Raw genomic sequence first — 56,480 nt, forward strand, 5'->3', positions numbered from 1 at the left:
GTGCAGACTCAAGACGACAAGCCGAAATGCCAAGTTTTCGGGCAGCGGCGACCCTTCAAGTTCAGCCCTCAAATCACCGGCCCAGTGCGGAACAAGTAACCCATGCCGAGTTGCCGATAAATCGCAGCGTTGACCCTTCAAGTTCAGCCCCGCTCAAGCTTCGCCAAACTCAGCATCAGCCACTTCATGCCTTGGCGGCCGAAGTTGATTTGAATTCTTTGGTCGTCACCCTCGCCCTCATAAGCCACCACTACACCGCTACCAAACTTGGCATGATTCACACCCGTGCCGATGTCGTAGGGTCGCTTGGCGGCTTTGTTGCTGTAACCCACGTTGAGCGTTTTATTTTGCCCCCACACTTTGGAATCCAGTGCATCCCAGCCTTGGCTGGCAATGTGCGCGCGTTTCGGCGTTAACCATTTCAACACCTCCTCTGGCAATTCGTCCAGAAAACGTGAGCGCAGGTGATATCGAATTTGCCCGTGCAACATGCGCTGCTGCGCGTGGCTTAAAAACAGCTGTTCTCGTGCGCGGGTAATGGCAACGTACATCAGCCGGCGCTCTTCTTCTACCGCCTCAACACTGGTGCCATCGCCACCCTCTACGGAATTGCCAATGCTGTTTTCATGTGGAAACAGGCCTTCTTCAAGACCAGTTACAAAGACGCACTTGAATTCCAGACCCTTGGCGGAATGCGCAGTCATCAGCTGAATGGCTTCTTGCCCTGCAGCGGCGGCATTATCGCCTGCTTCAAGCGAGGCATGGGAAAGAAAGTCCGCCAGGGGGGTAATCAACTTTTCCTCATCCACCATGGTCGCGGCAGCGTCTTGGTAATAACCTTCAGCAATCGCAAAGGAAGCGGCCGCGTTCACCAATTCTTTCAAGTTTTCCACGCGGTCTTCACCGTCTTTGTCGGCCTGAAAATGCGCCACCAAGCCCGATTCATTAATGACCTTGTCAACCAGGTCAGCCAAGCTTAGGCCCCGGGTTTCAAAGCGCATGCGCTCAATCAAATCCGCAAATTTTTTCAATCCCGCCTGCGCCCGCCCTTCCAGGCGGTGAATGGCTCGGTAAAGCGATGTGGCTTGTGCAGTGGATATGTCTTGCAATTGTTCAACGCTGCGTGCGCCAATACCACGCGCAGGAAAATTCACTACGCGTGAGAAGGAATTGTCATCGTCGGCGTTGTCCATCAAACGCAAATACGCCAGCGCATGCTTAATTTCTGCACGTTCAAAAAACCGCAAACCACCATACACACGGTAAGGCATGCCCGCATTGAACAAGGCTTGTTCAACAACCCGGGATTGCGCATTGGAGCGGTACAGAATTGCAATGTCCGACCGACCGTAGCCTTCTTCAAGCACCAGCTTCTTGATTCGGTCAATGATGAAAGCTGCCTCATCCTGGTCGCTGGTGGCCTCATACACCCGAATCGCCTCACCTTCACCAGCTTCGGTCCACAACTCTTTGCCCAGACGAGCCTTGTTGTGTGCAATCAGCACGTTGGCGGCTTTCAGCACATTGCCCACCGAACGGTAGTTTTGCTCCAGTTTGATGCGATTTTGCACATTGAAATCATTTTCAAACTGCACCATATTGGCCACGCGCGCACCGCGAAAAGCGTAAATGGACTGGTCATCGTCGCCCACTGCGAAGATGCAACCTTGCGATCCAGCCAAGCGTTTCAACCAGTTGTATTGCAGGCTGTTGGTGTCTTGAAACTCGTCCACCAAAATGTATTTAAATCGAGCCTGGTAGTGTTCCCGCAGCGCAGGGTTGGCGCCCAACAATTCGAAGGAACGCAACAGCAGCTCAGCAAAGTCCACCACACCTTCACGCTGGCACTGGGCTTCATAAGCCTCATACAGGCGAACCATCATGCGGTGGTATTCGTCGTGCGCCTCTACGTCTTTGGGGCGCAAACCTTGATCTTTCGCGGAACCGACGAAGTAGCTCAGTTGCTTCGGCGGAAATTTTTCAGCATCTATGCCCAGCACTTTGTACATGCGCTTGATTGCCGACAATTGGTCTTGCATGTCCAGAATTTGAAAAGCCTGAGGTAAACCAGCTTCCTTCCAGTGCGCGCGCAACATGCGGTTGCACAAGCCGTGAAAAGTACCCACCCACATGCTGCGGGTGTTAATGGGCAGCATGCTTGAAATGCGGTGAAGCATTTCCTTGGCCGCCTTGTTGGTGAAGGTAACCGCCAACACCCCATTGGGGCCCACCTGCCCGGTTTGAATCAACCAGGCAATGCGCGCTGTCAGCACCTTGGTTTTGCCGCTGCCTGCCCCCGCCAGAATCAGTGCCGATTCACGGGGCAAGGTGACGGCTGCCAGTTGTTCAGGGTTCAGACTATCGAGTAAAGACACGGCTTCTCACATCAAAAATGGGTTTTGCTGTTGATTTTAACAGTGATTGCCCCACCCGCCCTGCCCGTAAAAACGAAAAGCCCGATATAATGACCGATTGGCCTGCCCCACCCGGCAAGGCCCCGCCCGCATTCAAAACTCACACCCAAGTTTCAACGCACCATGTTCGACAAATACGCCGCCCAAGACATTGAGAATGCCGTTCAAGGCCAATGGAAAGAATCGGACGCCTACAGGGCCGAGGCTTTCGCAAAAGATGCAAGCGGCAAACTAAAGCCCAAGTACTACTGCGTTTCCATGCTGCCATACCCAAGCGGCAAGCTGCACATGGGCCATGTGCGCAACTACACCATCAACGATGTGATGATTCGCCAAAAGCGCATGAAGGGCTACAACACCTTGATGCCCATGGGTTGGGATGCGTTCGGCATGCCAGCTGAAAACGCAGCGATGGCCAACGGCAAGCCGCCCGCAGCCTGGACGTACAGCAACATTGATTACATGAAAAAACAGATGGAATCGATGGGTTTGGCGATTGACTGGTCCAAGGAAGTAGCCACCTGCAAACCCGATTACTACAAGTGGAACCAGTGGTTGTTTTTGAAGATGCTTGAGAAAGGCATTGTGTACAAGAAAACAGGTACCGTGAACTGGGACCCGATTGACCAAACCGTGCTGGCCAATGAACAGGTCATTGACGGCAAAGGCTGGCGCTCGGGCGCTGTGGTTGAAAAGCGAGATATCCCCATGTATTACATGGCGATTACCGATTACGCCGATGTGTTGCTCGAGGATTTGAATGGCCTGCAGTGGCCAGAGCGCGTCAAAGTGATGCAGGAAAACTGGATTGGCAAATCCACCGGCGTGCGTTTTGCTTTCCCGCATGAAATCAAAAATGCTGCGGGTGAATTGGTTCAAGACGGAAAACTGTATGTGTTCACCACACGCGCCGACACCATCATGGGCGTCACCTTCTGCGCCGTGGCCGCCGAACACCCGCTGGCCTCACTGGCTGCTGATAGCAACCCTGAACTGCAAACCTTCATTGCTGAATGCAAGGCTGGCGGCGTGGCCGAGGCTGACATGGCCACCATGGAAAAGAAAGGCATGCCCACTGGCCTGAGCGTAACGCACCCACTGACCGGCGAAAGCGTGCCAGTTTGGGTGGGCAACTATGTGCTGATGAGCTACGGCGACGGCGCTGTAATGGGCGTGCCTGCGCACGATGAGCGCGACTTTGCGTTTGCCTTGAAATACGGCATAGCGATCAAGCAAGTCATCGACGTGAAAGGCGAAGTATTCAACAACGCCGAATGGGCTGAATGGTACGGCGACAAAGAACGCGGTGTTTGCGTGGCCAGCGGCCCGCTGGATGGTTTGAATTACACCGCAGCCGTCGACAAAGTTGCCGAGCTTTTGGCCGCAAAAGGCATTGGCGAAAAACGCATTCAGTTCCGCCTGCGCGACTGGGGCATTTCACGCCAGCGCTACTGGGGCACCCCCATTCCCATGATTTACTGCGACACCTGTGGAGATGTTCCCGTACCTGAAGCAGACCTGCCCGTGGTGCTGCCCGAAGACCTGGTGCCCGATGGCAGCGGCAACCCGTTGGCCAAAAGCGCTGCATTCTATGAATGCAAATGCCCCAAGTGCGGTAAACCCGCGCGCCGTGAAACAGACACCATGGACACCTTCGTCGATTCCAGCTGGTATTTCACGCGTTATGTTTGTAACGACGCAAACACGATGACTGACGAACGCAGCGATTACTGGATGCCCATGGACCAGTACATCGGCGGCATTGAACATGCCATTTTGCACCTGCTTTACAGTCGCTTCTGGACCAAGGTCATGAACGACCTGGGCCTCGTGAAATTCCGTGAGCCCGCCACCGCCCTGCTCACCCAAGGCATGGTGCTGAACGACACCTATTACACCGAAGAGGCCAATGGCAAGAAAACCTGGATCAACCCGGCCGATGTATCGGTTGAGTTTGACGACAAGGGTCGGCCTGTCTCTGCAAAACTCAGCAACAGTGGAGCACCCGTGCACATTGGTGGTGTTGAGAAAATGTCGAAGTCGAAAAACAACGGCATCGACCCACAAGCCCTGATCGATCAGTATGGTGCCGACACAGCACGTTTGTTCACCATGTTTGCAGCACCGCCCGAACAAAGCCTGGAGTGGAGCGATTCTGGCGTAGAAGGCGCACACCGTTTCCTGAAACGCCTGTATCAACTGGCACTGAATCAGCAAGTGGCCATTAAGGCCCAACCCGTTTTAAACACTGCAGAATTGAGCAAAGCGGCTCAGAACACTCGCCGCGATGTACATGAAATTTTGAAACAGGCCAACTTTGACTACGATCGCCACCAGTACAACACCGTGGTGTCTGCCGGCATGAAAATGTTGAACACGCTGGATGCATTTGCAAGTGAAACAAACACGCCAGCAGACCATGCCGTACTGGCAGAAGGCTTGAGCATTTTATTGCGTGTGCTGTACCCGATTGTGCCGCACATCACCTGCCACTTGTGGAGCAGCCTGAGTTACAGCGCAGCTCACGGTGAGCTTCTGGATGCACCATGGCCCGAAGTTGACGAGAAAGCCTTGGTGCGCTCAGAACTCACCCTGATGGTACAAGTGAACGGCAAACTGCGAGGCAGCATTGAAGTAGCCGCCGACGCAGATAAAGCCAGCATCGAGAGTACTGCATTGGCCAGTGAAGCTGCGCAAAAATTCATGGAAGGAAAACCGGCCAAAAAAGTGATTGTGGTACCTGGCAAACTGGTCAACATCGTTGTTTAAGATCGACCTCAACAACAAGCGAGTCTTTATGAAACGTTTCTTTCAAACCATCGCCCTGCTGGCAACAACATTGGCGCTGACAGCCTGCGGCTTTCAGTTGCGTGGCCAGTACAACTTCGACTTTGAAAAAATCGAGTTGCGCGGCATGGAGAATTCAGAAATGAACCGCAACATGGACTTGCAACTTCAAATTCTGAACCTGAAGGTAAACCCGCCTGAAGGTGCGCCCTTGAAGTTAAATTTGATCAGCGAAACGCGCGACCGCAGCATTGTCACCTTTAGTGCCACAGGCCGTGCGCGCGAGGTTCGAATTACCTATGAATTGTTGTATAGCGTGGTGGACAAAAACGGCGACTTCCTGATTGCCACCAGCCAACTGAGCCAAAGGCGCGAACTCACCTACACCGACGATCAAATTTTGGGCAAGGAAGCCGAGGAAAACCAGCTTTACACCGAAATGCAGCGCGACATCGCGCGCCAAATTACCGGGCGGCTAAGCGCCTTGCAATTGGGATCAAAAGGGCAAGCAGCAAAGTGAAACAGATTGCGCTTGACACTTGGTTAAACGAAGGCGCAAACACCGCTTTGCCTCAACTGCTGTGCGTATTCACCGATGAACCGCTTTTTGCAACCCAAGCCGCCGACCTGTACCGCCAGCGACTGAAAAAACAAACCGATTACCAGCGCCAAATTGTGGAAGTAGATCGGCAATTTGACCCGCAAGAGTTTTTGTCATTGTTTGCTGAAGCATCATTGTTTGGCGACGTTTCGCTGGTTGATTTGAGAATCAATCAACCCAAACTCGGCAAAGAAGCGGCAGAGGCCTTGGCCAAAGCAGCCCAGTGGATCGCTGCAGGTGATACCGGGCATTACCTGCTGGTGAATGCTCCGAAACTGAGCAAAACCCAGGAAAAAAGTGCTGGTTTTGCAGAATTGCTGGCCAAAGGCACCGAGATTGCCTGCCGCCCAGTGGGCGCCGACACCCTACCCGGCTGGATAGCACAAGCCGCCAAACGCAAAGGCGTACAATTAAACCGTGAAACTTGTAGTTGGCTGGCCGAGAAAACCGAGGGTAACCTGCTGGTGGCGCATCAAACCATTGAAAAGCTGGCACTTGAACACCAGGGGGCCGTGGACATTGAACAGGTGCAAGGCATGGTTGCCAATTCGGCGCGTTTCAATGTGTTCGATTTGGGCGGCAGCCTGCTGGCCGGGGACGCAAAACGAATTACCCGAATGATGGAAGCTTGGAAGCCGAAGGGGAGGCCCCCACTTTGGTACTTTGGGCCTTGCAAGAGGAGATTCGTGCCATTCGCGACACACAGCAGGCCATACGGCGTGGAATGTCTTTGTCGGATGCCTGCCGACAAAATAGAATTTGGGGACAAAGGCAAAACCACATTGCGGCCGCCCTGAAACGCCACAACCCTGGCAGCCTTCAAAAACTGACCGCTTGGTGTTATGCCGCTGAAAAAACCATCAAAGGCATGAAACAGGGCAACCCCTGGACCCTCTTTGAGATTATCGGCCTGGGTGTGGCGGGCATAGAACCGCCCGAATTGTGGACCAGTTGAATCAATCGTACCGAACGATAGTACAGAGTAAGCAATATGAGCATTGAAGAACAAATTCTGGCCATTGGCAAAAAGGCCCGCGCAGCCGCTGTTTACATGGCCAAAGCCAACACGCACGCGAAAAACGCAGCATTGCTTGAAACAGCCAAACTGATTCGCGCCAACAAAGCTGCGCTGACCCAGGCCAATCAAGCCGACATGGCGCAAGCCCAAGCGAATGGTCTGGACGCAGCGTTGCTTGATCGCCTGGCATTAAGCGACAAGGCCATTGAAACCATGGCAGAAGGCTTGGAGCAAATTGCCCAGTTGCCTGATCCGATCGGGGAAATGACGGATTTCAAAAACCGCCCGACTGGTATTCAGGTGGGTAAAATGCGCGTCCCCTTGGGCGTCATCGGCATTATTTATGAAAGCCGCCCGAATGTTACGGTGGATGCCGCCGGCTTGTGTATTAAATCGGGCAACAGCACCATTTTGCGTGGTGGCTCAGAAGCGTTCCGTTGCAACCAGGCCTTGGCTGCAATCGTTGCACAAGGTTTGGAGGCAGCAGGCTTGCCCGCTGATGCCGTTCAAGTGATCGACACCACGGACCGCGCTGCCGTGGGCACATTGATCACCATGACTGAATATGTGGACGTGATTGTGCCACGTGGCGGCAAAGGCTTGATTGAGCGGATTTCCCGCGATGCGAAGGTGCCAGTAATCAAGCACCTGGATGGCATTTGCCATGTTTTCATTGATGAGTCTGCAAACCTAAGCCATGCAGCCAACATTGCCGAGAACGCGAAAACCCACCGGTATGGTACCTGCAACACCATGGAAACTTTGCTGGTTCACGCCCACGTGGCCAAACCCGCCTTGGCGGAACTTGCGCAGCGTTACGCAGCCAAAGGCGTCGAACTTCGCGGCTGCAAACGAACCATGGCGCTGTTACCCAGTGTAAAAGCGGCCACCGAGGAAGACTGGAGCACTGAATACCTCGCACCAATTTTGTCAATCAAAGTGGTCGACAGTCTGGACGAGGCCATCGCCCACATCAACCAATACGGGTCGCACCACACCGACTGCATCGTGACCGAAAACCACAGCCACGCCATGCGCTTTATTCGGGAAGTGGATTCCGCCTCTGTGATGGTCAATGCATCAACCCGTTTTGCTGACGGATTTGAATATGGCTTGGGTGCCGAAATCGGCATCTCCACCGATAAAATTCATGCGCGTGGCCCGGTCGGCCTTGAGGGCCTGACCAGCCAAAAGTACGTGGTGTTTGGCCACGGCGAAACAAGAAACTGATTGATTAAAACCAACTGGAGCAGTACATGGACGGTTACCTGTGGGTGAAAGCCTTTCACATTTTGTTTGTCGCTTCCTGGTTTGCGGGTTTGTTTTACCTGCCCAGAATTTTCGTAAACCTGGCCATGGAAACGGAGCCAGCCGCCACAGCGCGCTTGCTGGAAATGGCGAAAAAACTTTACAAATTCATGACCCTTCTGGCCATTCCAGCCTTGTTGCTGGGTTTCGCGCTGGTGGGGGTATACCAAATTGGCGTGGGCGGGCAAAGTGGCTGGCTACACGCAAAAATTTTCGTTGTTTTCGCCATTGCCGGTTACCACTACAGCTGCGGTCGCATTCTGCGCAAATTTGAAGCAGGCCAAAACACACGCAGTCACACTTACTTCCGGTGGTTCAATGAGGTGCCCGTGGTACTCATGACCATCGCCATCATCCTGGTGGTAGTCAAACCTTTCTAATTTTTTAAAAGCAATTCATGCCCTATTCAAGCCCGAATCATTCCAAGCCGAATAACGCCGGCAAACCCGCCGGTCAGCAACACAACTCGACCAAGCAGAGTGTGTTCAACTGTTTTGCAAGCTGCCCGCGTGGCCTGGAAGAAATTCTGGTGGCTGAACTGGAAACCATGGGTGCTCAAAAAACCCGTGCAGTAACCGGTGGCTGTACATTCGAAGCCAGCTGGCGCCAAGCCACCCGCATGACCTACTGGACCCGTTTTGCAGGCCGCATTGGGCTTGAATTGGCGAGGGGAGAATGCAGCAATGAAGAACAGTTTTACAACATCGCCAAGTCGGTTGACTGGTACAACTGGTTCAAGCTGTCTAACACCTTCCGGGTTGACCTGAATAATCTGGGAGCCGACATTCAAAGCGTTCGCTTCACACAGCTTCGCCTGAAAGACGCCGTATGCGATTCATTCCTTGAGCGTTTCGACGAACGCCCGAACGTCAGTGTTGAAGCACCGGATGTACGAATTTTCGCAGCCATCAGTCCTACTGAAGCCATGGTGTACATAGACCTGGCTGGTGAAAACCTGTTTAAGCGCGGCTGGCGCGAAGAAGCCGGTGTGGCACCACTGAAAGAAAACCTGGCCGCCGGCCTGTGGCACATTGCACGCCAAAGCGAAGCCGGCAAAAATGCCGATGTGTTTCTCGACCCGTTTTGCGGCAGCGGTACCTTGGTGATCGAATCACTTTCGCAGCTGTGCGATCGTGCCCCTGGCCTGGAGCGCCCATTCGCTTTTGAGAACCTGAAACCCTTCACCCCCGAGTGGGGCAAAGAACTTCAAGAAGATGCCAACCGGCGCTTCAATGCTGGTCTGGATAAGGCGCTTACCTCACCCTACTTCCACTGGTATGCCAGCGACATCACTGAACTGCTGATCGACATTGCTCAAGAAAATTTGGTGCGTGCCGGTTTCGAAGAACTTCTTGATGCCGGTATTGTGCAGTTTGCACAACGCGATGCGCTCACTGTTGAGCCACCCGCACCCGCAGGCATCGTGTTCAGCAACCCCCCCTATGGTGAACGTGTACGCGCCAAGGGTGCAGATGTACCTGAAGACGAGGCCTACGAACGATTGTTCAAAGCCTATGGCGATCATCTGAAAATGAATTTTTCAGGCTGGACGGCCTTCTTGTTCTCAGGCGACCTGGAAATCAAGAAAACCTTGGGATTAAGCCCCAAACGTAAACGCCCATTGTTTAACGGACCGATTGAATGTCGGCTGTTTGAAATTCCGCTGACCCGCGGTGTGTATCGACCTAGGGCCAACGGTGAACTTGCTGCCAATCCAATCACGGAACAACCCCAAGCCGGCAACAGCACAGAAGACTGAATAACGCTGAAATTACTCTGCCAACAACTTGGCGATATCAGCTTTTAAATCTGCAGGCTTGGTGGTGGGGGCGTAACGGTCATACACCTCACCATTTTTGCGAACCAAAAACTTGGTGAAATTCCACTTGATGGCCTCGGTGCCCAAAATGCCCTTGGCTTGCGAAGTCAGGTATTTGAACAATGGATGGGCATCGCTGCCTTTTACATCCACCTTCTCTGCCATCAAAAAATCAACGCCGTAATTCTTCTGGCAAAAGCTGGCAATTACCTCTTCAGTACCCGGTTCCTGGCCCCCGAACTGATTGCAGGGAAAACCGATAATCACCAAGCCCTTCTGGCCCAATTCTTTGTGCAGTTCCTGCAAACCTTCGTACTGCGGCGTGAAACCACACTTGCTGGCCGTGTTCACAATCAACAGAACCTTGCCTTGAAAATCCGCGAGGCTCAGCGGCTTACCGTCGAGGGTTTTGCTTGAAAACTCGTACACATTGCTTGCCATGGAAATTGCCTCTCAAGGGTTTGTTGAAAAGCAAGTTTACCTGCAAACCCAATTTGCTCAAGGCTGGTTCGAGCCCGAAATCACACTCATCGCCACTTCTCGAGTAATCCTTCCAGTCATCAAAAGCCGTTGCACCGCCTGCTCCATGGTCTGCATGCCATGCTGAGAACCCGTTTGAATCGACGACAGCATTTGCGCCACCTTGCCTTCACGAATCAAATTTCGAATCGGCGGCGTGGCCATCATGATTTCATGCGCAGCAACACGCCCGCCCCCCTGCTTTTTCAGCAGGGTTTGACAAATTACGGCACGCAGCGATTCCGACAACATGGCGCGCACCATGCTTTTGTCAGCCGATGGGAATGCATCAATAATACGGTCGATGGTTTTGGGTGCAGAGGAAGTGTGCAAGGTGGCAAAAACCAGGTGCCCGGTTTCAGCTGCGGTCAAGGCCAGTTGAATGGTTTCAAGATCACGCATTTCGCCAACCAGAATTACATCCGGGTCCTCTCGCAAGGCAGAGCGCAAAGCTGCACCAAATGAATGGGTGTGCTCACCCAACTCGCGTTGGTTAATCACACAGTTCATCGGTGTGTGCGTAAATTCAATCGGGTCCTCAATGGTCAGAATATGCGCCTTCTGGTTGCGGTTTACATCATCCACCATCGCGGCCAAGGTGGTACTTTTGCCCGAGCCGGTGGGACCGGTAACCAGTACCAGACCATTGGGCTCACGCGCTATTTGACGAAACACGGCGGGTGCCTCCAGTTCCTCCAGCGTTTTTACTCGGCTGGGCACCACCCGAAATGCCGCCGATGCACCCCTGCTCTGCATGAATGCGTTTACCCGAAAACGCGACAAACCATCCACTGAAAAACTGTAATCACATTCATGCGACTGTTCCCAGCCTTGCCATTGCGCTTCTGTCATCGACCCCTGAATCAGTCGATAAATCTCACGGTGTCCCAACACAGATTCACTCAGTTTGCGCATTTCACCGTTTACACGGATCATCGGTGGCATGTCTGCCGACAAATGCAAATCCGATGCATGCTCTTCAACAGCCCAGGTTAACAACTCGGTTAGTGTCATGTGGCTATAATCTCCCTTTAAGCATTGAATTGATGCACCATGAGCCGAGCCACACAATTGGCTGAAATTCAAAACCGAATCACAGCCGCATGCCACAAAGCGGGTCGACCGGGTTCAGCGGTCAAGCTGCTAGCGGTCAGTAAAACTTTTCCCTTGAGCGATATCCTTGAGTTTTACAGCTGCGGGCAAACAGCCTTTGGTGAAAATTACCTGCAGGAAGCGCTGGACAAAATCACCCAGCTGGCTGATCACCCCAATGCGCAAACAATGAATGCCAACCTTGAATGGCATTTCATCGGGCCCATACAAAGCAATAAAACCAAACCAATTGCAGAAAACTTCTCCTGGGTGCACAGCGTTGACCGCTTGAAAATTGCGCAACGCTTGTCAGATCAACGCCCAGAAAACCTCCCACCCTTGAATGTGCTGGTACAAATCAATACCTCGGGCGAAGACAGCAAATCCGGTGTCAGTCCAGCGCTCGCGATTGACTTGTGCCATCAAATTCATGGCATGAAAAACATGGCGCTGCGCGGCCTCATGACCATTCCCAGCAACACAGACAACACCGATCAATTGAAATCTGAATTTTTAGAATGTAAGTCGGTTTTCGATTCGCTCAATTCAAACGGCCTGAGCCTGGACACGCTTTCAATGGGCATGTCCGCAGACCTGGAGTTGGCGATTGAATGCGGCTCAAGCTGCGTGCGCGTGGGTTCAGCCCTGTTTGGTGCACGCGACTATTCAAAATAAACACACGGAATCACTATGCAGAACACTCTATTCATTGGCGGCGGCAACATGGCATTTGCCATTCTTGGCGGATTGATTGGCAGTGGCATACCTGCCAGCACATTTCATGTGATTGATCCCAGCCCGGACGCGGCTGCAAAAATGTCCACTTTGAATATTCAGTGCACCACCGATTGGCCAAGCAACTTCACCCCGGCAATCGTGGTGCTCGCCGTAAAACCTCAATTGATGCAAAGCGTACTGAACAGCCAAGCAGCCCATTTGAAACAGGTGTTGATGGTCAGCATTGCCGCGGGTGTCAGCGTGGCTCAAATAAGGGACTGGAGCCAGCAGAACGATGCACGCGTGGTGCGCTGCATGCCCAACACCCCCGCCTTGGTCTCGCAGGGTATCTCAGGCCTGTTTTTCACCGCGAATTGTTCTGCAGAAGATCGCAGTATTGCCCAGCAAATTTTCAGTAGTTGTGGCGAAGTGCTGGTGCTGAACCAAGAAGATGAAATCAATGCTGTAACAGCCATTTCAGGCAGTGGTCCTGGCTATGTGTTTTTTATGATGGAAGCCTTGGCCATAGCCGCGAAAAACCTGGGATTCAATGAAACGCAGGCCAACTTGTTGGTGAGCCAAACTTTTTTGGGTGCCGCCACGCTGGCCAGGCAGTCGGATGATTCGTTTGCCACCCTGCGGGAGAAAGTCACCAGCAAAGGGGGCACCACCTTTGCCGGTCTTGAACAGTTGCGCGCGCGCGGCGTGCAGGAAGCCATAGTTAGCGCAGCCAAAGCCGCATGTGAACGTGCAGTCGAACTGCAAAAGGGTTCCAGCTAAGCAAGCACACCACAATAGGCAAGCCGCGCTTACAAATATTGAAGTACCAAGCCCGCAAACAATGCGGCGCCCAACCAGTTATTGTGAAGAAAAGCTTTAAAGCACAGCGCACGGTCGCGATTGCGGATCAGCATGAAGTGATACGCCGCAATACCCACGGCACATACCCAGCCCAACCAAAAAGCCGGGCCAAAGGCCAGTGAAGTAGCCACCCACGCCCAAATCGAAAGGCTGACTGCGTAGCACACCACAATGCCCACTACATCATATCGGCCCAGGGTAATTGCGGCGGTTTTAATGTTGAGTTTCAAATCGTCGGGCTTGTCGACCAAGGCGTATTCCGTGTCGTAAGCCACCGTCCAAAATACATTGGCTACAAACACAAGCCAGGCGTGCAGGGGCACACTGCCCTGCACCGCCACAAAAGCCATTGGAATCGAAAAACCAAAAGCAATGCCAAGGTAGGCCTGTGGCATGGGAAAAAAGCGTTTGGTAAACGGGTAGCTGCCCGCCAGGAAGGCGGCGGGAATACTCATCAAAATAACAGGCCACCCCAGGGGCAAGGTAATCAGCAAAGCCAACACTGCCAAAGCCACTGCCAGCAAAAGGGCTTCTTTCTCACCAATCCGGCCGCTGGTCAAAGGCCTGTTGCGGGTGCGCTCCACATGCAGATCAATATCGCGATCTGCATAATCGTTAATCGCACAACCCGCAGATCGCATCAACACCACGCCAGCGACAAATATCAGAAGCACATGCCAAGGCGGCATGCCCTCGGCTGCCATCCACAAGCCCCATAGCGTGGGCCACATCAACAGCAAAATCCCGATAGGCTTGTCCAAACGCAGAAGCAAGTAATAGTCTCGCAGGCGCGCCTTGTTCAAAGCGAACATCAATTAACGCACCATTTGGGGTGCATCCAGAAACTCAACACCATTCAGGTCGCATTCCATGATTGCATCGCGCAAAGCCTCCAAGGCCTCACGCCGCCCAAAACTTTTTCGCCACACCAGCGCGACCGTGCGGCGCGTGTCGTCGTCGGCCAGCGGAATGTAAGTCAACAAACTTTCCTTGGGAACGGGGTTAGGTACAGAACTTGAAGGCAACACGGTAATGCCCACACCCGAGGCAACCATGTGGCGAATCGTCTCTAGCGAACTTCCCTCGAAAGTACGCTGAATGCCTTCAGACGATTGCGAGAATCGGGACAGTTCCGGGCACACACCCAAGACCTGGTCCCTGAAACAGTGCCCAGTGCCGAGCAACAGCATGTTCTCGCTGCGAAGGTCATCCGACTTGATCGCTTTTTCGTTGGCCCAACGGTGAGACTTCGGCAAAGCCACCATGAAGCTCATCATACAAAGGCTGAATCACAAAACCCGATTCATTGATCGGCAAGGCCAACACCGCCACATCGATTTCGCCCTGTTTCAACAACTCAAGCAGGCGCACCGTGAAATTTTCTTGCAACACCAGCGGCATGGAAGGCACACGCTGAATCATGCTGGAAACCAGGCCTGGCAACAAATAGGGGCCAATCGTGTAAATGACACCGACCCGAAGCGGGCCTGCCAACGGGTCCATCCCCTGCTGTGCAATGCTCTTGATGGCAGAAGCCTCTTCAAGCACACGCTGCGCCTGAACCACAATGCGCTCACCCACTGGTGTCAACGACACCTCGTTGGAACCCCTTTCAAACAGGGACACACTCAGTTCTTCTTCCAGTTTTTTGATGGCCACAGACAAGGTGGGCTGGCTGACAAAACAGGCGTCCGCGGCGCGGCCGAAATGCTTTTCGCGGGCCAAAGCGACTATGTACTTGAGTTCGGTGAGGGTCATTTAATTTTGCTATCAAAACTGCGAGTGTAATTATTATTGCAAACACGGCCCTATCAAGCAACAGATCTTTTGTTGTAAACCCTAAAGCCGCATGGGCAAAATCACCATTTGCTGGCCTGCATTGTGCAAACGGCGTTGAAGTTCCAACGCAGCCTGGTTGTGCAAAAAGCGGGTCAGAATATTTTCATTTTCAAATACGAGTTTGCTGGTGAAGAAAATTGCGTTGGGGTGATTATCGGCCACTACTTTCGCCAAGTTCGTCAACTCTTCAACCGCATCCGTTCCAAACGAAAGGTAGCTCTTGGCGCGCAAGCCATGGCTGCGGCAAAAATTAACAAAGTAATTCAAAGAGACTGACGCATCCACACGCATGGCCTCCAGCGCCTCTCGTCCTCCGTAAGCCTTGGAATCAACAGTGCGAGCGTTCATGAACACAAAATTCTGAAAGTGGTTGGGAAACATGCGCTGCACCCAAAGCAAAGCATGCAAGCCACCCCCGCGGCTATTGCCCACAATGAATACCGCCGTGTTGCCATCAGGAATCAACTCGGGTGGCGAATGTGCCGAGCCATATTGGGCCATGGCAAACACCTCATCAATCTTCGCGATCTTATCCTTGGTATCCCGGTAGTGGTTGCGCACCCACAAGCACACCAACACCACCACCGTGGTGATCAGCATGGTGATCCATCCACCTTGAAAAAACTGGGTAATGATGGTGCCCAACAAAATGGATGCGGAAACAGCAAAGCCGAGCGAGGCCGACAAAATGCCTTTGATGAAACGTTTCTCATGGCGATTTTTAAGCCAGTAAACGCACAGCCCCAACATGGACAGGCTGAATACAATAAACACATTGATGGAAAACAGCACCACCAACAAGTCCACATTCGCATCGCTCAGGTAAATAGCCACCAAGGCCAAACCACCCATCAGCATGATGCCGTTCTTGGTCACAAAACGGTTGGACAAATAACGAAACTGGTGGGGCAACCAGGAATCAATCGCCATGGTCGACAACACCCGCGGCCCCACCGCAAATGCCACATGGGCAGCCAGCAACAGCACTGCCGTTTCAAGGCCCAGCATCACCAGCAAACCCAAAATAACGTAGGGCCAGTCCCAGCCAAGGTCGGTGAATACCCTTTCAAACAGCACACCATTCAAAGCCATGGTGGGTTCAAGGTTCACGTCCCACAGTGAATACAAGGCTGCAAGACTTGCGGCAGCAAAGGCCAGGGCACAGGCGACATAGGCCAGCATTTTTCTGCGGTTCTCGCTGCTTTGCCGGTAGCGGCTTAACTGCACCGTATCGGAGGCGGCCTCAATACCGGTGTATGTGCCACCACCCAGAAAAAATCCGCGTGCAAAAATTGCCAACACCGGCAACCATCCCAAGGTACTTAAATCGGACTCGGTGGTTTCAATGCTGCGTTTTACAACCCCGCCAATGTCCTGAAAGTGATCCGAGAAACCCACCAGAATAAAAACCAGATGAGTTAACAGAAAAGCCACAAAAAGGTACTTGAAAGGTTTCAGGTTCAAGTGCCGCCCCTGAATGTGGAAATTCATCAAGGCAAGCATCAAGGCCATTGAAACCCACACGCGGTACTCGTAAAAATACGGCGGCAAAAAGCTGAACATCAAGTGGGTTGATGCGCTGATGCCCAAGGCCACCATCAACACATAGTCCACCAAGAGTGCTGCACCCGCAATCAAACCCACTTTTGGGCCAAGCAAATTGGTGGCCATGGCATAGCCGCCACCGCCTTTCGGGAAAAGCTCGGTGACACGGAAATAGGTGAGAGAAACGAGGAGAATGGACAGGGCTGTCAACAAGCCCAAAAACAACAGCAAATGGCGCGATTCGCCCAGTGCCTTGAATGACTCTTCGGGGCCGAAAGCCACTGACGCCAAACCACAGGCCCCTACTGCAACCCACGCGTATTTCTCGGAGAAAATATCATCGCGGTCATCCGCGGCAAGGGAGGTTGACGCCGAGCGCGGCACAGCAGATTGTTGACCAAGCGTGGCGTTGGCCTTGCCTGACTTCGGGGGTTGACTCATGCGTACATTGCAGCGCAACAAACAAGTCGAGTATGGTATACCGTCCCCATGAGCAACACAATGCACCTCTCGGCGTTATCATGGCAACTGAGCGAATTTAGATCCATTTACCCAAACATTAACTGCACTCAAAATGACACAAGCTACTGTTGTTTCCACCTCCAAAGCCCCCGCAGCAATCGGCCCGTACAGCCAAGCCATCAAGCTCGGTAACCTCGTATTCACCTCGGGCCAAATTGGCCTGAACCCCGCCACCGGCGACTTGGTCGGCCCCGGCACCGAAGAGCAGGCACGCCAGGCATTCAGCAACTTGAAAGCAGTGGCCGAAGAGGCAGGCGGCAGCCTGGCCAACGTGGTGAAATTCACCTTGTTTCTGACCGACCTCAGTGAATTCGCCCAAGTCAACGCCATCATGCAAGAGTACGTATCTGCCCCATTTCCCGCCCGGTCTACGGTGGGGGTGGCCAGCCTGCCCAAGGGTGCACGTTTTGAAGTTGAAGCCATTTTGGCCCTGTAACAGCCTACTCAAGTCAAACACTTGACCGCAGCAGCCCCCCAACAACCAACCTGCTTCGAGGAGCTGCTGCCGCTGCCCGTGTCTGTTGCAGACGCGGTGGGCAGCCTGCTGACAGCCCCGCACTGGATGGGACTGGCCTTGCACCTGCCACTTCGTTTTGAAGACAAGGCCTCGATCACGGCCATGGACTCACTTCAGCTTGGGCAAAAGGTGAACTTGCTGGCCACCGTGGTTGGCACTGAAGTGCAATACCACCCACGCAAACAACTGCGGGTTTGGGTTGAAGACGGCGACACCAGCTTGCTATTGCGTTGGCTTCATTTCTACCCCGGGCTGCAGCAAAAACTCAGCGAAGGCACCCGAATTCAAATCAGCGGTCAAATCCGGCAAGGCTACGGCACATTCGAGATGGTGCACCCCACTGTGAAAATTGCCCCGCCCGGATCCCTTGACCAAACACTCAATCCAAAAATCCAGCCAACAAGCGCCAACGCTGTTTTGGAACCGGTTTACCCCAGTACCGGGCAATTGAAACAAAGCGACTGGCACCGCTGGATGAAAAAGCTGCCGGCAGCTTGTTTCATCGATACCTTGCCCACCAAGCTGTGCAAAAAATACAAGTTGCTATCTTGGCCAGCTGCCCTGCAAACCTTGCATGGCCAGGCCAAACCCGAAGAACTCTATGACCTGAATTTGCGCACCCATCCTGCCTGGACACGTGTGAAGGTAGATGAACTTCTGGCCCAACAACTGTTGCTTCGTGAATACCGCCAACAGCGCACCCAGGAAAAAGCAAGTCCGCTGAAAGCCTTGAAAACCTCAAAAACCAGCTTGGTCCGGCAGTTCATGGCCCAACTGCCTTTCAAACTGACAGGCGCTCAGGAACGAGCCTGCCAGGAAATTTTCGAAGACCTCGCCAACCCCTATCCCATGCAACGTTTGCTTCAGGGCGACGTGGGAAGTGGCAAAACACTGGTGGCTGCGTTGGCCTGTTTGCGAGCCATCGAGAACGGAAAACAGGCCGCCATTTTGGCGCCCACCGAAGTGTTGGCGGCACAGCACCACCACAAGCTAACGCCATTGTTTGAAGCGGTGGGCGTGCGCTGCGCGAAACTTCAGGGTGCCATGAAAAAAAGCGAAAAAGACCGCACCCTGAGTGCACTTGCTGAGGGAGAAATCGACGTCGTCATTGGCACACATGCCCTGGTTCAAGACCATGTCGAGTTCCATGCACTGGCACTTGTTGTAGTCGATGAACAGCACCGCTTCGGCGTGGCCCAACGCCTGTCACTGATTGCCAAGGCAAGCAATGGGCACTTGGCCCACCAACTCATGATGAGTGCAACACCCATTCCACGTACACTGGCGCAAACCTATTTGTCCGACCTTGCGGTGTCCAACCTGGATGAAAAACCACCCGGCAGAAAACCCATCATCACCAAACTTTTTTCCCAGAAAAAACGGGAGCAACTCATTTCAGCCATTGAAGGTGAAATTGACAAAGGCCAGCAAGTGTATTGGGTGTGCCCCCTGATCGAAGAAAGCGAAACACTCGACTTACAGGCGGCACAAGCCACCTACACCGACCTGTGTGAACAACTTCCCACCAGGCGAATTGGTCTGCTTCACGGCAAACAAGACGCCAAACTGAAGCAAGCCACCATGGCTGCATTTGCAGCAGGTGAACTTGATTTGCTGGTGTCCACTACAGTGATTGAAGTGGGTGTAGATGTGGGCAATGCCAGCCTGATGGTGATCGACCAAGCCGAACGTTTTGGCTTGGCACAGCTTCACCAACTGCGTGGACGCGTGGGGCGAGGCAGCGTGCAAAGTGTGTGCGTGCTGCTCTATGGCGGGCCTTTATCAAACACCTCCAAGTTGCGCTTGAAAGCCATGCACGAAAGCGACGATGGATTTTATCTGGCTGAAAAAGACCTTGAAATTCGAGGCCCTGGCGAGTTACTGGGCAAGAGGCAATCGGGTTTGCCGATGATGCGCTACGCCGACCCATTGACCGACAAAGACTTGCTGGAATTGGCGAGAACCTTGGCTCAACAAATGCCAGCAGATGCAGAGAACACACGCCGACACATACAACGGTGGATTGAAGAAACACCTTGGTGGTTGAGTTAAAAATCAGCTAAACATGCGTGGGTGGGCGTGTAGAAAACAAAAAGCCAGTTCACAAAGAACTGGCTTTTTGTTTTACCTGGCTAGTTTTTGCCAGGGTATGCCACCAAGGCGAGTGACAGTCAAATGCTTATTCAGCAGATTGCTTGTTCACACGGTTGGGCAACTTTTCCTTGATACGTGCAGACTTGCCTGAACGATCACGCAGGTAGTACAGCTTGGCGCGACGAACATCACCGCGACGCTTCACTTCAATCTTTTCGATGGAAGGTGAATAAAGCTGGAATGTACGCTCTACGCCTTCGCCAGATGAAATCTTGCGAACGATAAAAGACGAATTCAAACCACGGTTACGACGGGCGATGACCACACCTTCGTAAGCCTGCAGGCGTGAACGTGTGCCTTCGATGACGCGAACACTCACGATTACGGTATCGCCGGGGGCGAACTCGGGAATTTCTTTAGCCAAGCGAGCAATTTCTTCTTGCTCAAGTTGTTGAATCAAATTCATTGATAGCTCCAGGTCATCATTCACGGGCTTTTCTGACTCAATGAATTGAGTATGCACCGCCAGAGGATGAAAAAATTAAAAGGTGTCTGCCTGTAAATTGAATACGAGCAATCCACCAACCTAAACCTTCTTGCCAGCCTTGCCTGTTTGATTGTTTGAATCAGAATCAGGGTTACCCAGCAATTCAGGTCGAAAGCGTTCTGTGTAAACTTTCGCTTGCTCAAAACGCCAACTCTCTATTTTGGCATGATTTCCAGACAAAAGCACGTCCGGAACTGCTTTATTTTCAAAAACTTCCGGGCGAGTGTAGTGCGGGCAATCCAGTAAACCCGCCTCAAATGAATCTTGGGTGGCCGACAAGGCATGGTTCAACACATCGGGCAGCAAACGTACCCAAGCGTCAACAAAGCAGGCCACAGCCAGCTCACCACCGGAAAGTACAAAGTCACCCAAACAGTAAGTTTGTTCAACATACTCGTCGATAAAGCGTTGGTCCACGCCCTCGTAACGGCCGCACAGTAAAATTGCGCCCGCACCTTGGTCGCTGAAAGCCCGAATGTTTTCCTGTTTCAACAACGGACCATGCGGTGTTAAAAAAACCAAAGGTGCACTGTCACCGCGCGCTTCGCGTATCGCCTTGACGCAACGCACCAAGGGCTCCGCCAGCATCACCATGCCCGGGCCACCGCCGTATGGCCTGTCGTCAACGGTGCGATGGGGGTCATCTGTGAAATCGCGGGGATTCCAGCAGTTCAGTTCAAACAACTGCTTTTTCAAGGCCCTGCCCACCACACCCAACTCAACCAAACTCGGAAACTGGTCAGGAAAAAGGGTGATCACATCAAAGCGAGGGCCCGGCATCAATAATCTTCCTGCCAATCGGCTTGAATCTGTTTGGCCTGCGTGTCCACATTCACAATGTACGCGGCCACAAATGGAATCAGCATGTCCTGCTCAGCCTCACCCTTGACAGACAAAATGGGGTGAGCCCCATGGTCAACAACCTGAGTGACTGCGCCCAACACCTTACCTTCCAGATTGCTTACCTGGCATCCGACCAAATCGACCCAGTAGTATTCACCTTCAGCGGGTGCGGGAAAGCGCGCGCGAGATACATAAACCCGACGCCCCTTGAACTGGGCAGCCAGTTCGGGCTGCTCTATACCCTCAAGGTGCGCAACAATTCGACTGGAGTGCGGCTTGCTTTGCAAAACACGAAACGGCTCAAATACCAGGTCTTCGAATTTCGGCTGTGCTGTGCGACGCACAGCCGCGCCCTCAGAAGCTGGCAAACGTGAAACCCACCATTGCTTGCTTTTCAACAAGACATCCGGCTCTTCAGATGAAGGCAACACATTAACCCAGCCCTTCAGACCGTAGGGTTCACCAATTCGCCCCAGTTCTACCAAATCGTCGGTACATTCATGCTCGGTGTCCAAAAATGGGCAAACCACAAAACCAAAAGCAAAAGTCCGCGAACGTAGCATCCACGGACTTTGTGTAACAACCTGCTTTTCGACCTGCGTTTGTTCCAAAATTAACCGGATCAAACTCGCCGGTATTAAAGCTTGCAGTATTAAGCTGCTTGCTTGGCGTTGTATTCACCAACCAGGCGTTCTACTGTAGAAGAGCATTGTGCACCAACGCTTTTCCAGTAGGTCAGGCGATCCATGGCAATGCGCAGGCCTTCAGAGCCGGCAGGGGCTACCGGGTTGTAAAAACCAATGCGCTCGATGAAACGGCCATCGCGACGGTTGCGTGAATCAGCAGCCACCAGGCTATAAAATGGGCGCTTTTTAGAACCACCACGTGCGAGTCGAATGACGACCATAATTTCCTCTATTAAATTAGTGCCTGCAGCACAAACCTTGGCCACTGCAAACGAATGAATCATTGGGATTTCGACACACGAAATCCGATAACCCGCTATTATAGCCAGCGTAATCCAATCTAACAAGCAGTGTTTTAAAAAATGAATGCATCACCTCAAGAACCCTTCAAATCCAAGCTTTTGTTCTGCTGGCTTGCCCTGCTGACAGGTGCCATCGGCGGTCACTGGATCTATGCTGGCAAAAAACGTTTTTGGTTCTACATGCTGACATTCCCGCTGTCAGCGTTTGCCGGCTGGATAGACACCATGCGCTACGGCCTGATGAAAGACGAACAATTCAATGCATTACTGAACCCGGAATACCCCGTGGACACACGACAAACCACGGGAGCAGTGGTGGTTTCCGTGGCTTTGTCACTGGCTTTTGGAATGACCGCGCTAATGGCCACCTTGGCCATGGTGTTCCAATGGTATTTCAGCGGCGTAGTAAGCTGAATTGCGAGTTGAGCACTTAAGCAAAGCCACCTGAACAAGCCACGCAAAAAAAGCCCGCTTTAAAAAGCGGGCTTAACAGGGCTTGAGGAGACAGAGACACTTGCTTGGTCGCAAGGCTCGCCCCTAAGGGGAGTATGCGATTCCACAAGCAGTTGGCCTACCCTTAAAACGTGGGGGAACCCCAACGGTTTACAGGCGACTCGGTTCAAGAGGCCGAATCAACCAACATTAATAAGTGTCAAAGCCACCACTTTAGTTTCATGGTTTCAGGTATTTTTTAATCAACCGGCCCACATAACGCGCCACGCCTTCCTCTACGCTGTAAAAACTGCCGGTGTAACCCGCTGCGCGCAAGTTGCTCAAATCAGCTTGGGTATAGCTTTGGTACTTGCCTTTGAGCGCATCCGGAAACTCGATGTACTCAATAAAGCCACCCTTCACCGCCTCTTGTAAGCTCAGGGCAGCACTGCCCTGACTTTCACGAAGTGTATTCAAGGTAGTCAGGGCCACATCGTTGAATGTTTGGGCACGCCCTGTACCCAGGTTATACACACCGGAAGGTGCGTTACTGGCCTGCTCAAAGAAATACATGTTCACCTTGACTACGTCTTCAATCGAGACAAAATCTCGCTGCTGGCAGCCAGCCTCATAACCACCGTATGGGCCGAATAACTTGACTGAACCGCCCTCGCGAAACTGGTTGAAGTTGTGAAACGCCACTGAAGCCATACGCCCTTTGTGTTGCTCGCGATCGCCGTACACATTGAAGTATCGAAAGCCGAATACTGGTGCCTTCAGACCAGTTTTCATTTGCCGACGCAACACCTGGTCGAACAAAAACTTGGAGTAGCCATACACGTTAAGCGGTTTTTCAACCTCACGGTTCTCGACGAATTCGGTGCTGCCACCATAAACTGCCGCCGATGACGCATAGAGAAATGGAGTACCCGTACGCTGCGCCCACTCAAACAAGGTTTGGGTGTAGCGAAAATTGTTGGCCATCATGTAGTTGCCGTTGTGCTCCATGGTGTCGGAGCAGGCACCTTCATGAAAAATCGCATCGAACTTGCCAAACTCGCCACGCTCAATGCGCGCGAGAAAATCGGCTTTGTCCAGGTAATCGGAAATTTCACAATCCACCAGGTTCAAAAACTTGTCACCTTTGGTCAAGTTGTCTACGGCCAACACATCGGTAACACCGCGCTCGTTCAGCGCCTTCACCAAATTGCTGCCGATTAAACCAGCGGCACCGGTCACAATCACTTTCATCATCAAATCCTTTAATTTAGCTCTTCCGGCAATATCACCGCTGTGCCCAATTTACCAACGACCACACCACCGGCCTTGTTGGCCAAGGCCACACTGTCCGGCAAGCTCATTCCTGAACCCACCGCACATGCCAGAGTGGCGATCACCGTGTCACCAGCGCCCGACACATCAAACACTTCACGGGCCTGCGCGGGCACATGAAAACTCCCGTCAGCTGTAAATAGCGTCATGCCTTCTTCGGAGCGAGTCAGCAACAAGGCACCCAAACTCAGGCGCTCACGCAGGGTTTGCGCTTTTTCAATCAACTGGGCCTCAGTTTTCCAGCTTCCCATCACCTGTTTGAATTCAGACCTGTTCGGCGTAAGAACCGAGGCACCAGCATACTTGCCGTAATCATCCCCCTTGGGATCCACCAAGGTAGTTTTGCCCGCCTTTTTGCACAAGGCAATCATTTCCGCCACATGCTCCAGGCTGCCCTTGCCGTAGTCAGAAAACAGCACTACATCGTGATTGGCGTATTCCTGCTCAAACAACTCCATTTTGGTGGTCAGTTGCTCGGGCGAAGGCCGCTCTTCAAAATCGATTCGCACCAGCTGTTGCTGCCGGGCAATGACGCGCAACTTCACCGTGGTGGGGAAATTCGGATCTTTCAGCAAACGGGAACGTACACCACTTTTCTGGAGCAAGGCCTCGACCGTGTGGCCTGGTTCGTCGTTGCCGACCACGCCCATCAGGCAAAGCTGTGCACCTAGAGAACTGGCATTGATTGCCACATTGGCTGCACCACCCAAGCGTTCATCTTTGGTACCCACCAGCACCACAGGCACGGGAGCCTCAGGGGAAATACGCTCCACATCCCCAAACCAATAGCGGTCCAGCATGACATCGCCGACCACCAGAATTTTTGCGTCTTTGAATTGGGAGCTGTCGACCATTGTTCAGCCTGTTTTAATGGGTGTGAGCTGGGGTATGTGCTGCCTTCTTGGCAGACACAGGATAAAAATCAAGTTCTTCTGCACGACGAGGCACAATTGAATCCCAATTGGCACAGCCAGGGCATTGCCAGTAAAACTTCTTGGCCTGAAAGCCGCAAGACTGGCAACGGTAGCGCTCAAGGCGCTGCGTGTGTTTGGAAATCAACTCACGTGTCAGACGCAGGTCTTGCATGCGGTCATCATCAAGCTTGCCTCGCAACTGGTGCTCCAGCAACTTGTCCAGGCCCAGCAGGCTGGGGCGGGCACGCACCTGTTCACGCAACAATTCGAATGCTGCGAACGGCCCTTTGGTTTCCTCAACAGCCTGCGCCAATACAAGCAGCAAATCAATTGAAGGATACATGGTGCAATATTCCAGCAATGCTGCAATGCCCTCTTCTTCACGCTCAAGCTTCTTGAATGCAGCCCACATATTTGGCCCGACCAAGGGCAAATACCAGGGGTTCTGCCGCTCGGCAGCGCGCCACTGACCAATGGCTTCCTCAAACTGGTTTTGGGTGAAATAGATATCACCCAGCAACAGGGAGGCGCGCACATTTTGTGCATCAGTCAGCAAAGCATTTTGCAACTCGGCCTTGGCTTTGGGTAAATCTCCCGCATCGATAAACTGGGCTGCCAGTTCGCAATAAAAATGCGCGATATCGCCAGCAGGCACGTCCGCGCCATATTCACGAAGCTTGTGAGCTTGGGCAATGGCCTTATCCCATGCTTTTTCCAGTTCATACAGTTCAAGCAACTGGCGCGAGGCCTCGGCTTTCATGTCCGAGCCCGACAAACTGTGGAAAGCCTGCTCGGCACGGTCCAAAATACCTGCCCGCAAGAAATCAACACCCAACTCATAGGTGGCTTTTTCCCGGTCTGCAGGTGTAATTTGTTCACGCGTAGTCAAAAACTGGTGCACCCGAATTGCCCGATCAATTTCGCCTTTCTTTCGAAACAGATTGGCCAGCGCAAAATGCAACTCAACGGTGTGCGTATCGATTGCCGCCACTTCCAGAAAAGCGTCAATCGCCTTGTCAGGCTGCTCGCTGAGCAAGAAATTAACGCCTTTGAAATAAGAGGCAGGCAATTGGCCACGCACGGATGCATCAGAACGTTTTTCGAGTCGGGCAGCCATCCATCCCAAGCTGAATATCAGCGGGATGAGTACCAACCACCAGGTTTCAAATTCCATGGCTTGGGCCTATTGGCAAAGCCGGCATGGGTTCTTCGACAACAACCGGCGTATTGCCTTGTGCTTTGAGTTGATTCAACTCACGCTCAAGACGTTCCGCATTTTTCGTGGCCACAGAGGCTGCGCGCTTGGCCTTCAACCAGGAGGGCAACAAAGAGATCCATGCGAATACAGCGCCCAACAGCAAGGCAAGTAGCAAGGCCACCACCAGTTGAACCTGAATTTCTAACCCAGGCAACCATTTGACGGTCACTAAATCGGTGTTTCGAATGGAAAATGTGAGAACAACAAGGAAGAGTGCAAGTCGCACAACCCAGGCAAGTATTTTCAAGGTGGTCCCCTGTTTGTAGTTGGATCAACGCCGATTCATTCATCGGCGTGATGACTCAGGCTTCACCGAAGAACGATCGAATTAACTCTCTTTCTTGGAGTATAAATCAACTCGCTCACGTAGCTCTTTGCCAGGCTTAAAGTGGGGCACACGCTTTTCAGGCACAACCACCTGTTCACCAGATTTTGGATTGCGACCCACGCGCTGAGGGCGACGGGTCAGTGAGAAACTGCCGAACCCACGAATCTCAATGCGCTGACCTTCGGCCAAAGCTTGAGTCATGGAATCGAGAATGCTTTTGACAGCGAAATCCGTGTCGCGCACAGGCAACTTGGGGAATCGCTTGACCAGCTGATTGATGAGTTCTGATTTTGTCATTGTTCTTGAAATAAAAAGGCGCTTCCCGAATGGGAAGCGCCACTTCTACGGACTGATTACTGGTTGTTACCCAGTTTTGCTTTCAACAACGCGCCCAAGCTGGTTGTACCAGCAGAGCCTGCGCTTTCTTCAGCAATTTTCTTCATGGCTTCATCGGTGTCAACCTGGTCTTTGGCCTTGATGGACAAAGCGATTGAACGGGCCTTGCGGTCCACATTAATTACCATGGCTGTTACAGCATCGCCTTCCTTGTATGCATTGCGAGCGTCTTCAACACGATCGTTGGAGATTTCGGAAGCACGCAGGTAACCTTCGATGTCGTCGCCCAAATCAACAACAACACCTTTGGCATCCACGGATTTAACCGTGCCGTTTACCATGCTGCCACGGTCATTGGACGATGCAAATACGGTGAAGGGATCGCCAGACAACTGCTTGATACCCAAGCTGATGCGCTCGCGTTCTGTGTCGATGGCCAGTACCAAGGCTTCAACTTCGTCACCTTTCTTGAAACGACGCACGGCTTCTTCACCGGTTTCGTTCCATGACAGGTCGGACAGATGCACCAAACCATCGATGCCACCAGGCAAGCCGATGAACACGCCAAAGTCAGTGATTGACTTGATCGCGCCGGATACTTTGTCGCCTTTCTTGAAGCTGGTAGAGAACTCTTCCCAAGGGTTGGCCGCACATTGCTTCATGCCCAGGCTGATACGACGACGCTCTTCGTCGATTTCCAGAACCATGACTTCTACTTCGTCGCCCAAGGTAACCACTTTCTTGGGGTCTACGTTCTTGTTGGTCCAGTCCATTTCAGACACGTGTACCAAACCTTCGATGCCTTGCTCAACTTCAACAAACGCGCCGTAGTCGGTGATATTGGTAACCTTTCCGAACAAGCGTGTGTCAGCTGGGTAGCGACGTGACAAACCGACCCATGGGTCTTCGCCAAGCTGCTTCACGCCCAAGGACACGCGGTTCTTTTCCTGGTCGAACTTCAACACTTTTGCTTCGATTTCTTCGCCAACTGTCAGCACTTCGGACGGGTGACGTACACGACGCCATGCCAGGTCGGTGATGTGCAACAGGCCGTCGATACCGCCCAGGTCCACGAACGCGCCGTAGTCGGTGATGTTCTTGACGATGCCCTTGACCACAGAACCTTCCTGCAGGTTGGACAGCAGCTTTTCGCGCTCTTCACCCATGGTGGCTTCAACCACTGCACGGCGTGACAACACAACGTTGTTGCGCTTGCGATCGAGCTTGATGACCTTGAATTCGAGGGTTTTGCCTTCGAATGGTGTGGTGTCTTTCACGGGGCGCACATCTACCAGTGAACCTGGCAGGAAAGCACGGATGCTGTTGACCATCACGGTCAGGCCGCCCTTCACCTTGCCGGTGATGGTACCTGTTACCAGTTCGCCTGATTCCAGGGCTTGTTCCAGGCTCAGCCATGCGGACAGACGCTTGGCCTTGTCGCGAGACAGCAATGTTTCGCCGTAGCCGTTTTCCAGGGCTTCGATGGCCACGGAAATGAAGTCACCATCATTGACTTCGATGTTGCCGTGGTCGTCTTTGAATTCTTCGAGGGGGATGTAGCTTTCGGATTTCAGCCCGGCGTTCACAACAACATAGTTGTAATCAACACGAACAACTTCGGCTGTGATCACTTCACCTGCGCGCATTTCTTTGCGGTTCAGGCTTTCTTCAAACATAGCTGCAAAGCTATCTGGGGCTTGGGTAATTTCAGTTGTGGTCATAAATTTGAGATTTAACACGCCACTGCGGGAAGCAAGGCGGAGTTCAAAAACGTGATTCTCGGGATTGAAAACCACGGCGTTCTCTTCTAAAAAACCATCGTCGAAGCCCGGCGAGGTTCATTAAATGAGGGATAGGAGTGTACCAAGAAAGCCTTTGCTGATCAAGCGTTTAAATGCGTTCTTGCGCCCAATTCAAAATGGTTGAGACCACCTGATCAATCGGCATGTTGGAACAATCCAACACCAAGGCATCCTCACAGGGCCTTAGAGGGGCCACAGCACGCTCTGAGTCTCGCTTGTCGCGAGCCATCAGATCGCTATAAATTGCCTGAAAGTCGGCCTTCTGACCCCGCCCTTCAATTTGCCTGACTCGACGTTCAGCCCGCACCTGTGCACTGGCTGTTAAAAACACCTTCAGGAAAGAGTCAGGGAAAACAACAGACCCCATGTCGCGTCCATCGGCCACGAGGCCCGGGGCTTGGCGAAAATCACGTTGGCGCTGCAACAAACCGGCCCGAACCGCCGGCACCACCGCCAGGCGTGAGGCCATGACTCCAGCATCCTCTGTACGAATAGACTCGGAGACATCCACACCGCCAAGCAATATCCGATCATCTCGAAATTGCACCGGCAAATTGGCAGCCATGGGAATAATCCGTAGCAAGTCGACGGGCAGATCGGGATTTAAAGCAGCCCGTTCCACGGCTACAGCCAACACCCGGTAAATTGCCCCACTATCCAGATAATGGTAGCCAAGCCTTCCTGCCACCAAAGCTGCAACGGTCCCCTTGCCCGACGCTGTAGGACCGTCGATCGCGATTACCGGACAGTTGGGAATACTCATAAGCCCTAACCCTTGCGAACGGATTGAACCTGCATACCCAGGGAATTGGCCAAAGCAACAAATCCGGGGAAAGAGGTATCGACTGTTTGTGCGCCGTGAATGACCATGGTGCCTTGTGCACGAATGGCTGCAACGCTAAACGACATCGCAATTCGATGATCGCCCTGTGACTCAATGTTGGTGGCCTTGTAGCGCAAACCGTCGACATGACCCAAGCCCTGAATAATCATGCCGTCCTCAGTGGGCTCGGCATCAATGCCGCACTTTTGAAGGCCGTGTGCCATCACAGCGATGCGATCAGACTCCTTCACGCGCAACTCTTCGGCACCAGTTAATACAGTACGCCCGGTAGCATTGGCCGCGGCAACAAACAACACCGGAAATTCATCAATCGCCAATGGCACCAGATGCTCCGGGATCTCAATTCCTTTCAAAGATGCGCTGCGAATACGCATATCGGCCACGGGCTCACCCCCCACCTCAGCATGGTTGCTCAACTCAATACTGGCACCCATAAGCTTCAGGATATCGATCACACCAGTGCGGGTTGGGTTCAAACCGACGTGCTTCAGGGTAATGTCCGCTTGCGCGCGATCGACGCGGCCACCATGAAAAATGCAGCCGACGAAATATCGGATGGCACATCGATTTTGGTGGCTTTCAGTGTTTGTCCACCTTTCACACTGGCCCGTGAGCCTTCGGTGGTCACTTCAACACCAAATCCACGCAACATTCGCTCGGTATGATCACGGGTTACGGCAGGCTCGGTTACGGTGGTAGTGCCTTCCGCATACAAACCTGCGAGAAGAACGCAAGACTTCACCTGTGCCGAGGCCATGGGCAACACATAATCAATCGCCTTCAAAGTGGTACGACCATGAATATGCAGAGGCGGACGCCCTCCTTCTTGCGCCTCTATTCGCGCACCCATCAGCACCAACGGGTCGATTACTCGTTTCATGGGGCGCTTGCCCAAGCTTGAATCACCGGTCAGCATGCAATCAAAATCCTGGCCAGCCAACAGTCCTGACATCAAGCGCATGGAGGTACCTGAGTTGCCACAGTCGAGTACCTGGCGCGGTGCTTTCAAGCCATGCATGCCCACTCCATGCACCTTCACCCTGCCTTTGTCCGGACCTTCAATTTTGACGCCCAAAGCACGAAAAGCGTTCATGGTCGCGAGTGCATCTTCGCCCTCTAGAAAACCTTCAACTTCGGTGGTGCCTTCAGCAATCGACCCCATCATGATTGAACGATGGGAAATTGATTTGTCGCCGGGCACGCGGGCGGATCCCGACATGCTTTGGGTGCTGCTGGCGTGAAATTCGATCAAATTCAGATCTGACATAACAAAGTATCCGTTGAATAATTGGACTGAATTAATTCTGCTTCCAGTGACTGCGGTATTCAGATGCCTGAGCAAGAATGCGTTCAAGTGTGGCACGGTCGCCGTTCTCGATCGCCTTGCGAAGACTCGCAATATTCGCCTCGAAACCGCTTAGCATGCTCAACAAGGCGGCGCTGTTGTTTTGAAAAATATCCGCCCACATTTCAGGCGAGCTGGCGGCAATACGAGTGAAATCCCTGTAACCCGCACCACCCTCTTTCATGAATTCTGCGCCCTTGGGGTGACCCAGCACGCTAGCCACATAGCTGAAGGCCAACAGGTGTGGCAGGTGGCTGACTGCACCAAACATTTCGTCGTGATCCATGGCATTCATGGTGCTTAACTTGGCACCAATGGCTGCCCAGAAGTTTTCAACTTTTTTCAAGCCCGCCGGGTTGGTTTGTGGCAAGGGGCAAAGTACACAATTGCGCCCTTCAAACAGATTCGCAACCGCTGCGGCGGGGCCATGCGACTCGCCGCCGGCAATTGGATGGGCCAACACAAACCGGGCTTTCAAACCCGGAAATTGCGGCTCAAGTTCATCCAGCATCACGGCCACATCCGACTTGGTACTGCCGGCATCAAAAATCAGACAATTGGGCGGCAAAGAGGGTAAAAACTGGGTGAGCACCTGTTTGTATTGCCGAACGGGAATGGACAGAACCACCACATCGACATTGCGCACATTCGAATCGCCTGGACCGGCAATGCACTCATCAACAATTCCCAACTTCAGGGCTTCGTGAGCAGTTTCAAGCTTGCGTGAATAACCCAGCACGTGCCCTGCCAAACCCTTTTTTTTGGCAGCCAGACAAATTGAGCCACCAATCAAACCCACGCCAATGGCAAGCATGCGGTTGAAAATTGTTCCCTTGGCCATCACGAAGCCTGCAAGCTGGCCAGCGCTTTGGGCAAGGCCACCAAAAAGGCTTCGTTTTCGTGAGGCAGGCCAATAGACACACGCAACCATTGCGGCAAACCGTAGCCATTGACTGGGCGAACGATAACGCCCAAACGCTGAAGGGCGTCGAACACCTTCATGCCCGCGTCATCCGTATTTCCCGCTTTGAACAACACAAAATTGCCGTAAGAAGGCACGTACTCTAAACCGAGAAACTTCAAGCCACTTTCGATTTGCTCAAGCCCTTTGAGATTCACCTCATAGGTTTGCTGCAGGAATTCCGCATCATCAATTGCCGCCTCTGCCGCAGCAAGTGCCAATGAATTGACATTGAAGGGCTGGCGAACGCGGTTCATCAAATCAGCCACCTCGACACTGGACACCGCATAGCCCACGCGCAAACCAGCCAAGCCGTAGGCCTTGGAGAAACTGCGCGACACCAGCAAATTGGGGAACTGTGAAACCCACTGCGTAGAGTCGTACTGATCCTCGGGTTTCAGAAATTCGTTGTAGGCCTCATCAAGCACAACCAGCACATGCGATGGCACCTGCTTCAAAAAGGCAAGCAACTTTTCCTGCGGCAGAAAGGTACCTGTCGGGTTGTTGGGGTTAGCGATGAAAACCACATGGGTTTGTGAATCGATTGCGTTCAAAAACCCGTCGAGATCGTGGGTAAAACACACCGCTGGAACCACCTTCGACTCGGCACCACAACCCTGAGTAGCCAGAGGATAAACCGCGAAAGCATACTGCGAAAACACGGCATTGGTGCCCTGCGTAAGAAAGGCTTTTGCCGCCAACTCCAACACATCGTTCGAACCATTGCCCAAGGTAATTTGTTCGGGTTTCACGCCATGACGAGCGGCCAATTTCGCTTTCAAGGCAAAACCATTTGCATCGGGATAACGGCCCAGATCCATCGCAGCCTGTGCAATAGCTGCCTTGGCTTTTTCACCCAGCCCCAGTGGATTTTCATTGGAAGCAAGTTTGACCACCGTATTCGGATCGAGGCCCAATTCACGGACCACATCGGACACTGGCTTGCCAGCCTTGTAAGGGGCAATGGCACGAATGAATTCAGGAGATTGCTCGGTCAGTTTTTGCATGGTGCTGCTTTCAGTTGCGTTGTGCTGCCGGGTATGAACCCAGCACTTTCAAAAAGGATGCATTTTTTCTCAATTGATCCAGGGCCTTGGCCACGGCAGGCTCAGTTTGATGACCTTGCAGATCAATAAAGAAATAGTATTCCCAGCGTCCGTTGCGTGCAGGTCGAGACTCCAGTCGGGTCATGGAAACATTCTCGGCATTAAACGGTTCCAACATTTTGTAAACAGCCCCGGGTTGATTGGGCACTGAGGCAACCAAACTTGTTTTGTCCTGCCCGGAAGGCCCTGTAATTTGATTGCCCAAGACCAGGAAACGAGTGGTGTTGTGCGCATCGTCCTGGATATGCTCTTGAAATGCCTTCAAGCCATAACGCTCGCGCGCCGCTTGGCCTGCAATGGCTGCCACTTTTGCATTTTCGCTGGCCATTTGCGCAGCGACACCGTTGCTGGCCACGGTTTCTTGTTGAATATGCGGTGCGTACTGCGAAAGCCAACCACGGCACTGGGCCAACGCCTGCGGGTGCGCACAAATTTTCTCAATACCGTTCAGTGAGCCGGTTTGACACAACAACTGATGGTGAATAGCCAATTGCACTTCACCACACACCAACGCGCTTGACTCCACCAGCGCGTCCAGCGTGCGAGCAATCGACCCTTCTGTCGAGTTTTCAACAGGCACCACTGCAAAATCAACTTGCTGGGCTTGCAACTGGCGAAATGCTTCTTCAATCGTGTCGACAGGCTCAGCCTGAACGCAATGCCCAAAGAATGACCACACCGCCTGTTCGCTGTAAGTGCCCAAGGGTCCAAGGAACGCCACATGTACCTCGCGCTCCAAGGAGCGGCAAGCCGACATGATCTCCTTGAACAAAGTGTTGACGTGTTGGGCGCTCAAAGGCCCGCTGTTGGCCGCATTCAGTTTGTCGAGCACCTGCGCCTCTCGTTCGGGGCGCATGACCGGGGCATCGGTTTTTGATTTCACATGGCCGATGGACTGGGCCAAGCTTGCTCGCTTGTTCAGCAGCACCAGCATTTGCTGATCGATTTCGTCGATTTGGTCACGAAACTTCAACAACTCGGCGTTGATATCCGGGGTATTCATCAAGCCTCCGTTTTCTCGAAATCGCGCATGAAATCTACCAAAGCTTTCACGCCCTCAAGGGGCATCGCGTTGTAGATCGAGGCCCGCATGCCGCCCACCGATTTGTGCCCTTTAAGTTGCACCAAACCGTGTTCCGCGGCCTTGCTCAGAAAACTGGAATTCAGCGCTTCGTCAGCCAGTGTAAATGGCACATTCATGCGGGAACGGTCTTGCCGGCGAACTGGGCAATTGTACAAATCGCTGTTGTCGATGGTGTCATACAACAAAGCTGATTTTTCTTGGGCTTGCGCTTGTGCCCATGGAACACCGCCCTTCTCAATCAACCATTCAAACACCAAACCGGCAATGTAAATTGAATAGGTGGGCGGGGTGTTGTACATGGAACCGTTTTCAGCCACGGTCCCAAAGGCAAATGCTGAAGGACAAATGGGCAAGGCCCGATTGAGCAATGCTTTGTCGACGATGACGATTGTGACACCAGCCGGGCCCACATTTTTTTGCGCGCCACCGTAAATCAAACCATATTGGGTCACATCAAGCGTTTTCGACAAAATGTTTGAGGACATGTCAGCCACCACAGGGCAGTCTAGCTGACCAGCCAGGGCTTCAATTTGTCCGTTGAATTCGACACCACTGATCGTTTCATTGTCGCAGTAGTGCAGATAGGCCATTTGCTGACCATTCACGCGGTCAAGCAGGGACGCGCACTCAGGTACGTAACACGCCGCTGCGGTGTTGGCCAGGGCGTTCGCGTTGTCGAGCACCACACGGGCCAGTCCGTACTTCGAAAATTCCTTGGTGGTCTTTTTCGACCAAGCACCTGTATTGACGAATGCGGCTTGCTCAAACCCTTGAAGCAAATTCATGGGCACAATTGCATTCATGCCAACAGCACCACCCTGCATGAACAGCACGTCGTGCGTGTCGGGCACATTCAACAGCTTGCGAAAGTCATCTCGGGTTTTCTCGAAAATGCGGGTGTATTCAGGGCTGCGATGGCTCATCTCCATTACAGACAAACCCTTGCCCTGCCAATCCAGCATTTCCTCGGCAGCCCGACGCAAGACTGACTCAGGCAAGGCTGCCGGACCTGCTGAAAAATTCCAAACTCTAGACATGCTCGCCCTGTGCAATCAACCGTTTATTACTCTTCTGTGGCAGCGGGCGCGTCGGGAGAATCCCCCTCTTCCACCTCACCAAGATCCTCAGCATCTGACTCCACGATCCGCTGCAAGCCAGACAACCATGTACCCTCGTCCACGCTGATCAAGGTCACGCCCTGTGTTGCGCGACCCATTTCACGAATTTCCGAGACACGAGTTCGAACCAGCACACCACCGGTGGTGATCAACATGATTTCATCCGTTGGGTTCACCAGCACTGCAGAGACAACTTTGCCATTGCGCTCAGAAGTTTGAATCGCGATCATGCCTTTGGTACCACGACCATGTCGGGTGTACTCGGAAACTGGCGTGCGCTTTCCAAAACCGTTCTCAGTGGCGGTGAGCACTGATTGCTGCTCACTTTCTGCTACCAGCATGGCAATGACTCGCTGCCCTTCTTCAAGATTCATGCCGCGAACACCGCGTGCATTGCGACCCATGGCGCGCACATCATTTTCATCGAAACGAACAGCCTTGCCGGAATCGCTGAACAACATGACATCGTTGGTGCCGTTGGTCATGGCTGCACCGATCAGGAAGTCACCTTCATCCAAATTCACGGCAATAATGCCGCGCTTCATGGGCCTTGAAAAATCGCTTAACTTTGACTTTTTAACGGTACCCAGGCTGGTGGCCATGAACACGTATTTGTCTTCGTCTTCAAAGCTTTTAACCGGCAACACTGCGGTGATTTTTTCACCCTCTGCCAAGGGGAACATATTGATGATGGGGCGACCACGTGAAGTGCGCGAGCCTTGAGGCACTTCATACACCTTGAGCCAATACACGCGACCGGCGTTGCTGAAGTACAAAATTGTGTCGTGGGTGTTGGCAACGAACAGGTAATCAATCCAATCGTCGTCCTTCGTGGTGGCAGCCTGTTTTCCGCGTCCACCGCGCTTTTGCGCTCGGTATTCAGTCAATGGCTGGCTCTTGATATAACCAGAATGAGACAGAGTTACCACCATGTCTTGCGGGGTGATCAGGTCTTCGGTACCCAGTTCAGTGGCATTGAATTCGATCATCGAACGACGCTCATCGGCAAACTCGTTGCCAATCGATGTCAGTTCATCCTTGATAATCTGGTTGATACGCTCAGGCTTGGACAAAATATCGAGCAGGTCAGCAATCTGATCGATCACTTCTTTGTACTCATTCAAAATTTTGTCTTGCTCAAGGCCCGTCAAGCGCTGCAAGCGCATGTTCAAAATTTCCTGCGCCTGCACTTCGCTCAAGCGGTACATGCCATCGTCTTGCAATCCCAGGCGTGCCGGCAAACCTTCTGGGCGGAACGCTTTCGCACCACCCGAATCGCCCAGTTCAGTGCGCGACAGCATTTCCCGAACAATCGAGGAATCCCAGCTTTTCGCAACCAAATCGGCTTTCGCCACGGGTGGTGTGGGCGCGGCCTTGATGATTGCGATGAATTCGTCAATATTGGCCAAAGCCACAGCCAAGCCTTCCAAGACGTGGCCGCGATCGCGGGCTTTGCGCAATTCAAACACGGTGCGGCGGGTGATGACCTCTCGACGATGGCGCAGGAAATAGAAAATAAGGTCGCGCAAGTTCAACAAACGGGGCTGGCCATCGACCAGCGCGACCATGTTGATACCGAAGGTGTCCTGAAGCTGGGTGTTCTTGTAGAGGTTATTCAAAATAACCTCGGGCACCTCGCCACGTTTCAATTCAATCACGACGCGAATACCATCTTTGTCGGACTCGTCACGGATGTCAGAAATACCTTCAATCTTCTTTTCAGACACCAGCTCGGCGATCCGCTCAAGCAGTGATTTCTTGTTCACCTGATAAGGCAGCTCATCCACGATAATGGATTGGCGGTTGCCTTTGTCCAGATCTTCAAAATGGGTTTTTGCCCGCATGACCACACGGCCGCGGCCGGTTCGATAGCCTTCGCGCACGCCTTGAATGCCGTAAATAATGCCCGCGGTGGGGAAATCTGGCGCAGGAATCAACTCGATTAGGTCATCAACCGTGCACTCCGGAGCATCAATCGCATAAAGGCAGGCAGCAACCACTTCTTTCAGGTTATGGGGGGGCATGTTGGTGGCCATGCCCACAGCGATGCCTGACGAACCATTGACCAGCAAATTCGGTAAGCGCGCAGGCAACACTTTGGGCTCGCGCTCGCTGCCATCATAGTTTGGCCCGAAATCAACGGTTTCCTTGTCGATGTCCAGCAGCATTTCCTGGGCAATTTTGGCGAGGCGAATTTCGGTGTAACGCATGGCAGCCGCGTTATCACCGTCGATTGAACCGAAGTTACCTTGACCGTCAACCAGCATGTAGCGCAACGAAAAATCTTGTGCCATACGCACAATGGTGTCGTAAACCGCAGAATCACCGTGTGGGTGGTACTTACCGATTACGTCACCCACAATACGGGCAGATTTCTTGTAGGCTCGATTCCAGTCATTGTTCAACTCATGCATTGCAAACAGCACACGGCGGTGCACCGGCTTCAGGCCGTCACGCACATCCGGCAGGGCTCGCCCCACGATTACGCTCATGGCGTAATCGAGATAAGACCTGCGCATCTCCTCTTCAAGGCTGATAGGGAGCGTTTCTTTTGCGAATGAATCCATGTTTCTTCTTGTGTTGAATTATTTGACTGAAGGAATAACAATCTGGGACACTGCCATTCACGGCTGCGTCACATCCCTGGCGCTACACTTGCAAGATTTCGATTGTATCAGCCAAAATCGCTGAAACTGGGCGCAATGGTGCGTTCCAAATCATCTAGTGACCCTGCCCATGCAACTGCTGACCCCCCAATGGCTCTTGTGCCTGAACCACACCACTGAAGTACTTGAAAACCAGGCGGTTTTGATTAACCAAGACCTAATTCAGGCCATTGGCCCACGCGAGGAAATGCTGCTGGCGCATCCAGGCGCAGAAAGGGTTGATCTACCAGGGCAGGCATTGATGCCAGGCTTGATCAATTGCCACACCCACGCCGCCATGAATTTGCTGCGTGGTGCCGCTGACGATTTGGCCTTGCATGACTGGTTACAAACCCGGATTTGGCCCCTTGAGGGTGAATTGGCCGATGCCGAGTTTGTGTATGACGGAACAGTGCTGGCCGCCGCCGAGATGCTTCAAGGTGGAATAACCACTTTCAACGACATGTATTTTTACCCCGACCAGGTTGTTCAAGCGGCGCTGGACGTGGGTTCACGCGTATTTGCAGGCATCACCGTGATCGAATTCCCGACCCGCTACGCAGCAGAGGCCAAGCAATACATCGAGTTGGGGATAGCAGCACGCGACAAATTCAAGCTTGAGCCCACCGTACATTGGACCATCGCTCCGCATGCTCCTTACACAGTGAGTGATGACACCTTTCGGCATATGGCGATGCTGGCCGAAGAGCTGGACCTGCCCGTTCACTGCCATTTGCATGAGACCGCGAGTGAAGTCAGTGATGCGGAAAGCCGGGACGCAAACGGCCGTTTGCCAGGTTTGAACAACTCGGTCTGATTAACGAACGCCTGATGGCGGTTCACGGAGTGCACTTGAATGAGCATGAGTTGCAGGCAATGGCGGCGAAAGGTGCAACGTTGGTGCATTGCCCCGCATCGAACCTGAAACTAGCCAGCGGCATTGCCCCCGTGGCTGCGGCGCTTAAAGCAGGCGTCAATGTGGTAATTGGTACCGATGGTGCCGCCAGCAACAACAAGCTGGACCTGTGGGAAGAAGGCCGATTGGCCTCCCTGCTGTGCAAGGGTGCAAGTGGCGATGCCACCGCCTTCAGTGCAGGTGAGTTACTGAAAAGCATGACCTGCAATGCAGCCAAAGCCCTGGGCGCAGACCACCTGATCGGCCGCATTGCCCCCGGCCTGCAGGCGGACCTGATCACAATCGCAATTGGAGAGGCTGCTCACCAGTTACCCAACCACAATCTGGTCTCGAAACTGGCTTACAGCGGGGCTTCCAGGGATGTGAAGCATGTTTGGGTAGCGGGCGTTCAAGTTGTGCAATCGCAACAACTTGTGGGCAAAAGGGCACAATTAGTCGGGGAAATCATGCGAAAAACCCAACGAGTGTGGCAGACTCGTGTCGAGAAAGTTGGTTGAGAGGGTGATAACTATGACAGCCTCTACTGTAAACTATCAACCAGCTTGAACCCCTATTTAACCCAAGGAGCAACAATGAAAAAAATGTCGACTCTCACGCAAGTTCTGATGGCAATGGCCATTGGTACAGCGTCTACAGCCGCTATGGCCCACACAACAGACAAAGGTGAAGGCCTGTCAGGCTATGTAGTGGATGGCAGCGGCAAGGTTGTTAAAGACGGCTCCGGCGAGTGCATCCGCACCAGCTACTTCACAGCCGCTTTGGCAATTCAGGAATGCGATCCTGACTTGATCCCCAAGAAGCCAGCACCAGCACCAGTTGCTGCACCAGCACCTGCTCCTGAGCCAGCACCTGCACCAACCCCAGTGATTACAAAAGTAAGCCTGGAAGCTGACGCTTACTTCGACTTCGACAAGGCCACACTGAAGCAAGGCGGCAAGGACCGCATTGATTCCGAAATCGCCAAGTTGGGTCAGGTTGACCTGAACAGCGTAATTGCAATCGGCCACACCGACTCCATCGGTTCCGACGCTTACAACCAGAAGCTGTCCGAGCGTCGTGCTCAGGCTGTGAAGGACTACATGGTAAGCAAAGGCGTAGCAGCTGACCGTATTCAGATCAAGGGCATGGGCGAAAGCCAGCCAGTGGCTGACAACAAGACCAAAGAAGGTCGTGCCAAGAACCGTCGCGTTGAAATTGAATTCAACGCAACACAGAAAGTTGTGAAGTAATTCCCAACCTCTGGTTCTGATCAAAAAAGCCCGGCCTAGCCGGGCTTTTTTGTTTCTTCCTTCAGTTAAACTAAAGTCTGTTGAACACATACCACGAGCCTTTGACAATGAGCAGTATCGAATCCAACAACAACGTAGACCACGCTGAGCTGGCCAAATTTTCCGCCTTGGCCAGTAAGTGGTGGGACCCAAACAGTGAATTCCGCCCTTTGCATGAAATCAACCCCCTTCGGTTGAACTGGATCGATGAACGCGTAGGCCTGAAAGGCAAACGAGTGCTGGACGTGGGCTGCGGTGGAGGTATTCTGGCGGAAAGTATGGCCCGCCGTGGCGCAGATGTTCTGGGCATTGACCTGGCAGACAAGTCGCTGAAGGTGGCTGAACTGCACAAGCTTGAAACCGGTGTGAACAATGTCAATTATCGATTTGTTTCGGCTGAGCAATTGGCCGCTGAAGAGCAAGGTACCTTCGATGTTGTGACTTGCCTTGAAATGCTGGAGCACGTACCCGATCCCGCTCAAACCATTCAAGCCTGTGCAAACTTGTGCAAGCCAGGTGGATGGCTGTTTTTTTCAACCATCAACCGCAACCCGAAAAGTTTTGTTTTCGCGATTGTCGGCGCGGAATATGTGTTGAACCTGCTGCCCAAAGGCACACACGAGTACAAAAAGTTCATCAAACCGTCTGAGTTGGCCCAGTACGCACGCTTGTCCAAACTGGATTTTTCAGAAATCATTGGCTTGGTGTACAACCCCCTGACCAAGGTTTACCGCCTTGCTCGCGATACCGATGTAAATTACATGGTGGCGTGCAGAAAGCCCGCCTGATGAAAATTGCACAATGGGAATTAACCGTGCCTCTAAAAGGAATTTTGTTTGATCTGGATGGAACGCTTGTAGACACCGCACCCGACTTGTGCGGCACCATTCAAGACATGCAAAGCGACAGGGGTGTTGACATTACACCTTATCGCGCCATGGAGCACCTCGCCTCGGGGGGTGCTCGCGCTTTGTTGAAAGCAGGCTTCGGGCTTGAAATGAACTATCCTGAATTTCCGGCGATGCGTGCGGAGTTTCTTGAACGTTACGAGGCCAGAATCGCCCGCGAGAGTGCTGTTTACAGCGGAATCATTCCCTTACTGAATGAAGTCAAGGCGCGCGGTGCTCAATGGGGCATTGTCACCAACAAGCCATACTATTTGGCCGAGAAATTGGTACATGAACTGGGCTTGACGCATGGGTGCAGCGTGTTAATTGGGGGAGACACCGCCGAAAAGCCAAAACCCTCCCCACTGCCCTGCTTCATGGCAGCTGGTGAAATGCGCCTGCCCACCGAGCAATGCGTGATGATTGGCGATGATGAACGGGATGTAATCGCAGGCCGGGAGGCAGGTATGGCTACTGTGGCGGTTGAATATGGCTACATCGCCAGCCCGATAGACCAATGGGGTGCCGATGCCATCGTAAAAACGGCCCACGATTTGGCCAAATGGCTTGAAATTAGAATGTGAGCCCCCACCTCAAGGGTGTTACAATTAACTTTCCAATGGGGTCGATCTGGTTTCGACGTGGGTTGCAAAGCTATTGGGGCGTGTCGAGGATCAGTTACCTCGTAAATCCATCTGAAAAACTTTAAACGCAAACGACTCTTCGTTTAGCCCCGAACTCAAACTGGCCGCTTAAGCCAGTTTAGTTTGGACTTCCTACACCAGTTCGCCGATGGACTGGGCGGGGTCAAACCCGCAGTGGGATCATCTACATCGGACCGCTTACTGGAATGCTGCCGGCTGGTAAGTTAAATTAGGTGGATCGCGGATGCTGAAGAATGTCGCTTTTCGTCAGTAGCCGTTAAATACAAAGAAGACGACTACACACGTAGAACTGGTAGTGGAGGATTTGCGGACGCGGGTTCAATTCCCGCCGGCTCCACCAAACAAAATAGAAAAGGCTGCCCTTGTGGTGGCCTTTTCTATTTTGAGTTGAAGGATTTGTGGAAATTGAAGCCGCGGACGCAAGCGGCGCGGGGTGAGCCAGGTGGTTTCACGGGCCCAACAGTTTGGGGCCGTGCCGGGCGAACGCCCACGCCCTGCAAGGCGTGGGCTGGGAAATTCCCGCCGGCTCCACCAAATAAAAGAAAGGCTACCTTCGACGGTAGCCTTTTTCTTTTCATTTCACCGACAAAATATACCGGGCAATCGCCAGTGCATCCTCATCGCTTACCCGTGGTTGCGCCGGCATCGGCGTATTACCCCACACCCCCGCACCGCCTGTTTGAATTTTTTTGGCCAACTTTTCAGCAGCCCCTGCCTCATCGGCGTATTTCAAAGCCACTTGTTGATAAGTGGGGCCATACTTCTTTTTGTCCTCAGCATGGCAGGCCGTACAGTTGTAACTTCTGACCATTTCAGGGCTTGCCACCGCATTGCCAAACGCCGTCAGCATTGAACCTGCAATAAGCAAGGCTACATACTTCGTCATGAATACTTCCTCTCTAGAGCCGTGCCACCCAGTCAGGCGGCACAGCGTTGACATCCCAACTCAAAAAACTCAGTTGGGTTTGATCTGATAAATTTCCCCTTCATCAGTGGCCACATACAGGTTGCCGTCAGGGCCTTGCGCCACCGAACGGAAGCGACCCGCGGGCATGGGCAAAGGCATGATGGTGCGCTTGGCTGTCAAGCCGTCTTTGCTGATGTCGAGTAAATCAATGCGGTTGCCAACTGGGGTGCCGTGAATACCAATTCCCATGTAGCCCACTGCCATTTTTCCATCCCAGTCTTTCCACTGCTTACCGCTCAGAAAAACACCCGAGGACATGCCTTGGGACAGATTTTCATTGTTCCAGGCCGGTTTCATCGCTTTGGGGTAGGTTTTGGTGTCTGTCATCGGCATGAATGCTGCACGCTTGACGGGTTCCATGGCGCCCATCTGGTTGGGGCTGTAGCCGCAGTAGGCGTCGGGGCAATCACCACGCCCACCTACATTCGGCCGGGGATCCCAGCCTGCATTGCCACCATTGGTGAGCACAGTCACTTCATCAGAATGCCAAGGTCCATTCTCCGCAGTCACAGGCTGGTTCGTACCGGGACGAAATGCAATACCTTGGGGATTGCGGTGGCCGTATGTGAAAACGCGGGCATCAAAACCCGTGGGTGGCTTGTTGCCGGCAGCCGCCTTGCCGTCACGATCAATTCGCAACACCTTGCCGCCCATCTTGGTGGGGCTTTGCGGCACGGCACCATTGTGTGTGTCACCGGTGGTCACGTACAGAAAACCATCACCAGAATTGAAACGGATCCTTCCGCCATTGTGTGCGCCAGATGAACCGAAGGGATGATCGCTCGCAGCTGTTTTGTAGGGAATGTCATCCACTATATCGGTTCTATCCGAAGTCTTGCTTAAATCAGCATTCACCTTCAAACGAATAACCCGATTCGTTTGAGGACTGGATTTGCTGGACGTGGAATACACATAGACGTATCGGTTGTTCGAAAAATCAGGGTCCACTGCTACACCATTCATGCCAGCCTGACCATCACAAAACAAGTCGGGCATCGAGTCTGCGTATCCCTGGGCATCTTTCATTCCCACCAATTTATTCACGGTCCCGGAGGGCAAGCGAACTGAAAGTCCGTGACATTTCTCGGTGAAGAACATGGCACCATCGGGCAAAAATGCCATGTCCCAAGGGTTTTCCAATTTGGTCAAAACTGTTGTGGCTGTAAGATTGGGCGCTGCTGCGATTGCGACTCCACCCACCGCCAAACTGGCTGAGGCAAAGACTGCGCAGGACAAAAATTGATTAAGCTTCTTCATTTTGTCTCCTGATTCTGTAGGTAAGGCAAGTGTGCCTTCAATGTTAAGGCGATTGCGAAATCGCCCAACGTCAAAGTACACCTGAAGAAAATTGCACATATTTAACACTCGGTCAATATGGCCTTACCCGGACTGGATCATTCAGTTTTTGAAGACTTGCCTTTCAATATCAGGCTGAAGAAGTTTTTGCCTCTGGCATGCTCACCTTGATCGGAGAGCAATCGCTGAACGCTACAACCCAGCAACAAAATTGTGGATCCGCTGAAGGCCAACAAGCCCCCAATGAGGGACAATGGCCAACTAAGATCGAGAAGCCGAAGCAACAATGCAACAATTACACTGAGTAACACCAACAAACACAAATAGATTTTCATGATCCAACACACCTGTTCAGCTTGCCAAACGCTGGTCTCCAGACCAGTGAATGCACACTGCAATGCAAGGTTTCCTTGCTAACGAACGACGCTCACCTGAGCGTGCCTGGTTGATCGCCAAAAACTATTGCTGTGATTGCCTGTGTTTTTGGACCAGCGAATATTAATGAATATGGCGATTTAGATCCAGAAAATGTAATGTCGATTTGCGGTCAATTTTTTGGCCTCCGGATGAACAAATTTCATCACAATGCTACTTTGTACAAATTCCTTTTTTTAACAATTTCCGCATACAATTGCTGCAGCGCAAAAAAACACTTGAATGTCTATTTTTCGAACTAGACAAAACTAGAATTCTGGTTATTTTTTTGGCTTCACAATTGTTCACTTTTCGCCACAGCTGAAAGGCATCCACTCCGCAAATTATGCAAAAAGGCGTTTTTCTTTCCATCTTGGCTTCAGTGCTGTTTGGCAGCATGTACTACTACACCACACTGCTTGAACCGTTGAGTGGGGAGGAAATTTACGGCTGGAGAATGCTACTGACCCTGCCTGTGATGACCCTTTTTCTGATCTGGACCAAAGACTGGGGCTTGATCAAATCGATTGCGCTGCGCCTGAAAACAGAGTGGAAACTTTATCTGGCCTTACCAGCGTCATCCCTGCTTCTGGGCATACAACTTTGGCTGTTCCTATGGGCACCGCTACATGGCCATGCGATGAATGTGTCGTTGGGCTACTTCATGATGCCTCTTGTGATGGTTTTGATTGGTCGCTTTTACTACCAAGACACGCTGAGCAAACTTCAAAAACTGGCCGTTTTGCTGGCCCTGCTGGGCGTTACAAATGCCGTGTTTCAAGCGGGGGGATTCGCTTGGACTTCGCTCCTGGTTTGCCTGGGTTATCCCTATTATTTTGTGCTGCGGTCAAAATTCAAAATAGACAACTTGGGGGGACTGTGGTTTGACATGCTGCTGATGTCACCGCTTGCAATTTATTTCGCTCTGAGCGGCGATGGCTTGGATCAAATGACGGGGTTACAACTTCAGCTACCTTTGCTGATTATTCTGTTGGGCGTGTTAAGCGCCTCTGCATTGATAGCTTATATTTTGTCGAGTCGAATGCTGCCCTTTAGTTTGTTTGGTTTGCTGGGCTACGTGGAACCCGTGCTTTTGGTGGTTGTTGCATTCTTGATCGGCGAATCAATTGCCCAGCAGGAGTGGCCCACTTATCTCGCCATTTGGCTTTCCCTGAGTTTGCTCGCTGCAGAAGGAATCTACAAAATAAGGCGATAAGCACGTGGGTGGATCAGCCCTCAGCAGCCATGGCTGCAATGGCCGCAGGATAATTTTGAGCGGCTGATTGCTTAAGCCACCTCAACGATTCACTTTTGTCCATGCGCTGACCCTTGCCGGTTCGATACATCACCGCAATTGCGTATTGGGCTTCGGCATCACCCGCCTTGGCAGACAACATAAACAATTCGGCTGCCTTCTCAAGGCTGCGTTCAACTCCACGTCCAGCCTCGTACATCCAGGCAAGCCGGGTACGTGCGCCAATGTCGCCCAGCTGGCTCAGTCGTGTGTAAATTTCTGCCGCCTCCGCATGTTTACCGCTACTTGCCAACAATTCTGCCCGTTCGTAATCAGTGGCAGGTCGGTCAGGTTGATCTAGCGACGCAAGACGCGCAGCGGCATCCTTGTCGCCACCAGCTGCGGCCAGATTCAAGTATCTCCGCGCTTTCTCGAGATCCTTTGGAAAGTTTGGGTTGTCGCCACTGTAAAGCATGCCTAGACGATATTGGGCTTTAAATCCCCCGGCATTGGCTGCCGCGACATAAAGGCTTTCAGCTTTCAGCATATTTTGAGTTTCACCCAAACCATCTTCGGCAAGGATTGCCAAATTGAAAAGTGCATCAGAATTGCCAAGTCCCGCCAAAATTTCCCAAATATGACGTGCGGCTTCATAATTGGCCATCTTGAATTCTGCATAGGCTTTGTAATTCCCCATGGCTGGATTTTTAATCCAGTCAGCGGCCGTACTGTCTTGGGCATTTGTAGAACTCAACACCAGGGCCAATAAGCCGCCAACTACAATGCTCTTGAATGATCGACGGTTCATCTGTTTTCCTCCTCGCTATTACTCTCGCCAAGCAGTCAGTATGGACGTGTGCTGAAATCACAGCAAGCCACAGTCACTCGAACCGACTATTGCCCTTCAACGATCGAATCACAGTCGACAAATCAGGATCTTGGTTGAAAGCTTCCGTGAAGAAATCAACAAAACTGCTGATTTTGATGGAGGGGCGACGCTCGGGTTGATACACCACATTCAGTGGCAAAGTACTTGGTTTGTAGTTGTTCAAAATCGTGTTAACACTGCCCTCCCGAATATCACGACCATAAATCCAGGTGGGTGAATAACATATTCCCAGCCCTTCAAGAACGCCTTGGCGAATTGCCTCGGAACTGTTCGATTGAAAGTTGCTGCCCACACGCACAGTGATGGCCTTGTCTTTACTGCCGTAAAAAGTCCATTCATTGAAGTTGTCGATGCCAGTGTAAAGCAGGCAATTGTGCTCACTTAAATCATCAGGTTTTTGCGGAGCACCATGTCGAGCCAAATAAGATGACGACACAATCACAGCCCTCGCCACCGAGCCAATACGTCTGGCAATCAAACGGCTGTCTTTTAACTCACCCACACGAAAAGCCACGTCGATACCTGCTGCCACAAGGTCAACAAAACTGTCGTCGAGTTGCAGGTCAATACGCATTTTCGGATATCGCTCATAGAATGCGGCGAGCCGGGGCACGATGTGAATTCGGCCAAATGCGACCGGTGCAGCCACTCTCAGCAGGCCGCTGACCTCGTGTTCAGCGCGATGCACTTCACTGCGGGCCTCCTCCAGAGTATCGAGTATCTGTCGACAACGCTGGTAGTAAAGGCGACCCGCCTCTGTTAATGAATGACTGCGGGTGGATCGCACCAACAACAACACGCCAACATCGGCCTCCAGCGCCTGTACCTGTTTGCTGATGGCTGACTGTGTGGTGTGGGCCTGCCGGGCCACCGCCGAGAAATTACCTGTTTCAACAACTCTCACGAATGTTTCCATCAGCCTCAAGCGATCCATGTAGTAATTCCTTTATATATTCCCGTGAGGAATAAATACTATAACAACTGTTCCGTAGATCTATGGGCTTTGAATACGCATAATGTGCAACATTGCACTGCAACACAAGAGGAGTACCGACGTATGAATGCACCCACCCCACATGTGAATGAACAAATTGCCAACGTGGATGATTTAAAACTGTTCCAACCTGGAAAAATTGGCAGCATTGAGGTAAAAAACCGCGTTGTCATGGCGCCATTGACACGCTGTCGTTCCGACGAAGTGGCCGGAGATATTCCTGGCAGCGACATGAACATTGAATATTACAGGCAACGTGCGAATGCTGGTCTGATCATCAGCGAAGGCACACAGGTTTCACCAGCAGGAAAAGGTTACATGGCCACGCCGGGGATCTATTCCGAGGCCCAAGTGCAGGGCTGGAAACCGATCACTGAGGCTGTTCATGCGGCTGGCAGCAAAATTGTTGCCCAGATTTGGCATGTGGGCCGAATTACTCACCCCGACCTGACAGGAGGTTTGAACCCAATTGCGCCTTCTGCAATCAAGCCCAATGTGGTTGCCTACACTCACAATGGCAAAGTAGACGTGCCGGTACCTCATGAACTGACCGCTGAAGAAATCAAAGTGGTCGTGAACCAGTATCGCCAAGGTGCGGCCAACGCAATCAAGGCTGGCTTTGATGGTGTAGAAATTCACGGTGCAAATGGTTATTTGGTCGACCAGTTTTTGCGTGACGGCGCCAACAAACGCACCGATCAATATGGCGGCTCTTTTGAAAACCGCGCGCGCTTCGCCCTTGAAGTGGTGGATGCAGTGATCGCGGAAATCGGCGCTGGCAAGGTGGGTATTCGCTTGTCCCCGGTTACGCCATTTAACGATCTGAGCGACAGCAATCCTCAAGAAGTGTTTGGCTATCTGATCGAGCAATTGAACCAGCGCGGAATCGGCTTCATTCATATGATTGAAGGCTCGACTGGCGGCGATCGCAATGTACCCGGCTTTGATTATGGATGGGCTCGCAAAACATTCAAAGGCACCTACATTGTGAACAACGGCTACACCCGTGAAATGGCAATCAATGCGCTGGAAACTGGCTGGGCCGATGCAGTCTCTTTTGGCCGGGCTTACATTGCCAACCCCGACCTTGTACAGCGCCTGAAACTGAACGCACCCTTGGCAGAGGGCAACCCGCAAACTTATTACGCACCAGGGCCAGAGGGCTACATTGATTACCCATCACTGACTGCGTAATTGAAAAACGCCAGCCACAAGCTGGCGTTTTTTTTGATACTCTCAGGTCATGAGCAAAGACAGCCTAGAAAAACTTCAACAACAATTGATCGAATTTTCCAATGCGCGACATTGGGAAAAGTTCCATTCCCCAAAAAATCTCAGTATGGCTTTGTCAGTCGAGGTGGCTGAGTTGGTGGAACACTTCCAATGGCTCACCGAGGACGAATCGCGACAAATCAAAGGCAACAAGCTGGATGAAGTCAAAGAAGAAGTGGCCGACGTGCTGCTTTACCTGCTGCAAATATGCAACCAGCTTGAAATCAACCCAATTGATGCTGCCCAGAAAAAACTGGTGAAAAATGCCTTGAAGTATCCCGCAATCGACTAGGGCTGTACGGCTTGCTCTGGTGGTTCAGGCAAACGAGCACTGGTACCGCAGGCGTGGCAATACTTTGAAAAAGTACTTTTGCGAGAGCCACAGCTTGTGCACTTGTCGTGAAGACCTATTCCGCAATGCGGACAAAAATCAATACCCGTGTCTTTCAAATCAACCGTGCGTTCACAGCCAGGGCAAATACCTTTGAGTAAACGCGCCAGCGCTGTGTCGTAATCCAGAACTTCACGTCGTTTTGTTTCCGGCTGTTCCTCAGCCAATCGTTGTTCTTCCAGGTAACGGTTCAGGGCAAGAATGGCCTGCCGCCCCACCAACACCGTGATGACAATACCCACGATGTAGCGAATGTAGCCGCCATAACTGGGTAAATACGGCACCAACTCAACGAAAAATACAAACAAGGCAAAGTAGATAAAACCCCAAACAAATGGCCAATAAGTACTTTGGCGTTTGGTTTTATAAAGCCAGCCCGCAACCAGCAGCAGGGGCAGGGTTAAAGCAAGGCGATACGCAAAAACGCGCAATTCCTGGCTTTGAATGGCACTGGTGTACTCACCTTGCGCAGCGCGTTCCAGTTCATTCAAACGCAATTGAGCTTTTCGGTTGGCCTGCTGTGCATCCAGCAGCAATTTCTGCTGCATCTCCAACTGTGCCAAAGCAACCCGTTCCAAGGCCTGTAAGTTGTCAACTCGCTGGGTTCTCGCAATCAGTTCCTGGTCTTGATCGGGAAGTGCTGTGGCCTTGCGGGTGGCTACCCAAGCCATGAACTTCTCGCGTTCGGAATCGGTGTCAGCCTCGGCAGCACTGTGTTTTAGCCTGGACTGCTCCAAAGCATCACTCACCTCGCGCTCATTCAGTTCCGTCTTTCGGATTTGTTCCCGAACCGTTTTCAGTTCGATCGGATCCATGAAATCCTCGAGCGTTTGGGTTTGTTCAATTTGAGGCAAATCGCCAACAAGCGTGCCCCCCAAACCAATCAGGAACCATGCAAAAACCACGGCCACAAGCCACAGGCCACGTCGAAACCATTTTTCTGACAACCTCAGTGATTTGCTCATCTGAATCTCATCCTGTTCTTATATGGTTTCAACAACGCGCGAGTCGCCTATTTCAGATACCGCGCATGGAAACGCAAATGATCTTCAATGAAGCTGGCAATAAAGTAGTAGCTGTGATCGTACCCGGCCTGGTAACGAACCTCGGCCTGATAGCCTGTTTCCTTTAAAGCAGCCTCCAGCAATTCGGTTTTTAATTGCGAAGCAAGAAAATTGTCGGCCAAACCCTGGTCTATCAGCATGGGAAGCTGCTGCGCGCCTGAGCGAATCAGCGCCACAGTGTCATGACGCTGCCAGGCTTCAGGGTTGTTACCCAGGTACAACGCCAGGGCCTTCTGCCCCCAGGGGCACTGCATGGGGCTTACGATCGGAGAAAAAGCACTCACCGCGACATAAAGGGCTGGGTTGTTCAATGCAATGGTGAGCGCGCCATGCCCACCCATCGAGTGGCCGAACACGGATTTACATTTACTGACCGGCAAACCCTCTTCAATCAGGGCAGGCAACTCATCAACTATGTAGCTGTACATTTTGTAATGTGAGCTCCATGGCACTTCAGTCGCATCCACATAAAAACCCGCACCCAAACCAAAATCATAGGCTTTGTCTTGGTCATCAGGAACACCGTCACCACGCGGGCTGGTGTCGGGCATCACCACAGCAATGCCCAATTCAGCCGCCACTCGCTGGGCACCCGCCTTTGTCGCAAAATTTTGATCGGTGCACGTTAATCCGGACAACCAGTAAGCCACCGGCACTTTTTGCCCCGCTTGCGTTTGGGGTGGCAAGTAAACACTGAACTGCATGGTGCAGTTCAGCGCTTCAGACACGTGTTCATACTGGTTTTGCAGACCGCCAAAGCATTGAACGCTACTGAGTAATTTCATATCAAAAATGGATTACGGTGCGAATGGATTTGCCCTCGTGCATCAAATCAAAAGCCTCGTTGATTCGCTCCAAAGGCATGGTGTGGGTAATGAATGTGTCCAGATCAATTTCATCATTCATGAACCGGTTTACATAGCCCGGCAGTTCGGTGCGGCCTTTCACACCACCAAATGCGCTACCACGCCACACTCGGCCGGTCACCAACTGGAAGGGACGGGTGGAAATTTCCTGCCCTGCGCCTGCTACGCCAATAATCACTGATTCACCCCAACCTTTGTGGCAACACTCCAGTGCAGACCGCATCACATTCACGTTACCTATACACTCGAACGAGAAGTCAACACCGCCATCCGTCATTTCTACAATCACTTCCTGGACCGGTTTACTGTGGTCTTTGGGATTCACAAAATCGGTCGCGCCCAATTTCCTGGCAATCTCAAACTTGTCTGCGTTGATGTCGATTGCGATGATTCGACCGGCCTTGGCCTGCACCGCACCAATAATTGCCGCCAGACCAATTCCGCCCAATCCAAACACAGCCACCGTGTCACCTGCCTTGACCTTGGCTGTGTTGTGCACGGCGCCAATGCCCGTGGTTACACCACAACCCAGAAGGCACACCTTTTCCAATGGGGCTTTGGGGTCGATTTTTGCCAGTGAAATTTCTGGCACAACGGTATGTTCGGCAAAAGTCGAAGTACCCATGTAGTGATAAATCGGCTTGCCGTCTTTGGAAAAACGAGTGGTGCCATCGGGCATCAGGCCTTTGCCTTGTGTGGCCCTAATGGCTTGGCACAGGTTGGTCTTACCCGAGGTACAAAATTTGCACACCCGGCATTCAGCGGTGTAAAGCGGAATGACATGGTCACCCACGGCCAGGCTTGTTACGCCCTCTCCCACCGCTTCGACAATCCCGGCACCTTCGTGGCCCAGAATTGCAGGGAAAATCCCCTCGGGATCGTCTCCTGACAAGGTGTAAGCGTCTGTGTGGCAAACACCCGTTGCAACAATGCGAACGAGAACCTCGCCCTTTTGGGGAGGCATTAAATCGACCTCCTCGATTGATAGTGGTTGGCCTGGTCCCCAGGCCACCGCGGCGCGTGTTTTGATCGATTGCAACATGTTGTTCCCCCAATGCTGGCGAGTGTTTAATACGAACCTCATTATAGTAGGCGTTCATGACCACCCTGCACGCTGCTAGCCGCATTTGAAGTGTGGTAGTGTCTTGAAACAATTAAAAGCATGCCTTTGTAACCGAATGACCCTTCCTAGCGAACCCAATACTGTGCCCCCTCAGGATGATTTTGAGCTATCGCTCAAGCCCCTTTGGATGCGTGCGCAAGGCGGAGACTCCGCAGCCTACCGGGAAGCGCTGTTGAGAATTGCTCAGCGTCTACGTCGTTTTTACAGTCGCAGGCTTCAAGCCCTGCCCGACGAGGTTGAGGACTTGGTGCAAGAGACCTTGCTGGCTTTGCACATGCAACGTGGCACATATGACGAGACATTGCCCGTGAGCAGTTGGGTGTTTGCAATTGCGCGGCATAAGCTGGTGGATTTATGGCGTAGACGTGGTCGACGAGACAATTTAAACGATTCTCTTGACGACATGACTGAGGACCAACACCCTGCCACGCAGGAGGAACTGCCCTCGAAACGTGATTTGGGAGTATTGCTTGAACAACTGCCTGAACTGCAAAGACAAGCCATTCTGCTCACCAAGATTGAAGGTCTGTCGATGATTGAGGCCTCGGAACGCAGCGGTGTATCCGTAGCCGCTCTGAAAGTACAAGTACACCGGGGATTGAAACAACTGGCAGCTTTGGTCAGGAGTGAAACATGAAAACTGATGAACTGATCACTATGATTTCAAACCAGGCTGGCCCGGCTCCAAAGGTATCGGTAGCCAATCGCCTGGTACCCGCCGGTGTAGTGGGTGGCCTGATCGCTGCGGCGATCGTATTGGGTGTTCTGGGGTTGATACCCGGTGAGATGTTTTCTGAGCCAGGCCCCTGGATCAAAATTGGATACGCCAGCACACTGACTATCGCCGCAGGCTGGCTGTTCACTCGCCTTGGGAAACCGGGCGCCTCTGACAAACAGGCCACATCGGCTGTGGTTGGAGTGGTGTTGCTGATGTTGATGGCGGGGGTACTTTCTTATCTGGGCACTCCAGCATCTGAACGCGCCGCCGCACTCTTGGGACACTCCTGGCTGGTTTGCCCATGGGCCATTTTGGGGCTGTCACTTCCGGTGATGGCTGGTTCATTTTGGGCCATGCGTGGGTTTGCACCAACCAAGCTGATTTCTGCCGGCACGGCCTGCGGATTATTCTCCGGCTCGGTGGCGGCTTTGGCCTATGCTTTGGCCTGCACTGAACCAGCCGCACCTTTCATTGCTGTTTGGTACACACTGGGTATTGCGTTGTGCGGTGTATTGGGCGCAGCGCTTGGACCCAAATTATTGCGCTGGTAAACAAGACTGCCGCCGCCCTATCCTGCATCCTAGGCAGGCGGGTCAATTCGCATCGTGCTCGATGTATTTACCCGATACCAACCGGCAATGCTATATCGGTGGCGTTTGGCGGGCAGTACCTCATGTGGGAAGTCTTCACTTAAAAACACAGCGAGGGTTCCACCCTGTGGCTGAACAGTTTCCAGAACATCCTGTGTACCTAGGTCTGAATACAAGATCATTTCCCCGCCATCTTCCGGGCCCCATTCCGGGTTCAGGTACAACACCACCGACAAGATCCGATTGGCCTGTCCCTTGAACGCGTCCACATGGGTTCTGTAAAAAGCACCCGGTGCGTAATGTGCGAAATGAGATTCAAAGGAAAACAGGCCCAACATCAAAGTGCGATTCAGGTATTGCTGTAGCTGTGCACTGAATTCAAGCCAGCGACACGCAGCGCCGCCATGTGTGCTTTCGATCCATGCAATTTCGTCACGGCGAATCTCTGCATTCGATTGCTGGCCGTGCGCGCGCCCAATACCGGCCTGTTTCAATGCTTCAGAGGGTATGGCAGTAAAAGTGTCCAACAGTTCAGAGATCAAGCCAGGCGGCAGTGCGTTCTTTTGAATGCTATAACCCTTTGACCGAAGATCACTCGCGATTAAATCAAACATGACTCTTGGAATCCAGAAAAGCACTCGCTTCGAATGATCGAAGTGTAGCGCTTCCACGAGACTTGGAATCAAGCGTGTGCCAAAAGCTGACCGATGGCGTTGGAAAGTGAAGTCGAATCAAACTTTTTCACGTAAATGTTCACGCCAGCTTCAATACCTCGTCGGGCATTTTCCTCAGAAGTTAAAGACGAGTACATGATGATCGGAATGTTCTTGAATCTCGGATCACCCTTGAGCTTTCTGGTCAAGGTGCAGCCATCCATGATGGGCATTTCCTCGTCGACCAACACCAAAGAAACCCGCTCTTCCAATTCTTCTGAATTCTGATTGGCACTGGAAGCAATGGCCAACAACTTTTGCTCGGCCTCAACACCGTTGACCGCATGGCTGTGTTTCAAACCCATGGTGTCCAGCACTTCGCTGATTTTTCGTCGCGCCACAATCGAATCATCCACAAAAAACACAGGCCCAGCCTTGTTCAATTCGAAACCAGTGGTCACAGGTGTCGCATCTTTTTCAGGCAACACACGGTGACACACGCTTTCAATGTCTACCAAAGACACCAAGCTGCCATCTTCGAGCATGACCACGCCGAAAACGGATCCTTCTTCAGAATCGTACTTTTGCGGAGGCTTTACATCAGACCAAGGCACCCGAATGATTTTGTCGACATCGGCCACCGCGAAAGCAACTGAACGGGACGCAAATTCAGAAATAATCATTTTGGAGTTGGGTTCGCCGGTGGACATGCCAATCGCATCTCCAAGCGAGACAACAGGCAACACTTGTCCGCGCAGCGAAATTACTCCGTTCATGGCACCTTGCTGCCCGGGAATCTGGGTGACCAGCGACAGTTCAGTGACTTCCCGAATCTTGAATACATTCAAGCCGAAAATTTCCTGACCGCCCAGGGAAAAAAGCAGAATTTCAATCATCTCGGTGGATGATTCGCCAGGGGTTCGTTCGTTGTTGTAATTCATGGGTGGATTGACCGTTGACATGGTTCAATCTTCATTCTGAACCAAGTGCAAACGAATCAAATCCTTAGGAAGGGGGATAAAACCGGTCTTTTACGCCTTTAAAAAGACTACAAATTTAGCCTAGATAAGCAGACAGCTCCTCGCGGGGATCGGCAAGTAAAGGACCTACCTGAGGCAAGGCAATTGAACCAATCGGCTGTGCTACGGCATCCAACAAACCGTTCAACACTTCGGCTGACTTGGCATAGTAGTCAACACCGAGCAAGGGCTCGGCAATTGGATCAAGCAACTCAACACCCGTGGCATCGATTGATGAAGACACCAGTTCGCGCCCCACACCAGCAACATTCTCTTGCAGAAACTCGCGAATCCCGGACCCCACCGCCATGCCGGTATCCACCAACAATTCGCGAAACGCACCCTGCCGGCCGCCATCAAAAGTCTCGCCGAACTCTTGTTGAGAGGCCTCGGCCTGCGCTATGGCCTGCTCGATAAAATCAAGCAGTGAAAATCCAGTGCCCACCGTCCCAAGAGCCTCGGGTAGTTCGTCTGTAATCAGGGTAGTCCCAGAAAATCCTGTTTGTTGAATTCCAAACGTACCCTCATCTTCCAGCGACGAACCTTCGAAGCGAGACATCAATTCGGGGTTCTGAATATCTGGTTGGACGAAACCGTTGGGCAACTCAATTAATTCTTCAGGTGTATTCGAAGACACAGGTCGTGAAGTCACCACAGGGGAGAAAGTGTCAATAAACAACTTCTCCAGAGACTGCAAAGTAGACTCGGTGTCACTTCCAGCGCTTTTATCAGTCGGATCGGGAGTGGGCAGGCTGGCATCTGCATGTTGCAAATCAGGCGCTACTGGCGAAACATTCAAGCTGACCGCGCTGTAGGACTGGGCAGTGGCTCCGCCCAAAAGCGCAACGGCTTGGATTGTTTGATCCGAAATTTGATTTTGAATGCCGCTCATTGTTGCTCAATGCCCTAGTACCAAGGCTCAATTTAAACAAAAGCAAAGCAAAGACTCAATCCGGAAAGTGATATATTTCAATCACTTGTTTGTAGGCATTTGATGCGTTTTATTAGGAAAAATTACTTAGTTTCCCCCCATTTGGGGTTATTGATTGGCCACAGCCACGTAAAACCACTCCTGACCGGCCTGCGACAAAGTGTTCGGGAAAACAATAAATCCATCCCGACTGGCCCTCACCTCTTCCCCGCTCTGTCGGATGCCGATTAACTCGCCTTTGCGTATGGGATCAAAACTGGACCAAGCACGTACAAACTGATCGTCAAAATGCTGCTTATCGTTTACCTCGACCAAACTAAGGTGTTGATACTCACTCACCGGTGGCACCGAGGGCCCTTCAATCAATTCCAGATGAAGCAAGGTGTTGGAGATGGCACGGTAAGCCACATCCGGACCCAAAGGATCATCATGCTGACCACACTCCAGTGTGACTGCATATCCACCGCTGGAGCGCATGCACTCCGTGGTCCCCATGCCATAACGCGGATCTGTATTTAAACCCTCACCCGATTGACCCGTCGCCTTCAAGTAAGCAACACGGTTCGAAACACCTTTGGCATAGGTGTCGAGCCAGCCGTCTACAAATCGACTCACTCCCAGTCGCAAGGCCAAACTACGCTCAGCGCTCTCATGCTTGAAAGACTCAAGTGTGCTGTTGTTGTTCTTTGGTCCAAATAAAGCGAAAGGCACTTCCCCTTTCTGAAAACTGTGTATGTCCAGCAACACGTCATGCGCAGCCAGCAAGGGGCAAAGCCAATTCGCCACA

The 56,480-nt window shown here is 52.3% G+C and carries 56 protein-coding genes, 1 other RNA gene and 1 pseudogene (1 of these 58 running past the window's edge); 22 read left to right on the forward strand and 36 right to left on the reverse strand.

The features are described 5' to 3' along the window. Window positions 1–143: 143 nt before the first annotated feature. The gene (locus tag BSZ31_RS16245; protein WP_105029625.1) at window positions 144–2,375 is read right to left on the reverse strand and encodes a UvrD-helicase domain-containing protein; all 2,232 of its coding nucleotides are present in this window, start codon (window positions 2,373–2,375) and stop codon (window positions 144–146) included. A 162-nt stretch (window positions 2,376–2,537) separates the two neighbouring features. On the opposite strand from BSZ31_RS16245, the gene leuS reads away from it, so the two are divergent. The 6 genes from leuS to BSZ31_RS16275 all read left to right on the forward strand — a co-directional run bounded on the left by leuS (window position 2,538) and on the right by BSZ31_RS16275 (window position 9,887). Next, window positions 2,538–5,183 (forward strand): leucine--tRNA ligase, encoded by a 2,646-nt coding sequence (gene leuS / locus BSZ31_RS16250; protein WP_105029626.1) that lies wholly within the window; start codon window positions 2,538–2,540, stop codon window positions 5,181–5,183. Between the two features lie 28 nt (window positions 5,184–5,211). Next, on the forward strand, window positions 5,212–5,721 hold the full coding sequence (gene lptE, locus BSZ31_RS16255) for an LPS assembly lipoprotein LptE (RefSeq protein ID WP_105029627.1): 510 nt from the start codon (window positions 5,212–5,214) through the stop codon (window positions 5,719–5,721). Further along, entirely contained in the window at window positions 5,718–6,599 is an 882-nt protein-coding gene (gene holA, locus BSZ31_RS16260; protein WP_168427026.1) for a DNA polymerase III subunit delta, read from the forward strand. Before lptE ends, holA begins: the two co-directional genes overlap by 4 nt. Before the next feature lie 194 nt (window positions 6,600–6,793). Then, a complete protein-coding gene (locus tag BSZ31_RS16265; RefSeq protein ID WP_105029629.1) occupies window positions 6,794–8,050 on the forward strand; it encodes a glutamate-5-semialdehyde dehydrogenase in 1,257 nt (418 codons plus the stop codon). A 26-nt stretch (window positions 8,051–8,076) separates the two neighbouring features. Further along, window positions 8,077–8,508, forward strand: a complete 432-nt coding sequence (locus BSZ31_RS16270) for a CopD family protein (protein WP_105029630.1) — start codon at window positions 8,077–8,079, stop codon at window positions 8,506–8,508. Window positions 8,509–8,525: 17 nt separating this feature from the next. After that, window positions 8,526–9,887, forward strand: a complete 1,362-nt coding sequence (locus BSZ31_RS16275; protein WP_105029631.1) for a class I SAM-dependent RNA methyltransferase — start codon at window positions 8,526–8,528, stop codon at window positions 9,885–9,887. A gap of 12 nt (window positions 9,888–9,899) precedes the next feature. Here the strand turns inward: BSZ31_RS16275 and BSZ31_RS16280 are convergent, their stop codons facing one another. Together BSZ31_RS16280 and BSZ31_RS16285 are read right to left on the reverse strand one after the other, a co-directional pair. Then, a complete protein-coding gene (locus BSZ31_RS16280) occupies window positions 9,900–10,388 on the reverse strand; it encodes a glutathione peroxidase (protein WP_105029632.1) in 489 nt (162 codons plus the stop codon). A 57-nt stretch (window positions 10,389–10,445) separates the two neighbouring features. Continuing rightward, a complete protein-coding gene (locus BSZ31_RS16285) occupies window positions 10,446–11,480 on the reverse strand; it encodes a type IV pilus twitching motility protein PilT (protein ID WP_105029633.1) in 1,035 nt (344 codons plus the stop codon). A 39-nt stretch (window positions 11,481–11,519) separates the two neighbouring features. On the opposite strand from BSZ31_RS16285, the gene BSZ31_RS16290 reads away from it, so the two are divergent. Further along, the gene (locus BSZ31_RS16290; protein ID WP_105029634.1) at window positions 11,520–12,233 is read left to right on the forward strand and encodes a YggS family pyridoxal phosphate-dependent enzyme; all 714 of its coding nucleotides are present in this window, start codon (window positions 11,520–11,522) and stop codon (window positions 12,231–12,233) included. Between the two features lie 15 nt (window positions 12,234–12,248). Continuing rightward, window positions 12,249–13,055 carry a pyrroline-5-carboxylate reductase gene (gene proC, locus BSZ31_RS16295; protein ID WP_105029635.1) on the forward strand — a complete coding sequence of 269 codons (807 nt, stop codon included), beginning with the start codon at window positions 12,249–12,251 and terminating at the stop codon, window positions 13,053–13,055. 29 nt (window positions 13,056–13,084) lie between these two features. Here the strand turns inward: proC and ubiA are convergent, their stop codons facing one another. From ubiA to BSZ31_RS16310, 3 genes and pseudogenes are all read right to left on the reverse strand, one after another. After that, window positions 13,085–13,948, reverse strand: a complete 864-nt coding sequence (gene ubiA, locus BSZ31_RS16300; RefSeq protein WP_105029636.1) for a 4-hydroxybenzoate octaprenyltransferase — start codon at window positions 13,946–13,948, stop codon at window positions 13,085–13,087. A gap of 3 nt (window positions 13,949–13,951) precedes the next feature. Beyond that, window positions 13,952–14,894, reverse strand: a pseudogene (locus BSZ31_RS16305) (LysR substrate-binding domain-containing protein). Window positions 14,895–14,975: 81 nt separating this feature from the next. After that, window positions 14,976–16,961 carry an APC family permease gene (locus tag BSZ31_RS16310; protein WP_105029637.1) on the reverse strand — a complete coding sequence of 662 codons (1,986 nt, stop codon included), beginning with the start codon at window positions 16,959–16,961 and terminating at the stop codon, window positions 14,976–14,978. 133 nt (window positions 16,962–17,094) lie between these two features. On the opposite strand from BSZ31_RS16310, the gene BSZ31_RS16315 reads away from it, so the two are divergent. Beyond that, entirely contained in the window at window positions 17,095–17,478 is a 384-nt protein-coding gene (locus tag BSZ31_RS16315) for a RidA family protein (RefSeq protein ID WP_105029638.1), read from the forward strand. 78 nt (window positions 17,479–17,556) lie between these two features. Beyond that, the gene (gene recG / locus BSZ31_RS16320; protein WP_206018629.1) at window positions 17,557–19,611 is read left to right on the forward strand and encodes an ATP-dependent DNA helicase RecG; all 2,055 of its coding nucleotides are present in this window, start codon (window positions 17,557–17,559) and stop codon (window positions 19,609–19,611) included. Between the two features lie 127 nt (window positions 19,612–19,738). On the opposite strand, the gene rplS is transcribed toward recG, so the two are convergent. The 4 genes from rplS to rpsP form a co-directional block, all read right to left on the reverse strand. Then, window positions 19,739–20,119, reverse strand: coding sequence for a 50S ribosomal protein L19 (gene rplS / locus BSZ31_RS16325; protein ID WP_105029925.1), 381 nt, complete (start codon window positions 20,117–20,119; stop codon window positions 19,739–19,741). Between the two features lie 120 nt (window positions 20,120–20,239). Continuing rightward, entirely contained in the window at window positions 20,240–20,980 is a 741-nt protein-coding gene (trmD, locus tag BSZ31_RS16330) for a tRNA (guanosine(37)-N1)-methyltransferase TrmD (RefSeq protein ID WP_105029639.1), read from the reverse strand. Continuing rightward, a complete protein-coding gene (gene rimM / locus BSZ31_RS16335) occupies window positions 20,980–21,606 on the reverse strand; it encodes a ribosome maturation factor RimM (protein WP_146106732.1) in 627 nt (208 codons plus the stop codon). Before rimM ends, trmD begins: the two co-directional genes overlap by 1 nt. A gap of 89 nt (window positions 21,607–21,695) precedes the next feature. After that, window positions 21,696–21,950, reverse strand: coding sequence for a 30S ribosomal protein S16 (rpsP, locus tag BSZ31_RS16340; RefSeq protein ID WP_105029926.1), 255 nt, complete (start codon window positions 21,948–21,950; stop codon window positions 21,696–21,698). Window positions 21,951–22,091: 141 nt separating this feature from the next. Here rpsP and BSZ31_RS16345 point away from each other — a divergent pair, with 141 nt between their 5' ends. Beyond that, window positions 22,092–22,445 carry a TM2 domain-containing protein gene (locus BSZ31_RS16345; RefSeq protein WP_105029641.1) on the forward strand — a complete coding sequence of 118 codons (354 nt, stop codon included), beginning with the start codon at window positions 22,092–22,094 and terminating at the stop codon, window positions 22,443–22,445. Window positions 22,446–22,703: 258 nt separating this feature from the next. On the opposite strand, the gene rfaD is transcribed toward BSZ31_RS16345, so the two are convergent. From rfaD to gyrA, 14 genes are all read right to left on the reverse strand, one after another. Continuing rightward, entirely contained in the window at window positions 22,704–23,714 is a 1,011-nt protein-coding gene (gene rfaD, locus BSZ31_RS16350) for an ADP-glyceromanno-heptose 6-epimerase (RefSeq protein ID WP_105029642.1), read from the reverse strand. 11 nt (window positions 23,715–23,725) lie between these two features. Then, window positions 23,726–24,649, reverse strand: a complete 924-nt coding sequence (rfaE1, locus tag BSZ31_RS16355; RefSeq protein ID WP_105029643.1) for a D-glycero-beta-D-manno-heptose-7-phosphate kinase — start codon at window positions 24,647–24,649, stop codon at window positions 23,726–23,728. 13 nt (window positions 24,650–24,662) lie between these two features. Further along, window positions 24,663–25,883 carry a lipopolysaccharide assembly protein LapB gene (gene lapB, locus BSZ31_RS16360; RefSeq protein ID WP_105029644.1) on the reverse strand — a complete coding sequence of 407 codons (1,221 nt, stop codon included), beginning with the start codon at window positions 25,881–25,883 and terminating at the stop codon, window positions 24,663–24,665. Further along, window positions 25,873–26,136 (reverse strand): lipopolysaccharide assembly protein LapA domain-containing protein, encoded by a 264-nt coding sequence (locus BSZ31_RS16365; RefSeq protein WP_168427027.1) that lies wholly within the window; start codon window positions 26,134–26,136, stop codon window positions 25,873–25,875. The genes lapB and BSZ31_RS16365 overlap by 11 nt, the downstream gene beginning before the upstream one ends. A gap of 159 nt (window positions 26,137–26,295) precedes the next feature. Beyond that, a complete protein-coding gene (locus tag BSZ31_RS16370; RefSeq protein ID WP_255411449.1) occupies window positions 26,296–26,604 on the reverse strand; it encodes an integration host factor subunit beta in 309 nt (102 codons plus the stop codon). Window positions 26,605–26,648: 44 nt separating this feature from the next. Next, window positions 26,649–28,352 carry a 30S ribosomal protein S1 gene (rpsA, locus tag BSZ31_RS16375; RefSeq protein ID WP_105029927.1) on the reverse strand — a complete coding sequence of 568 codons (1,704 nt, stop codon included), beginning with the start codon at window positions 28,350–28,352 and terminating at the stop codon, window positions 26,649–26,651. Between the two features lie 169 nt (window positions 28,353–28,521). Then, window positions 28,522–29,196: a (d)CMP kinase gene (gene cmk, locus BSZ31_RS16380; RefSeq protein WP_105029646.1), complete on the reverse strand. Its 675-nt coding sequence runs from the start codon at window positions 29,194–29,196 to the stop codon at window positions 28,522–28,524. Between the two features lie 5 nt (window positions 29,197–29,201). Next, a complete protein-coding gene (locus BSZ31_RS17485; RefSeq protein WP_240605740.1) occupies window positions 29,202–29,753 on the reverse strand; it encodes a hypothetical protein in 552 nt (183 codons plus the stop codon). A gap of 11 nt (window positions 29,754–29,764) precedes the next feature. Beyond that, a complete protein-coding gene (locus BSZ31_RS17490) occupies window positions 29,765–30,544 on the reverse strand; it encodes a hypothetical protein (protein WP_240605741.1) in 780 nt (259 codons plus the stop codon). Window positions 30,545–30,575: 31 nt separating this feature from the next. Continuing rightward, window positions 30,576–31,463 (reverse strand): prephenate dehydrogenase/arogenate dehydrogenase family protein, encoded by an 888-nt coding sequence (locus BSZ31_RS16390; protein ID WP_168427028.1) that lies wholly within the window; start codon window positions 31,461–31,463, stop codon window positions 30,576–30,578. Further along, entirely contained in the window at window positions 31,463–32,590 is a 1,128-nt protein-coding gene (hisC, locus tag BSZ31_RS16395; RefSeq protein WP_105029648.1) for a histidinol-phosphate transaminase, read from the reverse strand. Before hisC ends, BSZ31_RS16390 begins: the two co-directional genes overlap by 1 nt. Before the next feature lie 10 nt (window positions 32,591–32,600). Continuing rightward, on the reverse strand, window positions 32,601–33,692 hold the full coding sequence (gene pheA, locus BSZ31_RS16400; protein WP_105029649.1) for a prephenate dehydratase: 1,092 nt from the start codon (window positions 33,690–33,692) through the stop codon (window positions 32,601–32,603). Beyond that, window positions 33,692–34,810, reverse strand: a complete 1,119-nt coding sequence (gene serC / locus BSZ31_RS16405; RefSeq protein WP_105029650.1) for a 3-phosphoserine/phosphohydroxythreonine transaminase — start codon at window positions 34,808–34,810, stop codon at window positions 33,692–33,694. Before serC ends, pheA begins: the two co-directional genes overlap by 1 nt. Before the next feature lie 26 nt (window positions 34,811–34,836). Then, window positions 34,837–37,458: a DNA gyrase subunit A gene (gene gyrA / locus BSZ31_RS16410; protein ID WP_105029651.1), complete on the reverse strand. Its 2,622-nt coding sequence runs from the start codon at window positions 37,456–37,458 to the stop codon at window positions 34,837–34,839. A 169-nt stretch (window positions 37,459–37,627) separates the two neighbouring features. On the opposite strand from gyrA, the gene BSZ31_RS17660 reads away from it, so the two are divergent. The 6 genes from BSZ31_RS17660 (at window position 37,628) to ssrA (ending at window position 41,612) form a co-directional block, all read left to right on the forward strand. Further along, entirely contained in the window at window positions 37,628–38,353 is a 726-nt protein-coding gene (locus tag BSZ31_RS17660; RefSeq protein WP_105029652.1) for an amidohydrolase family protein, read from the forward strand. A gap of 14 nt (window positions 38,354–38,367) precedes the next feature. After that, window positions 38,368–38,949 carry an amidohydrolase family protein gene (locus BSZ31_RS17665; RefSeq protein WP_105029653.1) on the forward strand — a complete coding sequence of 194 codons (582 nt, stop codon included), beginning with the start codon at window positions 38,368–38,370 and terminating at the stop codon, window positions 38,947–38,949. A 75-nt stretch (window positions 38,950–39,024) separates the two neighbouring features. Next, window positions 39,025–39,681, forward strand: a complete 657-nt coding sequence (ompA, locus tag BSZ31_RS16425) for an outer membrane protein OmpA (protein ID WP_105029654.1) — start codon at window positions 39,025–39,027, stop codon at window positions 39,679–39,681. Window positions 39,682–39,788: 107 nt separating this feature from the next. Further along, a complete protein-coding gene (gene ubiG, locus BSZ31_RS16430) occupies window positions 39,789–40,508 on the forward strand; it encodes a bifunctional 2-polyprenyl-6-hydroxyphenol methylase/3-demethylubiquinol 3-O-methyltransferase UbiG (protein WP_105029655.1) in 720 nt (239 codons plus the stop codon). Further along, the gene (locus BSZ31_RS16435) at window positions 40,508–41,191 is read left to right on the forward strand and encodes an HAD family hydrolase (protein ID WP_105029656.1); all 684 of its coding nucleotides are present in this window, start codon (window positions 40,508–40,510) and stop codon (window positions 41,189–41,191) included. Before ubiG ends, BSZ31_RS16435 begins: the two co-directional genes overlap by 1 nt. A 37-nt stretch (window positions 41,192–41,228) precedes the next feature. Continuing rightward, window positions 41,229–41,612, forward strand: a transfer-messenger RNA (tmRNA) gene (gene ssrA, locus BSZ31_RS16440). Window positions 41,613–41,846: 234 nt separating this feature from the next. Here ssrA and BSZ31_RS16445 read toward each other — a convergent pair. The 3 genes from BSZ31_RS16445 to BSZ31_RS16455 all read right to left on the reverse strand — a co-directional run bounded on the left by BSZ31_RS16445 (window position 41,847) and on the right by BSZ31_RS16455 (window position 43,870). Continuing rightward, window positions 41,847–42,158 (reverse strand): c-type cytochrome, encoded by a 312-nt coding sequence (locus tag BSZ31_RS16445; protein ID WP_168427029.1) that lies wholly within the window; start codon window positions 42,156–42,158, stop codon window positions 41,847–41,849. Window positions 42,159–42,227: 69 nt separating this feature from the next. Further along, a complete protein-coding gene (locus BSZ31_RS16450; protein ID WP_168427030.1) occupies window positions 42,228–43,496 on the reverse strand; it encodes a sorbosone dehydrogenase family protein in 1,269 nt (422 codons plus the stop codon). Between the two features lie 137 nt (window positions 43,497–43,633). Then, window positions 43,634–43,870, reverse strand: coding sequence for a hypothetical protein (locus BSZ31_RS16455; RefSeq protein ID WP_146106733.1), 237 nt, complete (start codon window positions 43,868–43,870; stop codon window positions 43,634–43,636). Between the two features lie 425 nt (window positions 43,871–44,295). On the opposite strand from BSZ31_RS16455, the gene rarD reads away from it, so the two are divergent. Further along, a complete protein-coding gene (gene rarD / locus BSZ31_RS16465) occupies window positions 44,296–45,165 on the forward strand; it encodes an EamA family transporter RarD (RefSeq protein WP_105029660.1) in 870 nt (289 codons plus the stop codon). 13 nt (window positions 45,166–45,178) lie between these two features. Here rarD and BSZ31_RS16470 read toward each other — a convergent pair whose 3' ends face one another. Together BSZ31_RS16470 and BSZ31_RS16475 are read right to left on the reverse strand one after the other, a co-directional pair. Then, window positions 45,179–45,991, reverse strand: a complete 813-nt coding sequence (locus BSZ31_RS16470) for a tetratricopeptide repeat protein (protein ID WP_105029661.1) — start codon at window positions 45,989–45,991, stop codon at window positions 45,179–45,181. Window positions 45,992–46,064: 73 nt separating this feature from the next. Next, window positions 46,065–47,006, reverse strand: coding sequence for a LysR family transcriptional regulator (locus tag BSZ31_RS16475; RefSeq protein ID WP_105029662.1), 942 nt, complete (start codon window positions 47,004–47,006; stop codon window positions 46,065–46,067). Between the two features lie 123 nt (window positions 47,007–47,129). Here BSZ31_RS16475 and BSZ31_RS16480 point away from each other — a divergent pair, with 123 nt between their 5' ends. Both BSZ31_RS16480 and BSZ31_RS16485 read left to right on the forward strand, forming a co-directional pair. Continuing rightward, on the forward strand, window positions 47,130–48,260 hold the full coding sequence (locus BSZ31_RS16480) for an alkene reductase (RefSeq protein WP_105029663.1): 1,131 nt from the start codon (window positions 47,130–47,132) through the stop codon (window positions 48,258–48,260). A gap of 49 nt (window positions 48,261–48,309) precedes the next feature. Continuing rightward, window positions 48,310–48,630, forward strand: coding sequence for a nucleotide pyrophosphohydrolase (locus BSZ31_RS16485; protein WP_105029664.1), 321 nt, complete (start codon window positions 48,310–48,312; stop codon window positions 48,628–48,630). On the opposite strand, the gene BSZ31_RS16490 is transcribed toward BSZ31_RS16485, so the two are convergent. From BSZ31_RS16490 to BSZ31_RS16500, 3 genes are read right to left on the reverse strand one after another with little or no spacing between them, the layout of a single operon-like run. Next, complete coding sequence (locus BSZ31_RS16490) at window positions 48,627–49,694, reverse strand: zinc ribbon domain-containing protein (RefSeq protein WP_105029665.1); 1,068 nt, start codon at window positions 49,692–49,694, stop codon at window positions 48,627–48,629. The genes BSZ31_RS16485 and BSZ31_RS16490 overlap by 4 nt on opposite strands. A 47-nt stretch (window positions 49,695–49,741) precedes the next feature. Beyond that, window positions 49,742–50,578 carry an S-formylglutathione hydrolase gene (gene fghA / locus BSZ31_RS16495; RefSeq protein ID WP_105029666.1) on the reverse strand — a complete coding sequence of 279 codons (837 nt, stop codon included), beginning with the start codon at window positions 50,576–50,578 and terminating at the stop codon, window positions 49,742–49,744. Between the two features lies 1 nt (window position 50,579). Beyond that, a complete protein-coding gene (locus BSZ31_RS16500) occupies window positions 50,580–51,689 on the reverse strand; it encodes an S-(hydroxymethyl)glutathione dehydrogenase/class III alcohol dehydrogenase (protein WP_171101502.1) in 1,110 nt (369 codons plus the stop codon). Window positions 51,690–51,837: 148 nt separating this feature from the next. On the opposite strand from BSZ31_RS16500, the gene BSZ31_RS16505 reads away from it, so the two are divergent. Next, window positions 51,838–52,419, forward strand: a complete 582-nt coding sequence (locus BSZ31_RS16505) for a sigma-70 family RNA polymerase sigma factor (RefSeq protein ID WP_105029667.1) — start codon at window positions 51,838–51,840, stop codon at window positions 52,417–52,419. Then, a complete protein-coding gene (locus BSZ31_RS16510) occupies window positions 52,416–53,051 on the forward strand; it encodes a DUF1109 domain-containing protein (RefSeq protein ID WP_105029668.1) in 636 nt (211 codons plus the stop codon). Before BSZ31_RS16505 ends, BSZ31_RS16510 begins: the two co-directional genes overlap by 4 nt. Window positions 53,052–53,080: 29 nt before the next feature. Here BSZ31_RS16510 and BSZ31_RS16515 read toward each other — a convergent pair whose 3' ends face one another. The 4 genes from BSZ31_RS16515 to BSZ31_RS16530 all read right to left on the reverse strand — a co-directional run. Next, window positions 53,081–53,704 (reverse strand): 2OG-Fe(II) oxygenase, encoded by a 624-nt coding sequence (locus BSZ31_RS16515; protein ID WP_105029669.1) that lies wholly within the window; start codon window positions 53,702–53,704, stop codon window positions 53,081–53,083. Window positions 53,705–53,772: 68 nt separating this feature from the next. Then, window positions 53,773–54,705: a chemotaxis protein gene (locus BSZ31_RS16520; protein ID WP_105029670.1), complete on the reverse strand. Its 933-nt coding sequence runs from the start codon at window positions 54,703–54,705 to the stop codon at window positions 53,773–53,775. 94 nt (window positions 54,706–54,799) lie between these two features. Further along, window positions 54,800–55,654: a hypothetical protein gene (locus BSZ31_RS16525; RefSeq protein ID WP_105029671.1), complete on the reverse strand. Its 855-nt coding sequence runs from the start codon at window positions 55,652–55,654 to the stop codon at window positions 54,800–54,802. 147 nt (window positions 55,655–55,801) lie between these two features. Beyond that, a protein-coding gene (locus BSZ31_RS16530; RefSeq protein WP_105029930.1) for a succinylglutamate desuccinylase/aspartoacylase family protein crosses the window boundary here: on the reverse strand, window positions 55,802–56,480 show its 3' portion. Its footprint extends 308 nt past the window's final position; only the last 679 of its 987 coding nucleotides appear in the window; its start codon lies beyond the right edge, outside the window — the gene reads right to left on this strand; the stop codon is at window positions 55,802–55,804.

Origin of the sequence: Limnobacter sp. SAORIC-690 (genome assembly GCF_002954425.1) — a bacterium.
Classification (GTDB): Bacteria; Pseudomonadota; Gammaproteobacteria; order Burkholderiales; family Burkholderiaceae_B; genus Limnobacter; species Limnobacter profundi.

What these genes read in the sequence shown, in the direction of transcription:
- trmD (WP_105029639.1), bottom strand. Translation starts at nt 20,980, where the DNA reads ATGCCGGGCCCTCGCTTTGATGTGATCACCCTTTTTCCTGACCAGTTT.
- BSZ31_RS16450 (WP_168427030.1), bottom strand. Translation starts at nt 43,496, where the DNA reads ATGAAGAAGCTTAATCAATTTTTGTCCTGCGCAGTCTTTGCCTCAGCC.
- hisC (WP_105029648.1), bottom strand. Translation starts at nt 32,590, where the DNA reads ATGCAAAAACTGACCGAGCAATCTCCTGAATTCATTCGTGCCATTGCC.
- cmk (WP_105029646.1), bottom strand. Translation starts at nt 29,196, where the DNA reads ATGAGTATTCCCAACTGTCCGGTAATCGCGATCGACGGTCCTACAGCG.
- BSZ31_RS17490 (WP_240605741.1), bottom strand. Translation starts at nt 30,544, where the DNA reads ATGTCAGATCTGAATTTGATCGAATTTCACGCCAGCAGCACCCAAAGC.
- ompA (WP_105029654.1), top strand. Translation starts at nt 39,025, where the DNA reads ATGAAAAAAATGTCGACTCTCACGCAAGTTCTGATGGCAATGGCCATT.
- ubiG (WP_105029655.1), top strand. Translation starts at nt 39,789, where the DNA reads ATGAGCAGTATCGAATCCAACAACAACGTAGACCACGCTGAGCTGGCC.
- BSZ31_RS16510 (WP_105029668.1), top strand. Translation starts at nt 52,416, where the DNA reads ATGAAAACTGATGAACTGATCACTATGATTTCAAACCAGGCTGGCCCG.
- BSZ31_RS16470 (WP_105029661.1), bottom strand. Translation starts at nt 45,991, where the DNA reads ATGAACCGTCGATCATTCAAGAGCATTGTAGTTGGCGGCTTATTGGCC.
- BSZ31_RS17665 (WP_105029653.1), top strand. Translation starts at nt 38,368, where the DNA reads ATGGCGGTTCACGGAGTGCACTTGAATGAGCATGAGTTGCAGGCAATG.
- rarD (WP_105029660.1), top strand. Translation starts at nt 44,296, where the DNA reads ATGCAAAAAGGCGTTTTTCTTTCCATCTTGGCTTCAGTGCTGTTTGGC.
- BSZ31_RS16455 (WP_146106733.1), bottom strand. Translation starts at nt 43,870, where the DNA reads ATGAAAATCTATTTGTGTTTGTTGGTGTTACTCAGTGTAATTGTTGCA.
- BSZ31_RS16505 (WP_105029667.1), top strand. Translation starts at nt 51,838, where the DNA reads ATGACCCTTCCTAGCGAACCCAATACTGTGCCCCCTCAGGATGATTTT.
- BSZ31_RS16310 (WP_105029637.1), bottom strand. Translation starts at nt 16,961, where the DNA reads ATGAGTCAACCCCCGAAGTCAGGCAAGGCCAACGCCACGCTTGGTCAA.
- BSZ31_RS16345 (WP_105029641.1), top strand. Translation starts at nt 22,092, where the DNA reads ATGAATGCATCACCTCAAGAACCCTTCAAATCCAAGCTTTTGTTCTGC.
- BSZ31_RS16480 (WP_105029663.1), top strand. Translation starts at nt 47,130, where the DNA reads ATGAATGCACCCACCCCACATGTGAATGAACAAATTGCCAACGTGGAT.
- rfaD (WP_105029642.1), bottom strand. Translation starts at nt 23,714, where the DNA reads ATGAAAGTGATTGTGACCGGTGCCGCTGGTTTAATCGGCAGCAATTTG.
- BSZ31_RS16445 (WP_168427029.1), bottom strand. Translation starts at nt 42,158, where the DNA reads ATGACGAAGTATGTAGCCTTGCTTATTGCAGGTTCAATGCTGACGGCG.
- ubiA (WP_105029636.1), bottom strand. Translation starts at nt 13,948, where the DNA reads ATGTTCGCTTTGAACAAGGCGCGCCTGCGAGACTATTACTTGCTTCTG.
- fghA (WP_105029666.1), bottom strand. Translation starts at nt 50,578, where the DNA reads ATGAAATTACTCAGTAGCGTTCAATGCTTTGGCGGTCTGCAAAACCAG.
- rimM (WP_146106732.1), bottom strand. Translation starts at nt 21,606, where the DNA reads ATGCTACGTTCGCGGACTTTTGCTTTTGGTTTTGTGGTTTGCCCATTT.
- proC (WP_105029635.1), top strand. Translation starts at nt 12,249, where the DNA reads ATGCAGAACACTCTATTCATTGGCGGCGGCAACATGGCATTTGCCATT.
- leuS (WP_105029626.1), top strand. Translation starts at nt 2,538, where the DNA reads ATGTTCGACAAATACGCCGCCCAAGACATTGAGAATGCCGTTCAAGGC.
- rpsA (WP_105029927.1), bottom strand. Translation starts at nt 28,352, where the DNA reads ATGACCACAACTGAAATTACCCAAGCCCCAGATAGCTTTGCAGCTATG.
- pheA (WP_105029649.1), bottom strand. Translation starts at nt 33,692, where the DNA reads ATGAATACCCCGGATATCAACGCCGAGTTGTTGAAGTTTCGTGACCAA.
- lapB (WP_105029644.1), bottom strand. Translation starts at nt 25,883, where the DNA reads ATGGAATTTGAAACCTGGTGGTTGGTACTCATCCCGCTGATATTCAGC.
- BSZ31_RS16270 (WP_105029630.1), top strand. Translation starts at nt 8,077, where the DNA reads ATGGACGGTTACCTGTGGGTGAAAGCCTTTCACATTTTGTTTGTCGCT.
- BSZ31_RS16525 (WP_105029671.1), bottom strand. Translation starts at nt 55,654, where the DNA reads ATGAGCGGCATTCAAAATCAAATTTCGGATCAAACAATCCAAGCCGTT.
- BSZ31_RS17660 (WP_105029652.1), top strand. Translation starts at nt 37,628, where the DNA reads ATGCAACTGCTGACCCCCCAATGGCTCTTGTGCCTGAACCACACCACT.
- BSZ31_RS16275 (WP_105029631.1), top strand. Translation starts at nt 8,526, where the DNA reads ATGCCCTATTCAAGCCCGAATCATTCCAAGCCGAATAACGCCGGCAAA.
- BSZ31_RS16285 (WP_105029633.1), bottom strand. Translation starts at nt 11,480, where the DNA reads ATGACACTAACCGAGTTGTTAACCTGGGCTGTTGAAGAGCATGCATCG.
- serC (WP_105029650.1), bottom strand. Translation starts at nt 34,810, where the DNA reads ATGTCTAGAGTTTGGAATTTTTCAGCAGGTCCGGCAGCCTTGCCTGAG.
- BSZ31_RS16290 (WP_105029634.1), top strand. Translation starts at nt 11,520, where the DNA reads ATGAGCCGAGCCACACAATTGGCTGAAATTCAAAACCGAATCACAGCC.
- BSZ31_RS16490 (WP_105029665.1), bottom strand. Translation starts at nt 49,694, where the DNA reads ATGAGCAAATCACTGAGGTTGTCAGAAAAATGGTTTCGACGTGGCCTG.
- BSZ31_RS16485 (WP_105029664.1), top strand. Translation starts at nt 48,310, where the DNA reads ATGAGCAAAGACAGCCTAGAAAAACTTCAACAACAATTGATCGAATTT.
- rfaE1 (WP_105029643.1), bottom strand. Translation starts at nt 24,649, where the DNA reads ATGGTCGACAGCTCCCAATTCAAAGACGCAAAAATTCTGGTGGTCGGC.
- BSZ31_RS16515 (WP_105029669.1), bottom strand. Translation starts at nt 53,704, where the DNA reads ATGTTTGATTTAATCGCGAGTGATCTTCGGTCAAAGGGTTATAGCATT.
- BSZ31_RS16265 (WP_105029629.1), top strand. Translation starts at nt 6,794, where the DNA reads ATGAGCATTGAAGAACAAATTCTGGCCATTGGCAAAAAGGCCCGCGCA.
- BSZ31_RS16435 (WP_105029656.1), top strand. Translation starts at nt 40,508, where the DNA reads ATGAAAATTGCACAATGGGAATTAACCGTGCCTCTAAAAGGAATTTTG.
- BSZ31_RS16280 (WP_105029632.1), bottom strand. Translation starts at nt 10,388, where the DNA reads ATGGCAAGCAATGTGTACGAGTTTTCAAGCAAAACCCTCGACGGTAAG.
- BSZ31_RS16315 (WP_105029638.1), top strand. Translation starts at nt 17,095, where the DNA reads ATGACACAAGCTACTGTTGTTTCCACCTCCAAAGCCCCCGCAGCAATC.
- BSZ31_RS16390 (WP_168427028.1), bottom strand. Translation starts at nt 31,463, where the DNA reads ATGGCCAAGGGAACAATTTTCAACCGCATGCTTGCCATTGGCGTGGGT.
- rpsP (WP_105029926.1), bottom strand. Translation starts at nt 21,950, where the DNA reads ATGGTCGTCATTCGACTCGCACGTGGTGGTTCTAAAAAGCGCCCATTT.
- lptE (WP_105029627.1), top strand. Translation starts at nt 5,212, where the DNA reads ATGAAACGTTTCTTTCAAACCATCGCCCTGCTGGCAACAACATTGGCG.
- BSZ31_RS16475 (WP_105029662.1), bottom strand. Translation starts at nt 47,006, where the DNA reads ATGGATCGCTTGAGGCTGATGGAAACATTCGTGAGAGTTGTTGAAACA.
- BSZ31_RS16520 (WP_105029670.1), bottom strand. Translation starts at nt 54,705, where the DNA reads ATGTCAACGGTCAATCCACCCATGAATTACAACAACGAACGAACCCCT.
- rplS (WP_105029925.1), bottom strand. Translation starts at nt 20,119, where the DNA reads ATGAATTTGATTCAACAACTTGAGCAAGAAGAAATTGCTCGCTTGGCT.
- gyrA (WP_105029651.1), bottom strand. Translation starts at nt 37,458, where the DNA reads ATGGATTCATTCGCAAAAGAAACGCTCCCTATCAGCCTTGAAGAGGAG.